53 protein-coding genes and 5 pseudogenes (1 of these 58 cut by a window edge) are annotated in these 56,011 nt (G+C 70.9%); 15 read left to right on the top strand and 43 right to left on the bottom strand.

Translation table 11 applies throughout. The features are described 5' to 3' along the window. The 27 genes and pseudogenes from ACWEOE_RS10195 to ACWEOE_RS10065 all read right to left on the bottom strand — a co-directional run. A protein-coding gene (locus ACWEOE_RS10195; protein WP_452006656.1) for an MFS transporter crosses the window boundary here: on the bottom strand, positions 1-699 show its 5' end (the start). Its footprint begins 1,269 nt before the window's first position; only the first 699 of its 1,968 coding nucleotides appear in the window; the start codon lies at positions 697-699; its stop codon lies off the left edge, out of view. Then, on the bottom strand, positions 696-1,130 hold the full coding sequence (locus ACWEOE_RS10190) for a MarR family winged helix-turn-helix transcriptional regulator (RefSeq protein ID WP_452006653.1): 435 nt from the start codon (positions 1,128-1,130) through the stop codon (positions 696-698). The genes ACWEOE_RS10195 and ACWEOE_RS10190 overlap by 4 nt, the downstream gene beginning before the upstream one ends. A gap of 37 nt (positions 1,131-1,167) precedes the next feature. Beyond that, positions 1,168-2,004, bottom strand: a complete 837-nt coding sequence (locus ACWEOE_RS10185) for an alpha/beta fold hydrolase (protein ID WP_452006651.1) — start codon at positions 2,002-2,004, stop codon at positions 1,168-1,170. 50 nt (positions 2,005-2,054) lie between these two features. Next, positions 2,055-3,113 carry an NAD(P)-binding domain-containing protein gene (locus tag ACWEOE_RS10180; RefSeq protein ID WP_452006649.1) on the bottom strand — a complete coding sequence of 353 codons (1,059 nt, stop codon included), beginning with the start codon at positions 3,111-3,113 and terminating at the stop codon, positions 2,055-2,057. A gap of 44 nt (positions 3,114-3,157) precedes the next feature. Beyond that, positions 3,158-4,372, bottom strand: a complete 1,215-nt coding sequence (locus ACWEOE_RS10175; RefSeq protein WP_452007232.1) for a diguanylate cyclase — start codon at positions 4,370-4,372, stop codon at positions 3,158-3,160. Between the two features lie 662 nt (positions 4,373-5,034). Then, positions 5,035-5,790, bottom strand: a complete 756-nt coding sequence (locus tag ACWEOE_RS10170) for an SRPBCC family protein (protein WP_452006647.1) — start codon at positions 5,788-5,790, stop codon at positions 5,035-5,037. Positions 5,791-5,876: 86 nt separating this feature from the next. Next, entirely contained in the window at positions 5,877-6,731 is an 855-nt protein-coding gene (locus ACWEOE_RS10165) for an FAD binding domain-containing protein (RefSeq protein WP_452006645.1), read from the bottom strand. Continuing rightward, positions 6,728-9,166, bottom strand: a complete 2,439-nt coding sequence (locus ACWEOE_RS10160) for a xanthine dehydrogenase family protein molybdopterin-binding subunit (protein ID WP_452006643.1) — start codon at positions 9,164-9,166, stop codon at positions 6,728-6,730. The genes ACWEOE_RS10165 and ACWEOE_RS10160 overlap by 4 nt, the downstream gene beginning before the upstream one ends. Then, positions 9,166-9,681, bottom strand: a complete 516-nt coding sequence (locus ACWEOE_RS10155) for a (2Fe-2S)-binding protein (protein ID WP_452006642.1) — start codon at positions 9,679-9,681, stop codon at positions 9,166-9,168. The genes ACWEOE_RS10160 and ACWEOE_RS10155 overlap by 1 nt, the downstream gene beginning before the upstream one ends. 490 nt (positions 9,682-10,171) lie before the next feature. Then, positions 10,172-11,284: an XdhC family protein gene (locus ACWEOE_RS10150; RefSeq protein WP_452006640.1), complete on the bottom strand. Its 1,113-nt coding sequence runs from the start codon at positions 11,282-11,284 to the stop codon at positions 10,172-10,174. Next, positions 11,277-12,392, bottom strand: coding sequence for a vWA domain-containing protein (locus tag ACWEOE_RS10145; RefSeq protein WP_452006638.1), 1,116 nt, complete (start codon positions 12,390-12,392; stop codon positions 11,277-11,279). Before ACWEOE_RS10145 ends, ACWEOE_RS10150 begins: the two co-directional genes overlap by 8 nt. 534 nt (positions 12,393-12,926) lie before the next feature. Continuing rightward, a pseudogene (locus ACWEOE_RS10140) lies at positions 12,927-13,073 on the bottom strand (AAA family ATPase); the annotation flags it as partial. Positions 13,074-13,093: 20 nt separating this feature from the next. After that, positions 13,094-13,972, bottom strand: coding sequence for an AAA family ATPase (locus ACWEOE_RS10135; RefSeq protein ID WP_452006636.1), 879 nt, complete (start codon positions 13,970-13,972; stop codon positions 13,094-13,096). A 38-nt stretch (positions 13,973-14,010) separates the two neighbouring features. Next, a pseudogene (locus ACWEOE_RS10130) lies at positions 14,011-14,394 on the bottom strand (nucleotidyltransferase family protein); the annotation flags it as partial. A gap of 240 nt (positions 14,395-14,634) precedes the next feature. Beyond that, positions 14,635-14,922, bottom strand: a pseudogene (locus ACWEOE_RS10125) (nucleotidyltransferase family protein); the annotation flags it as partial. Further along, complete coding sequence (locus ACWEOE_RS10120; protein WP_452006634.1) at positions 14,915-15,721, bottom strand: IclR family transcriptional regulator domain-containing protein; 807 nt, start codon at positions 15,719-15,721, stop codon at positions 14,915-14,917. The pseudogene ACWEOE_RS10125 and the gene ACWEOE_RS10120, both read right to left, overlap by 8 nt. 10 nt (positions 15,722-15,731) lie before the next feature. Further along, positions 15,732-16,145 carry a 4-carboxymuconolactone decarboxylase gene (gene pcaC / locus ACWEOE_RS10115; protein WP_452006631.1) on the bottom strand — a complete coding sequence of 138 codons (414 nt, stop codon included), beginning with the start codon at positions 16,143-16,145 and terminating at the stop codon, positions 15,732-15,734. Beyond that, positions 16,145-16,924: a 3-oxoadipate enol-lactonase gene (pcaD, locus tag ACWEOE_RS10110; protein ID WP_452006628.1), complete on the bottom strand. Its 780-nt coding sequence runs from the start codon at positions 16,922-16,924 to the stop codon at positions 16,145-16,147. Before pcaD ends, pcaC begins: the two co-directional genes overlap by 1 nt. Positions 16,925-16,983: 59 nt before the next feature. Then, positions 16,984-17,535, bottom strand: a complete 552-nt coding sequence (pcaG, locus tag ACWEOE_RS10105; RefSeq protein ID WP_452006626.1) for a protocatechuate 3,4-dioxygenase subunit alpha — start codon at positions 17,533-17,535, stop codon at positions 16,984-16,986. Next, positions 17,535-18,269, bottom strand: a complete 735-nt coding sequence (pcaH, locus tag ACWEOE_RS10100) for a protocatechuate 3,4-dioxygenase subunit beta (RefSeq protein ID WP_452006623.1) — start codon at positions 18,267-18,269, stop codon at positions 17,535-17,537. The genes pcaG and pcaH overlap by 1 nt, the downstream gene beginning before the upstream one ends. A 90-nt stretch (positions 18,270-18,359) precedes the next feature. Beyond that, a complete protein-coding gene (locus ACWEOE_RS10095; RefSeq protein WP_452006621.1) occupies positions 18,360-19,541 on the bottom strand; it encodes a thiolase family protein in 1,182 nt (393 codons plus the stop codon). Next, positions 19,538-20,293, bottom strand: a complete 756-nt coding sequence (locus ACWEOE_RS10090) for a CoA-transferase subunit beta (protein ID WP_452006619.1) — start codon at positions 20,291-20,293, stop codon at positions 19,538-19,540. Before ACWEOE_RS10090 ends, ACWEOE_RS10095 begins: the two co-directional genes overlap by 4 nt. After that, positions 20,290-21,099 carry a CoA transferase subunit A gene (locus ACWEOE_RS10085; protein WP_452006617.1) on the bottom strand — a complete coding sequence of 270 codons (810 nt, stop codon included), beginning with the start codon at positions 21,097-21,099 and terminating at the stop codon, positions 20,290-20,292. The genes ACWEOE_RS10090 and ACWEOE_RS10085 overlap by 4 nt, the downstream gene beginning before the upstream one ends. A gap of 269 nt (positions 21,100-21,368) precedes the next feature. Next, positions 21,369-22,241 (bottom strand): carbohydrate ABC transporter permease, encoded by an 873-nt coding sequence (locus ACWEOE_RS10080; protein WP_452006614.1) that lies wholly within the window; start codon positions 22,239-22,241, stop codon positions 21,369-21,371. 1 nt (position 22,242) lies between these two features. Next, a complete protein-coding gene (locus tag ACWEOE_RS10075; RefSeq protein WP_452006611.1) occupies positions 22,243-23,211 on the bottom strand; it encodes a carbohydrate ABC transporter permease in 969 nt (322 codons plus the stop codon). 1 nt (position 23,212) lies between these two features. Further along, a complete protein-coding gene (locus tag ACWEOE_RS10070) occupies positions 23,213-24,499 on the bottom strand; it encodes an ABC transporter substrate-binding protein (protein WP_452006608.1) in 1,287 nt (428 codons plus the stop codon). 11 nt (positions 24,500-24,510) lie between these two features. Then, positions 24,511-25,710 carry an ROK family protein gene (locus tag ACWEOE_RS10065; RefSeq protein ID WP_452006606.1) on the bottom strand — a complete coding sequence of 400 codons (1,200 nt, stop codon included), beginning with the start codon at positions 25,708-25,710 and terminating at the stop codon, positions 24,511-24,513. A gap of 76 nt (positions 25,711-25,786) precedes the next feature. On the opposite strand from ACWEOE_RS10065, the gene ACWEOE_RS10060 reads away from it, so the two are divergent. From ACWEOE_RS10060 to ACWEOE_RS10050, 3 genes are read left to right on the top strand one after another with little or no spacing between them, the layout of a single operon-like run. Further along, positions 25,787-27,859, top strand: a complete 2,073-nt coding sequence (locus tag ACWEOE_RS10060; protein ID WP_452006603.1) for an alpha-galactosidase — start codon at positions 25,787-25,789, stop codon at positions 27,857-27,859. A 30-nt stretch (positions 27,860-27,889) separates the two neighbouring features. Then, entirely contained in the window at positions 27,890-28,843 is a 954-nt protein-coding gene (locus ACWEOE_RS10055; protein ID WP_452006600.1) for a 2-hydroxyacid dehydrogenase, read from the top strand. Continuing rightward, a complete protein-coding gene (locus ACWEOE_RS10050; protein ID WP_452006597.1) occupies positions 28,840-29,964 on the top strand; it encodes a glycerate kinase in 1,125 nt (374 codons plus the stop codon). Before ACWEOE_RS10055 ends, ACWEOE_RS10050 begins: the two co-directional genes overlap by 4 nt. 126 nt (positions 29,965-30,090) lie before the next feature. Here ACWEOE_RS10050 and ACWEOE_RS10045 read toward each other — a convergent pair whose 3' ends face one another. Next, positions 30,091-30,387, bottom strand: a complete 297-nt coding sequence (locus ACWEOE_RS10045; RefSeq protein ID WP_452006594.1) for a HesB/IscA family protein — start codon at positions 30,385-30,387, stop codon at positions 30,091-30,093. A gap of 281 nt (positions 30,388-30,668) precedes the next feature. Here ACWEOE_RS10045 and ACWEOE_RS10040 point away from each other — a divergent pair, with 281 nt between their 5' ends. From ACWEOE_RS10040 to shbA, 4 genes and pseudogenes are all read left to right on the top strand, one after another. Beyond that, a complete protein-coding gene (locus ACWEOE_RS10040; RefSeq protein WP_452006591.1) occupies positions 30,669-31,166 on the top strand; it encodes a GtrA family protein in 498 nt (165 codons plus the stop codon). Positions 31,167-31,284: 118 nt separating this feature from the next. Then, a pseudogene (locus ACWEOE_RS10035) lies at positions 31,285-31,620 on the top strand (YidH family protein); the annotation flags it as partial. Continuing rightward, positions 31,617-31,922, top strand: a complete 306-nt coding sequence (locus ACWEOE_RS10030; RefSeq protein ID WP_452006588.1) for a DUF202 domain-containing protein — start codon at positions 31,617-31,619, stop codon at positions 31,920-31,922. The pseudogene ACWEOE_RS10035 and the gene ACWEOE_RS10030, both read left to right, overlap by 4 nt. 253 nt (positions 31,923-32,175) lie before the next feature. Continuing rightward, positions 32,176-32,847, top strand: a complete 672-nt coding sequence (gene shbA / locus ACWEOE_RS10025; protein WP_452006585.1) for an RNA polymerase sigma factor ShbA — start codon at positions 32,176-32,178, stop codon at positions 32,845-32,847. On the opposite strand, the gene ACWEOE_RS10020 is transcribed toward shbA, so the two are convergent. Genes ACWEOE_RS10020 through ACWEOE_RS10010 form a run of 3 tightly spaced genes read right to left on the bottom strand, consistent with a single transcriptional unit; the run spans position 32,844 to position 35,010 of the window. After that, positions 32,844-33,677, bottom strand: coding sequence for an amidohydrolase family protein (locus ACWEOE_RS10020; RefSeq protein ID WP_452006583.1), 834 nt, complete (start codon positions 33,675-33,677; stop codon positions 32,844-32,846). The genes shbA and ACWEOE_RS10020 overlap by 4 nt on opposite strands. Further along, a complete protein-coding gene (locus ACWEOE_RS10015) occupies positions 33,674-34,654 on the bottom strand; it encodes an aldo/keto reductase (RefSeq protein ID WP_452006580.1) in 981 nt (326 codons plus the stop codon). Before ACWEOE_RS10015 ends, ACWEOE_RS10020 begins: the two co-directional genes overlap by 4 nt. Then, on the bottom strand, positions 34,651-35,010 hold the full coding sequence (locus tag ACWEOE_RS10010) for an L-rhamnose mutarotase (RefSeq protein ID WP_452006577.1): 360 nt from the start codon (positions 35,008-35,010) through the stop codon (positions 34,651-34,653). Before ACWEOE_RS10010 ends, ACWEOE_RS10015 begins: the two co-directional genes overlap by 4 nt. An 80-nt stretch (positions 35,011-35,090) precedes the next feature. Here ACWEOE_RS10010 and ACWEOE_RS10005 point away from each other — a divergent pair, with 80 nt between their 5' ends. Then, a complete protein-coding gene (locus tag ACWEOE_RS10005; RefSeq protein ID WP_452006574.1) occupies positions 35,091-35,813 on the top strand; it encodes a FadR/GntR family transcriptional regulator in 723 nt (240 codons plus the stop codon). 191 nt (positions 35,814-36,004) lie between these two features. Here the strand turns inward: ACWEOE_RS10005 and ACWEOE_RS10000 are convergent, their stop codons facing one another. Genes ACWEOE_RS10000 through ACWEOE_RS09975 form a run of 6 tightly spaced genes read right to left on the bottom strand, consistent with a single transcriptional unit; the run spans position 36,005 to position 42,530 of the window. After that, a complete protein-coding gene (locus ACWEOE_RS10000; RefSeq protein WP_452006571.1) occupies positions 36,005-37,021 on the bottom strand; it encodes an ABC transporter permease in 1,017 nt (338 codons plus the stop codon). Then, positions 37,014-38,537 carry a sugar ABC transporter ATP-binding protein gene (locus ACWEOE_RS09995; protein WP_452006568.1) on the bottom strand — a complete coding sequence of 508 codons (1,524 nt, stop codon included), beginning with the start codon at positions 38,535-38,537 and terminating at the stop codon, positions 37,014-37,016. Before ACWEOE_RS09995 ends, ACWEOE_RS10000 begins: the two co-directional genes overlap by 8 nt. Beyond that, entirely contained in the window at positions 38,534-39,580 is a 1,047-nt protein-coding gene (locus tag ACWEOE_RS09990) for a sugar ABC transporter substrate-binding protein (RefSeq protein ID WP_452006565.1), read from the bottom strand. The genes ACWEOE_RS09995 and ACWEOE_RS09990 overlap by 4 nt, the downstream gene beginning before the upstream one ends. A gap of 31 nt (positions 39,581-39,611) precedes the next feature. Beyond that, a complete protein-coding gene (locus tag ACWEOE_RS09985; RefSeq protein ID WP_452006562.1) occupies positions 39,612-40,370 on the bottom strand; it encodes an SDR family NAD(P)-dependent oxidoreductase in 759 nt (252 codons plus the stop codon). After that, entirely contained in the window at positions 40,367-41,668 is a 1,302-nt protein-coding gene (locus ACWEOE_RS09980; RefSeq protein ID WP_452006559.1) for an enolase C-terminal domain-like protein, read from the bottom strand. The genes ACWEOE_RS09985 and ACWEOE_RS09980 overlap by 4 nt, the downstream gene beginning before the upstream one ends. 1 nt (position 41,669) lies before the next feature. Further along, on the bottom strand, positions 41,670-42,530 hold the full coding sequence (locus tag ACWEOE_RS09975) for a fumarylacetoacetate hydrolase family protein (RefSeq protein ID WP_452006557.1): 861 nt from the start codon (positions 42,528-42,530) through the stop codon (positions 41,670-41,672). A gap of 273 nt (positions 42,531-42,803) precedes the next feature. Here ACWEOE_RS09975 and ACWEOE_RS09970 point away from each other — a divergent pair, with 273 nt between their 5' ends. Continuing rightward, on the top strand, positions 42,804-43,856 hold the full coding sequence (locus tag ACWEOE_RS09970; RefSeq protein ID WP_452006554.1) for a DUF2235 domain-containing protein: 1,053 nt from the start codon (positions 42,804-42,806) through the stop codon (positions 43,854-43,856). A gap of 4 nt (positions 43,857-43,860) precedes the next feature. On the opposite strand, the gene ACWEOE_RS09965 is transcribed toward ACWEOE_RS09970, so the two are convergent. Further along, a complete protein-coding gene (locus ACWEOE_RS09965) occupies positions 43,861-45,105 on the bottom strand; it encodes an NAD(P)/FAD-dependent oxidoreductase (protein WP_452006551.1) in 1,245 nt (414 codons plus the stop codon). A gap of 179 nt (positions 45,106-45,284) precedes the next feature. Here ACWEOE_RS09965 and ACWEOE_RS09960 point away from each other — a divergent pair, with 179 nt between their 5' ends. Together ACWEOE_RS09960 and ACWEOE_RS09955 are read left to right on the top strand one after the other, a co-directional pair. Beyond that, the gene (locus ACWEOE_RS09960; protein ID WP_452006548.1) at positions 45,285-45,488 is read left to right on the top strand and encodes a hypothetical protein; all 204 of its coding nucleotides are present in this window, start codon (positions 45,285-45,287) and stop codon (positions 45,486-45,488) included. 243 nt (positions 45,489-45,731) lie between these two features. Further along, complete coding sequence (locus tag ACWEOE_RS09955) at positions 45,732-47,426, top strand: hypothetical protein (protein WP_452006545.1); 1,695 nt, start codon at positions 45,732-45,734, stop codon at positions 47,424-47,426. A gap of 106 nt (positions 47,427-47,532) precedes the next feature. Here ACWEOE_RS09955 and ACWEOE_RS09950 read toward each other — a convergent pair whose 3' ends face one another. Beyond that, entirely contained in the window at positions 47,533-48,870 is a 1,338-nt protein-coding gene (locus tag ACWEOE_RS09950) for an aminotransferase-like domain-containing protein (protein WP_452006543.1), read from the bottom strand. A 117-nt stretch (positions 48,871-48,987) separates the two neighbouring features. Between ACWEOE_RS09950 and ACWEOE_RS09945 the strand changes: the two genes are divergently transcribed. Both ACWEOE_RS09945 and ACWEOE_RS09940 read left to right on the top strand, forming a co-directional pair. Then, entirely contained in the window at positions 48,988-49,812 is an 825-nt protein-coding gene (locus ACWEOE_RS09945; protein ID WP_452006540.1) for an ABC transporter ATP-binding protein, read from the top strand. 9 nt (positions 49,813-49,821) lie between these two features. Then, on the top strand, positions 49,822-50,478 hold the full coding sequence (locus tag ACWEOE_RS09940; protein WP_452006538.1) for an O-methyltransferase: 657 nt from the start codon (positions 49,822-49,824) through the stop codon (positions 50,476-50,478). 49 nt (positions 50,479-50,527) lie between these two features. Here the strand turns inward: ACWEOE_RS09940 and ACWEOE_RS09935 are convergent, their stop codons facing one another. Together ACWEOE_RS09935 and ACWEOE_RS09930 are read right to left on the bottom strand one after the other, a co-directional pair. Next, a complete protein-coding gene (locus ACWEOE_RS09935) occupies positions 50,528-52,525 on the bottom strand; it encodes a transglycosylase domain-containing protein (protein WP_452006535.1) in 1,998 nt (665 codons plus the stop codon). Positions 52,526-52,586: 61 nt separating this feature from the next. Continuing rightward, positions 52,587-53,303 (bottom strand): FadR/GntR family transcriptional regulator, encoded by a 717-nt coding sequence (locus tag ACWEOE_RS09930; RefSeq protein WP_452007230.1) that lies wholly within the window; start codon positions 53,301-53,303, stop codon positions 52,587-52,589. Positions 53,304-53,373: 70 nt separating this feature from the next. Between ACWEOE_RS09930 and ACWEOE_RS09925 the strand changes: the two genes are divergently transcribed. Next, positions 53,374-53,982: an ArsR/SmtB family transcription factor gene (locus ACWEOE_RS09925; RefSeq protein WP_452006532.1), complete on the top strand. Its 609-nt coding sequence runs from the start codon at positions 53,374-53,376 to the stop codon at positions 53,980-53,982. Continuing rightward, complete coding sequence (locus ACWEOE_RS09920) at positions 53,979-54,194, top strand: hypothetical protein (protein ID WP_452006529.1); 216 nt, start codon at positions 53,979-53,981, stop codon at positions 54,192-54,194. The genes ACWEOE_RS09925 and ACWEOE_RS09920 overlap by 4 nt, the downstream gene beginning before the upstream one ends. 85 nt (positions 54,195-54,279) lie before the next feature. On the opposite strand, the gene ACWEOE_RS09915 is transcribed toward ACWEOE_RS09920, so the two are convergent. Together ACWEOE_RS09915 and ACWEOE_RS09910 are read right to left on the bottom strand one after the other, a co-directional pair. Next, on the bottom strand, positions 54,280-55,653 hold the full coding sequence (locus tag ACWEOE_RS09915) for an L-serine ammonia-lyase (protein WP_452006526.1): 1,374 nt from the start codon (positions 55,651-55,653) through the stop codon (positions 54,280-54,282). Positions 55,654-55,670: 17 nt separating this feature from the next. Continuing rightward, a pseudogene (locus ACWEOE_RS09910) lies at positions 55,671-56,011 on the bottom strand (lipoyl synthase); the annotation flags it as partial.

Below are 56,011 nucleotides of genomic sequence, written 5' to 3'. Positions count from 1 at the left end.
GTTCGAGGCGTGCGGGTTCATCAGGAACAGCAGCAGCGCGACCAGCGTCGTCGCGAACAGCGCGATGCCGGGGAGGTCGAGGTGAAGCGTGCCGGGTTTGCGTTCTTCGCGCGGGAACCGGCGCCAACCGAGCACGAACGCGAGGAGCGCGACCGGGATGTTGATCGCCAGCGTGGCCTGCCAGCCGCCGAGGCCGATCAGCAGGCCACCCAGCGGCGGGCCGATCACGGCGATGGTCTGCGTGGCGATGGCCAGGATCGTGAGCACGACGGCGGGGCTGTCCTTGCCCGTGCGGTGGCTTTCGTCGCGGATCAGCCGCATCGCCGCGGGGTAGCCGGCGCAGGTGCCGAAGCCGAGGATCACACGGGCGACGATCAGCACCGCCAGGTTCGGCGCGAGCGCGCCGACCACACCGGCGACACCCACCAGGGCCGCCGCGGGCAGGAAGAGCCGCCGCGGCCCGAAGATGTCGATCAGGCGCCCGACCACCGGCTGGCCCACGGCGGTCGCTAGGTACAGCGCCGAGATCAGCCACGCCGTCTGCGCGGGCGGCGCCCCGAACGCGACGCCGATGGGCACCAGCGCGACCGAGATGATCGTGGAGTTGATCGGGTTGAGGATCGCGCCGGCCACCAGCGGTGCGATGAGCTTGGGGTTGAAGCCGTCGAGCCGCTCGCGGGTTCTCACTGGAGTGGTCATTCCTCGACCACACGCTCCAGCAGCGTCAGCGCCTGGTCCAGGATCCGGCGCTCGGCGTCGGTGAAACGCTGCTCGAACGCCTGGGCCAGCCATTCCTCCCGGCTGGCCCGAGCGCCCTGGGCCACGGCACGGCCCTCGTCGGTGAGGTAGATCAGCTGACGGCGCGCGTCTTCCGCGTCGGCCTCGCGCCGGATCAAGCCCTGCTCGTACAGCGCGGCGACCGTTTTGGCCATCGACTGCGGCCGCACCCGCTCGGCACCGGCGAGCTGGCTGGCCGACGACGGCTCGGAAATCGTCAGCCGCGCCAGTGCCGAGGCCTGCGGCGCGCTCAGGTCACCGACCGCGGACGCGTCCTGGATCCGGCGCCGCAACCGGCCGACGAGGATCCGCAGCCGCTGGGCCACGGCGTCGGGAGAGCTCTGCTCGTTCACAATAGACAGCCTACACTGATCAGTCTTGGCTGACTATTTACCCCAGGCGCCCGTACCCGAAGTGCTCGTCGAGCCAGGGCCGCAGCACGGACAGCACGGCCTTGGCCTGCATGGCGGACATGTGGTCGAGACCTTCGAGGAGCTCGACGGTCCAGCCGTCCCGTTCGAGGGCCGCGCGGTTACGCCCGAGCGGACCGGCGATGTCGACGGTGACACCACCCCAGCGTTCGCCGTATTCGATGCGGTCCTCGGTGCCCGCGAAGCACAGGCGTGGGATTGCCAGACGGACAGCGTGGTCGTCAAAGCCTTGCAGGGCCTCGTAAAGCGTGACGAATTGCCGGGTCTGCGCGGTGGACATCGTGAAGTCGACGGAGTCCCAGTCACCCGGGGTCGCGTCGCCGCCTTCAGTGCGGGGCAGGGCGTGCGTCGCCCGGGTGACGGCGAGCATCGCGTCGTACGGGCCTTCGAGCGGTGGGTAGCCACCCATCACCAGCGCGGCGAGGCGGTCGGTGCGCAGGGCGAGCTGCAGACCGGCGAGGGCGAGCCAGGAATAGCCGTAGTAGGCGAATTGCTCGGCCCCGGCCGCCGCGGCGATCGCCAGGAAGTCGGCCGCGATCTCGTCCGGGGTCAGGATTTCCGGACGCGGGTGGGCGAGCGTGTGGCCCTCGTAGTCGAAGGCGATCACGCGGTAGCCGGCCAGACCTTTGATGAGCGAGCGGCCCAGCTCGGGATCGCCGCCCCACTGGCGCACGGACTCGGCCTGCTCGCCTGCCATCGGGCGCGGGTTCACAGGCAGGAGCAACGCCGGACCGTCGCCGTGCACCTCGACGTCGATCGTCGTTCCGCCAGGCAAAGCGACCATTTCGTCCCCCATCTCTTTACAATGTAAGGGGACAATACTTTACGGCGTATCGAGTTGTCGAATCACCGGCCGATCAGGCGCCGGATCTCCTGCACGGCGGCGCGTCCGGCGCGGTTGGCGCCGATGGTGCTGGCCGACGGGCCGTAGCCCACGAGGTGCAGGCGCGGCTCGGCGACCACGCGGGTGCCGTCGAGGCGGATGCCGCCGCCGGGCGCGCGCAGGTGCAGTGGTGCGAGGTGGTCGATCGAGGCGCGGAAGCCGGTGGCCCAGAGGATCATGTCGGCCGGCTCGAAGGTGCCGTCGGCCCAGACGACGCCGTCACGCACGAGGTGGTCGAACATCGGCTTGCGGTCGAGGTAGCCGGCGGCCTGTGCAGCCCGCACCTCGGGCGTCACGGCGAGGTCGGTCACGCTCACCACGCTCTGCGGCGGCAGCCCTTCGCGCACGCGCTGCTCGACCTTCGCGACGGCCTGGCGGCCCCAGTCCTCGCTGAACTGCTCGTCGCGCCACACCGGCGGGCGGCGGGTGACCCAGGTCGTCGACCTCGCGACGGGCCCGATCTCCATCAGCAGCTGCACCGCCGACGTGCCGCCGCCGACCACGACCACGCGGCGGCCGCGAAACGCTTCGGCGCCGGGGTAGTCGGCCGTGTGCAGCTGACGGCCGGAGAAGATCTCCTGCCCCGGGTAGTGCGGCCAGAAGGGACGGTCCCACGTGCCGGTCGCGCTGATCACGGCGCGTGCAGCCCACGTCTCGGCGGGGGTCTCGACCAGCAGGCGATCCTGGTCCGCGCGGACGGCCGTGACGTCGACCGGACGGTGCACGGGCAGGTCGAACGTCTTCTCGAAGCGGCCGAAGTACTCGGACACGACCTCACTGGCGGGCCTGGTCGTGTCGGGCGTGCCGAAGACCATGCCGGGCAGGTCGTGGATGCCGTGGACCTTGCCGACGACCAGCGACGGCCAGCGGTACTGCCACGCGCCGCCGGGGCGTTTGCCGTGGTCGAGGACCACGAAGCCGGTTTCGTTGGCGAGCCCGGTGCGCCGCAGGTGGTAGGCCGCCGACAGGCCCGCCTGCCCGGCCCCGATCACCACCACGTCGGTCTCGTGATCCGCAGTCATACAACGTTCAACAAAGCCGGTGATCGGGTATTTCGAGCGGTGACTCACACGGCGACGCGGTTGCGCCCGGCGTCCTTCGCTCGGTAGAGGGCGGCGTCGGCGGAGCGCAGCACCTGGTCGAGCGTGTCGCCCGCCTCGGGATACCCGGCGACGCCCACCGACACCGACAGCCCGCTGACCTGCACGGTGCCGGCAACCACCACGCTCAGCTCCCCCACCGCGACGCGCACCCGCTCGGCGATGGCGAGCACGGGCGTGCCGCCGGTGGCCGGCAGCAGCACCACGAACTCCTCGCCCCCGAACCGCCCGACGGTGTCGGTCTGGCGCACGGCGTCCTCGATCGCGACGGCGACGGCCGCGAGGACCTCGTCGCCGGTGAGGTGGCCGTAGGTGTCGTTGATGCGCTTGAAGTGGTCGAGGTCGATCATCAGCACCGCGAACTCACTGCCCGGGCCTCGCCGGCGGGCGCGGGTGAACTCCCGGGTGGCGAGATCGTGCCAGCCCGCGGTGTTGAGCAGGCCGGTCTTCTCGTCCGTGACGGCGGCGACCTGCAGTTGCTGCTTGAGCAGCAGGTACCGGTGCAGCAGGAGCAGCGGCGCCACGACGAACACGACGAGCACGGGCTGCGCGACCAGCGCGAGCGCCGCCAGGCCGCCGAGGCACAGCGTCGCGAGCTCGAAGGCGTTGTCCTCCCACGTGCCGATGAGGTCCGCGGCCAGCCGGCTGCCCGTGTAGAGGTAGATCCCGGTCGCGACGAGCGCCACGTTGACCACCTCGAACACGGCCGCGGCCGCGCCGAGGGCGAGGACGCCGTGCCAGGTGTTGAGGAACGCGTCGTTGAGGTGGTCGATCGTGAGGACGGCCGCCGCGGCGAAGCAGCTGAGCATGGCCCACGCGGTGCTGGCGAGGAACCGGTGCGCCGGGCGCGACCGCACGCTGCGCCACACCCGCAACCACAGGTGCAGGTACAGGACGAGCGCCAGCAGCGCCACCCACGCCGGCGGGAGCAGGAAGGCCCCCGCGAGGTACCAGACGGAGGTGACGTTGATGTGCGTCTGGCCGCTCATCCACCGCCGCAACCGCTCGATCCGCCGCGACATCTCCGCCTGCGCGATGCCCAGGACCACGAGCGCCGCGAACCACCCGAGCTGGACCGGTCCGCCGAACTCGGTCACGAACCCGACCACGACGGCCGCCACTGCGGCCAGCTCTGTTGTGATGGCATAGGCGATCCACCGCCGCCGCGCGACCGCCCACATCCCCCACCGCGTCGGCAGACCATCCCACTTCCGCCACTCCCGCCACGACGCCAGCGCACCCCGCACGCCCGGGGGACCCGCTCCCAGCATCGTGACGCCCCTTCGGCCGACGAGGTGGCCCAGAGTAGCCGGTCAACCCACCGCCGTCGCCGAACCGGGGGACATCCCACAGGGTCTTTGCCCGCAGGTGATGGTGAGAGTGGAGTGGGCGGGCAAGGTTGGGTGAGTTGGGAGGTTTGGCCGAGTAGCCCGGACTCGCCGCGCGCACTTCCCCACGGTGCAGACGGACACTCCCCACGCGATGGAGCCCACCTTCGCCAGAGTGGCGTTGGCACCCGCCGGAAAGAATGCGGCCGGACGGGATCGGAGGGTTGTCCACAGGCACGTCAAGTTGTGGACAACTTGGCTCTCAGGGCCGTGATCACCGGGTTTTGTCGGCGTGTGGCGGTAGCCTGGACATGGGCACGCCCCCTGGGAGGGCGGGGGTTTCGTCGGCGGGGGTTTCGTCGGCGGGGGTTTCGTCGGCGGGGGTTTCGTCGGCGGGGGTTTCGTCGGCGGGGGTTTCGTCGGCCCGGCCCAGGGATGCACAAGGCGTCGGCGACCCAGGCCCGGGGGCGGTGCCGCGGCACTGCGTGGCAGTGGCGGCACCCCGCCCGGCAGGGTCAGCGGCGGCGCAGAGCCCTGATGATCATGATCACCACGAACAGCACCGCGGCTCCGGCGGCGACCGGGATCAGGCGTTTGGCCACGGACTGGCCGGCGTAGTCCAGCAGGTCGATGGCCTCGGTCTCACCCGTGGAGCCGCCAGCCGGGACACTGCGGAGCTGGGGCTTGGGGGCGGCCGGGGCAGCCGGGGTGGCTTCGGCGTGGTCGGCGGCGGTCTGTTCGGCGATGTCGGCCGCCGCGGCGGCCGAACCCGAGCCGGGAGCCGAGCCGGAATCCGACGAAGCGGCGGGAGCGGCCGCAGCGGTGTCCGAGGTGCCCAGCGAGTCGGCCAGGTTCCCCGCGAACGTGTCCAGCAGCTTGCCACCCACCTCCGAGATCAGGCCGCGGCCGAACTGGGCCGGGCGGCCCGTGATGGCGATGTCGCTCTCCACGGCGCCGTGGGTGGCGCCATCCACCGAGCTCAGGGTAACCGTGACGGTGGCCGCCGCGGTGCCGCCGCCGCGGGAGTCCTTGCCGGAGGCCTTGATGACGACCTTCCGGGCCGCTTCGTCCTTTTCGAGAAACTCGCCGGATCCCTTGTACAGCAAGGAGATCGGGCCCAGCTTGACCTTCACCGTGCCGGTGAAGGAGTCGCCCTCCACCTTAGTGAGCGACGCCCCCGGCATGCACGGGGCGACACGCTCTGGGTCGATGACGGCCTGCCAGACCTCCTCGACGGGAGCCGGGACGGTGAATTCGTGGTCGAGCCGCACGGGCCGACCTCCTCTCCGGACAAAAGAAAAACCGATGAGGCCCACCTTACGACCGTCACGGCCGGAAGGTGGGCCTCAGAGCGCCATCAGGCTCCGACGGCGGCCGTCAAAGCCCGGCCGGTGAGCACCCGCGCGAGGTGCTGCCGGTACTCGACGTCGGAGTTGCCGTCGGCGGCCGGGTTGGTGCCGTCGGCGGCGTGGGCGGCCGCCGCGCGGATCACGTCGGCGTCGGCCGACGCGCCGACCAGCGCCTCTTCCACGGCGGTCGCGCGCACGGGCGTCGAGCCCATGTTCGTGAGCGCCACGCGGGCTTCCTCGATCACCCCGCCCTCGGTGCGGACGGTGGCCGCGACCGCGACCATCGACCACGCCTGCGCCACCCGGTTGAACTTCTCGTAGTGCGAGCGCCACCCCGTGTGGCGCGGCACGCGCACCTCCACGAGCAGCTCGTCGGGCGCCAGGGCCGTGGTGAAGAAGTCCTGGAAGAACTCCGCCGCCGCGACCGTGCGCCGGCCGCGTGGACCCGCGATGACCAGCGAGGAGTCCAACGCCAGCACCGGCGCGGCCAGGTCACCGGCCGGGTCGGCGTGGGAGATGGCGCCGCCGATGGTGCCGCGGTGGCGCACCTGCGGGTCGGCCACCGTGTCCGTCGCCGCCTTGATCAGACCGGCGTGCTCGGCGACCAGCGGGTCGCGCTGCACGTCGTAGTGCGTGGTCATGGCGCCGATCACGAGGTCGCCGCCGTCCTCGCGCACGCCGCGCAGCTCGGCGACGTTGCGCAGGTCGACGAGCGTGGTCGGCGCGGCCAGGCGCATCCGCAGCACCGGCAGCAGGCTCTGCCCGCCCGCCAGCACCTTGGCGTCCTCGCCCGCCGCCACGAGCGCCTGCACGGCTTCGTCCACACTGGACGGAGCCACGTACTCGAACGGGGCCGGGATCACTGGGCACCTCCGGAGGCGTCGATCGAACCGAGGCCGCCGCCGGCCTCCGAGCCGGGTCCCCCGGCGGCCGTGGTTCCGTGCTGGATGGCGTGCCACACGCGCATCGGGGTCAACGGCATGTCGATGTCGTTCACGCCGAAGTGGCGCACCGCGTCGACCACGGCGTTGACCACGGCCGGCGTCGAGGCGATCGTGCCCGCCTCGCCGACGCCCTTGGCGCCCAACGGGTTCGTGGTCGACGGCGTCTCGGTCCGCGCCGTCGTGAACGCGGGCAGGTCGGCCGCCGAGGGCAGCAGGTAGTCGGCGAACGTGCCTGTGGTGAGCGTGCCGCTCTCGTCGTGCACGGCCTCCTCGAACAGCGCCTGCGCGATGCCCTGCGCGAGCCCGCCGTGCACCTGGCCGTCGACGATCAGCGGGTTCACGACAACGCCGACGTCGTCCACGCACACGTACGAGCGCAGCTTGATCCGGCCCGTCTCCGTGTCCACCTCGGCGGCGCACAGGTGCGTGCCGTGCGGGAAGGAGAAGTTCTCGGGGTCGAACGTCGCGTCGGAGTCGAGCGAGGGCTCGATGCCGTCGGGCAGGTCGTGCGCCGCGAACACGGCAAGCGCGATGTCCTGGATCGTCGTCGACGAGTCCGTGCCCTTGACCGTGAACTTGCCACCTGCGAACTCCAGGTCGTCCTCGGCGCATTCGAGCATGTGCGCGGCGATCGGCTTCGCCTTCGCCACCACCTTCTCGGCTGCCTTCACCACGGCGATGCCACCGACAGTGAGAGAACGCGAGCCGTAGGTGTCCATGCCCTTGTGGGACGACTGCGTATCGCCGTGCAACACCTCGACGTCCTCGAAGGGCACGCCCAGCTGGTCGGCCACGATCTGGCTCCACGCCGTCTCGTGCCCCTGACCGTGGGCCGAGGCTCCGGTGGTCACCTCGATCTTGCCCGTGGGCAGCACCCGCAGCTGCGCGTACTCCCAGCCACCGGCCCCGTAGTCCAGCGAGCCGAGCACCCGCGACGGCGCCAGGCCGCACATCTCCGTGAACGTGGAGATGCCGATACCGAGCTGCACGGGGTCACCCGAATCGCGGCGCTGCTGCTGCTCGCGCCGCAGGCCGTCGTAGTCGAACAGCTCCTTGGCCTTCGCGGTGGCGGCCTCGTAGTTGCCCGAGTCGTAGGTCAGCCCGGCCACGGTGGTGAACGGGAACTCCTCGTGCTTGATCCAGTTCTTCTCGCGCAGCTCCATCGGGTCCATGCCGAGCTCGTCGGCGAGCTCGTCCATGATCCGCTCGATGGCGTAGGTCGCTTCCGGCCGGCCCGCGCCGCGGTAGGCGTCGGTGAGGGTGGTCGTGGTGAACACGTTGGTGCAAGCGAAGTGGTACGCGGGGAACTTGTAGATCGCGTTGAACATGAACGCGCCCAGGATCGGCACGCCCGGACCGACGAGCCCGTTGTAGGCACCCAGGTTCGCGAGCAGCTCGACCTTCAGCCCGGTGACGGTGCCGTCGGCGTTCGCGGAGATCGTGATGTCCTGGATCTGGTCGCGGCCGTGGTGGGCGGTGAGGATCGACTCGGAACGCGACTCGTTCCACTTCACCGGTTTTCCGAGCTTGTTGGCCACCAGGACCGTCATCATCTCTTCGGGCAGCACGGCGATCTTGCCGCCGAAACCGCCGCCGACGTCGGGTGCGATCACGCGCACCTTGTGTTCCGGCAGCCCCAGCGTCAGCGCCGTCATCACCCGCAGGATGTGCGGGATCTGCGTAGCCGACCACATCGTCATCTGCGCGCCCGTCGGGTCGACGACACACGCCCGCGGCTCCATGAACGCGGGAATGAGCCGCTGCTGGCGGAAGCGGCGCTTGACCACGATCTCCGACGACGTTATGGCGTCCTCGACGTTGCCGCCGGTGCCCGCCTCGCCCGAGTCGAAGATCCACACCGCGTTCTTGTTGGTGCCCAGGTCCTCGTGCACGAGCGGTGCACCCTCGGCGAGCGCCGCCTCCATGTCGAGCACCACGGGCAGCTCGTCGTACTCGACCTCGATCGCTTCGAGCGCGTCGTGGGCTTCACCAGCGCTGCGCGCCACGACCACGGCAATGCCCTCACCGGCGAAGTTCACCTGGCCATCGGCCAGCACAGGCCGGCGCGGTGCCTTCATGTCCGGCGTGACCGGCCACGCGCACGGCATGCCGATCGCACCGTCGGGGTCCAGGTCCTTCCCGGTGTAGACGGCGACGACGCCGGGCGAGTCCTTCGCCGCCGACGTGTCGAGGGAAACGATCTTCGCGTGCGCCATCGGGCTGCGCAGCACGGCGAGGTGCAGCATGCCCGGCAGCACGATGTTGTCGGTCCAGCGGGTGCGGCCGGTGATCAGCCGCTCGTCCTCCTTGCGGCGCCGGGCTTTGCCGACTTCCGGCTCGATGGTCGCGGTCATCACTCACCACCCACGCCGACGTGCTTGATCTGTTCGGCCTCGGGTCCGGCACCCGGGCTCATGTGCTTCGCGGCGTCGCGCACGGCTCGCACGATGTTCTGGTAGCCGGTGCAACGGCAGAGGTTTCCTTCGAGTCCCTCGCGCACGGCCTGGTCGTCGGGGTCCGGGTTGTCGGCCAGCAGGTCGATCGACGCCATGATCATGCCGGGCGTGCAGAAACCGCACTGCAGGGCGTGGTTGTCGTGGAAGGCCCGCTGCACGGGGTGCAGCTGCCCGTCGCGGGCCAGGCCCTCGACGGTGGTGACCTCACAGCCGTCGGCCTGCACGGCCAACACGGAGCAGGACTTCACGCTGTGTCCGTCGAGGTGCACGGTGCACGCGCCGCAGTTGCTCGTGTCGCAGCCGACGACGGTGCCCACCTTCCCGACGCGTTCCCGCAGGTAGTGGACGAGCAGGGTGCGGGGCTCCACCTCATCGGTGTATTTCGTGCCGTCGACAGTGACGGTGATGCGCATCAAAGGCCTCCAAGAGCAAATGCCCGCCTGACCCGGGTGGGGTCGGCGGGCCGGTTCGGGAACGGCCAAGGTCGATCGTGATCGGCCTCACAGGCGAGCCTGCTACTCCTGTCGCGCGCGGACAAGTCCTGATGTCGTACATCCGGGTCGCACTACCGCATCTGCGCGAGTATTCGCTGCTTGTTTCCGCAAATGCGGGCCTCCGTCCGGGTGATTTTTCCACCCGTCGGCAAAACCTCGACGGGTCCCGGATGGACGGTCGGGACATGGTCGACTTCCGGCTGGACAAGGGCATTTCCGGTCATTCGCCCACCGGCGCGACTGCGCTCGAGGCGCAAGAGCGGCATTCTCCGCAGGTTCGGTCCCATCATGGACAGGTGTTCCGCACGTGCAGAGCGATTTCCGTGATTTCGCCGAACGTGCGGAAAAGGCGAAAAAAGTCCCGCACGCAGTGGGCGTGCGGGACTTTTTTGGGTGTCCCCGGGTCGGCTCAGCTGTGGATGCGACCGGACAACGCGGCCAGCCGGCGCCCGCTGCCGCTCCAGCGCAGCGAAATGATCTCCGCCGCGATCGACACCGCCGTCTCCTCGGGCGTGCGCGCGCCCAGGTCCAGCCCGATCGGCGAGGACAGCCGTTCGAGCTCCGCCTCGGTGATGCCGGCGTCGCGCAGGCGCGCGAAGCGGTCGTCGTGGGTCTTGCGCGAGCCCATGGCGCCGACGTAGCCGACGTCGAGCCGCAGTGCGATCTCCAGCAGCGGCACGTCGAACTTCGGGTCATGGGTGAGCACGGCGATGGCCGTGCGGCTGTCGATGCGGCCGGCCTCGGCCTCCGCGGCGAGGTAGCGGTGCGGCCAGTCGACCACGACCTCGTGCGCGTCGGGGAACCGGCTGGTGGTGGCGAACACGGGCCGCGCGTCGCACACCGTGACCTGGTAGCCCAGGTAGGCGCCCATGCGCGCCATCGCGGCCGCGAAGTCGATGGCGCCGAACACGAGCAGCCGCGGCGGCGGCTCGAACGAGTTCACGAACACGGCCATGCCCTCGCCGCGGCGCTGACCGTCGGGCCCGTAGTGCAGGGTGCCGGTGCGGCCGCTGGCCAGCAGGCCGCGCGCGTCGTCGGCCACGGCGTCGTCCATGCGCGAGGAGCCGAGCGAACCCGCGATGCGGTCCGGCCACACGATCATGCGCTCGCCGACCAGCCCGGGCGTCTCGTGCTCGACGATCGTGACGACCGCGACGGGCTCGCCGCCCCGCACCGACTCCACGACCTGGTCCAGCTCCGGCATCGACTGGCGGTCGACGTGCTCGACGTAGATGTCGATGATCCCGCCGCAGGTCAGGCCCACCGCGAAGGCGTCGTCGTCGGTTACCCCGTAGCGCTGCAGCACGGGTTTGCGCTCGGCGACCACGTCTTGGGCGAGCTCGTACACCGCGCCCTCGACGCAACCGCCGGACACGCTGCCGGCGACCGTGCCGTCGGGTGCCACCACCATCGACGCGCCCGGTGCGCGCGGCGCCGACGAGAACGTGGCCACCACCGTGCCCAGGCCCACCGTCTCGCCCGCCTGCCAGCGGCGGTACACGTCGTCCAGTACGTCACGCATCGGCCATCTCCCCGAGGAGTCGTTCCAACGTCGCCAGGCTGTGCCCTGCCAGCAACCGATCGATGTGGGGCAGAGCGGCCACGATCCCGGACTGGACCGGCGCGTAGCCCTCTCTCCCCGCATGCGGATTAACCCAGAATACGGCGTGTGCGAGCCGGCGCAGTCGGCCGAGCTGTTCCGAGAGCAGTGTGACGTCGCCGCGCTCCCACCCGTCGGAGAACACCGCGACCACCGCGCGGCGCGCGAACCCGCGCTGGCCCCAGCGGTCGAGGAACACGCGCAACGTCTCGCCGAGCCGGGTGCCACCGGCGAAATCGGGCACCGCGTTGCCGGCCGCGAGCATCGCCAGCTCCGGATCGCGTTGCCGCAGCTGGCGCGAGACGCGGGTCATGCGGGTACCCAGCGTGAACGTTTCGACGCTCGCGGGATTCGACCTGGTGACCACGTGGGCGAAGCGCAGCAACGCATCGGCGTACGGGCTCATGGACCCCGAGACGTCGATGAGCAGCACGGTCCTGCGCGGCCGGGTGCCGCGACGGCTGCGGATCAGCCGCACGGGTTCGCCGCCGTCGGCGAGCATGGCGCGCAGCGTGCGGGCGGGGTCCAGGCGCCCGCGGTGGGCTTGCCTCCGCCGGGCGGCCCGCCTTTGCGGCGGTTTCGGCCGGAGGGTGGCCAGGAGTTCGCGCAGGTGCTCGCGTTCCGGTTTGGTCAGCTCGGCGAGATCGCGGTGGCGCAGCACTTCGTGGTCGCTGGCGGCGATCTTGAGGCTGTCGGGTTCTTCCTCGCCTTGGCCGCTGCCGTCGCCTTCGGAGGTGAGCGGCGCGATGCGGGCCCGCTTCTGCGCGGGGGCGGCCTGGGTGCCTTTGCGCCGCTGTTCGATGTCGAACCAGCGGGCGAAGGCTTCTTCGTAGCGCGGCAGATCGTCGGGATCGGAACACAGCGTGAGCCGGCCGGCCCAGTACAGCTGCGTGGGCTCGGCGATGTCCACCTCCGCCACCGCTGCCAGGTACGCCTGCACGCGCCGCGCGTCACACGCGACGCCCGCTTCCCGCAGGGCCGCCGCGAACCCGGCGAACCCGGCCAGCGGATCCGCGAACTCGGTGTCCATCGTCCCATTGTGCAACGGTTTCGTCCGACGTGTCGCCAGAGCGCGCACGCCGCCCCTCCCCCGGGACGACGCGCGCGCTCGACGGCTCCGCACAGCGACCACCCAAGGTAGCGGGAGGGTGGGCGCGCGGAGGCTTTCGGAAAGGTCCGTGGTGGAGGACCTCGCGCGGATTTCGCGCGGGTCAGGTGATCGGGCGCAGGTCAGCTCACGGGGAAGACCGCGGTTCGGTGAGCGATGTCGGTCATCCGCACGGTCTTCCTCCTCTCGGCTGTCTCTGTCGCGTTGATGGAGAAAGCATGACTGCCTGGCGGTGGTCCGGTCAACGCAGTTAATGGCGAGTCCACTGTGGACTCCGAGCGGTTCGCCGGTTCAGGACGAGAGCTGGTCCAGCTTGGCCCGCACACGATCGAGGTCCTCGCTGTACTTCAAGACCGCGCCGAGCGTCCGAGCAGCGGTGGCGGCGTCAAGCTCATCACGCCCGAGGGCAAGCAGCGCGCGAGCCCAGCCGAAGGACTCGGGCGACACCCGCCGGCGTCAGGAGGAGAGCTGGTCCAGCTTGGCCCGCACACGATCGAGGTCCTCGCTGTACTTCAAGACCGCGCCGAGCGTCCGAGCAGCAGTGGCGGCGTCAAGCTCATCACGCCCGAGGGCAAGCAGCGCGCGCGCCCAGCCGAGGGACTCGGGCGCGCTGCTTGCCGGCGTCAGGAGAACAGCTGATCCAGCTTGGCCCGCACACGATCGAGGTCCTCGCTGTACTTCAAGACCGCGCCGAGCGTCCGAGCAGCAGTGGCGGCGTCAAGCTCATCACGCCCGAGGGCAAGCAGCGCGCGCGCCCAGTCGAGGGACTCGGCAACCCCCGGCGGCTTCAGGAGGTCCATGGCGCGCAGGCGGTGCACGGCGTCGGCGACCTGGCGCGCGAGCGTCTCGCCGATGCCGGGGATGCGGCGGCGCAGGATGGTGATCTCGCGGCCGAGGTCGGGGTGCTCGAGCCAGTGGTAGAGGCAGCGGCGCTTGAGGGCGTCGTGGACCTCGCGCGTGCGGTTGGACGTGAGCACGACCAACGGCGGCTGTTCGGCGCGGACCTCGCCGTATTCGGGGATCGTGACGGTGTACTCGTCGAGCAGCTGCAGCAGGAACGCCTCGAACTCGTCGTCGGCGCGGTCGATCTCGTCGACGAGCAGCACGCACGGCGCGGTGGTCAGCGCCCGTAGCAACGGACGCGCCAGCAGGAACCGCTCGGTGTAGAGCGAACGCTCGGCCGTCTCCGCGTCGAGGCGCCCCCCGTCGGCGGCTTCGAGGGCCCGCAGGTGCAGGAGCTGGCGCGGGAAGTCCCATTCGTAGAGGGCCTGCGCGGCGTCGATGCCCTCGTGGCACTGCAGGCGCACGAGCGGCAGGTCGAGTGCCGCGGAGAGCGCCAGCGCCAACGAGGTCTTGCCCGTCCCCGGTTCACCCTCGCAGAACAACGGGCGGCGCATGCGCAGGGCGAGGAACCCGGCCGTCGCCAGTCCCTCGTCGGCGAGGTACCCGGTGGCGTCGAGCGCGGCGGTGAGCTCTTCGGGCGAGGCGAGGGACTCGGTCACGCCCCTGATCGTAGGACGCCCGGCGCCGGTTGTGCCGGTCACGCACCCGGCTCCGGAGTTCGCCGCAGGTCAGCCGGCCGATCGACGTCCTGGCCGCTGCCCAGATCCCCGCACTCGACGAGCACGACGTCACTTCGGCCCCGCAGCCAGTCCCGCGCGCCGCGATCCCCCCGCGCCGACGCGGCGACCTCGCCCCACCACCGCCGGCCGAACAACACGGGATGCCCCGGGACGCCGCCGTAGGCCGCCCGCACGACCGCCGTCGGGGACGCTTTCGCCACGACACGCGCGAGGGCTTCCGCCGGCACCCACGGCAGGTCGACGAGGTGGACCAGGGCCGCTACGGGGGCATCGTCGGCCGCTGCGGCGTTGTCGCTCGTGGCGGCGACGGGGTTGCCGCCGCGTGCGATCGCACCGACACCACCGGCAGGCTCGCTCGCGGCGGTGTCGGAGCGGTCGGTGCGATCGCGGTCGACGGTCGCGCTCTCGCAGGTCGTGCCGCCGTCGACGCGGCCGCCAGTGCCACTCCCCGCGGTGTCCGTGCGATCGGCGGTGCCGGCATGATCGACGATGCCAACGTCGGCAGTGTCGCCAGGGGCGGCAGAGTCGCCAGTGTCGGTGGTATCGGTGGTATCGGTGCTGTCGGTGTGGTCGCCGAAGGCTGCGGCGAGGGCGGTGAGCCCGGCCTTCAGGGAGGCGCCCATGCCGCTTTCCCAGCCGTCGGCGTGGATGGCCTGGGCGGGGTCGGGGAGGAGGGCACGCACGGTGTCGGCGGAGGCGCCGATGACCACGCGCACCGGGGAGCAGCCCGCCGCGCTCAGGGCGCGCAGGGCGCGCTGGACCAGCGCCTCGCCGTCGAGTTCGACGAGGGCTTTGGGGCCGCCGAAGCGTCGGCCGGCGCCGGCGGCGAGGAGGAGGCCCGCGACGCGCGGGGTGGACGAGTCAGCCACGGGCGGCCTGTGCCGGGCTGGAGACGGCGAGGTCCGCGGCGATGGCGGAGGCCGTGGCGAGCAGGGGTGGCACCAGATCCGCGCGGACGGAATCCGCGGGGGTGCGGCTGGCGTGGGTGGAGATGTTGACCGCGGCGACCGCGCGGCCCTGGCGGTTGCGGATGGGCGCGGCGACCGAGCGCAGGCCCTCCTCGAGCTCCTGGTCGACCATGGCCCAGCCCTGTTCGGCCACGTGCGCGAGCTCGGCCTCGAGGGCGGCGCGGTCGGTGAGGGTGTGGGCCGTGAGCGGGTCGAGCTCGGCGACCAGGAGGTAGGCCTCGAACTCCGCGGCCGACATGTCGGCCAGCAGCACGTGGCCCATGGACGTGGCGTAGGCGGGGAAGCGGGTGCCCACGTTGATGCTCACGGTCATGATGCGCGACACCGCGACGCGAGCGACGTAGACGATGTCCGGCGGCTCCAGCACGGACACGGAGCTGGATTCCCGCACCTGCGCGGAAAGCCGTTCGAGGTGCGGTTGCGCCACTTCCGACAGCGACATGCTCGACAGGTACGAGTACCCCAGGTCGAGCACGCGCGCGGTGAGCGAGAAGTACTTGCCGTCCGTGCGGACGTAGCCGAGATCGACGAGCGTGAGCAGGAACCGGCGCGCCGCGGCGCGCGTGAGGCCCGTGAGGCGGGCGACCTCGCTGAGCGTCGGGTGCGGAGCTTGGGCGCTGAAGGCCTTGATCACCGCCAGCCCGCGCTCCAGCGACTGCACGTGGTGCGCGCCGCGTTCGGCCGGTTCGTCGGAGTCCATGCCGGAAACCCTATCCGGCGTCGGGGACCTGCGCGGTCGGCTCGCCGAGTTCGGCCAGCGTGCGCTGGGCGATGGCCATCGCCGTGTTGGCGGCGGGCACACCCGCGTACACGCCCGTGTGCATCAGCACCTCGCGGATCTCCGCGGCGGTGAGGCCGTTGCGGATGGCCGCGCGCACGTGCATGGCCAGCTCGTCGTGGCAGTGCAACGCGGTGAGCGCGGCCAGCGTGATGCAGCTGCGCGTCTTGCGGTCCAGGCCGTCGCGCGTCCAGATCGAGCCCCACGCCGCCTCGGTGATGTACTCCTGGAACGGGCGGCTGAACTCGGTGGTCCGCGCCACCGAACCGTCGACGTGCTCGTCGCCGAGCACCTCGCGGCGCACCTTCATGCCTGCTTCGTACCGTTCGCTGGGCGAGTCGGCCATCACACTGCCTCCGTGATCCGCTCGAGGATCAGCCGGGTGAACTCCGCCGGCTGCTCGTAGTTGCCCAGGTGCGCGGCCGAGGCGACGACCTCGTGCCGGGCACCCGGAATGCCTTCCGCGATGAGCCTGCCGTGCGGCTCAGGCGGCGTCGCGGGGTCGTCGGCGCCGGAGATCACGAGCGTGGGCACGCCGATCTTCGGCAGGTCGGCGAGCTGGTCCATCCGCTCGATGACGCCACAGCACGCGGCATAACCCTCGTCGGGGGTGTCCGCGATCATCGCCCGCAGGAACGCGAGCTGGTCCGGGTTCGCCTGCGCGTACGCCGGCGTGACCCACCGCCCGACGCCCGCCTCGGCGATGGCCGCCGTGCCCTCGGCGCGCACCAGCTTCGCGCGGTCCGCCCAGCCCTGCGGCGGGCCGAGTTTCGCCGACGTGCAGCACAACGTGAGGCTTCGCACCCGCTCGGGAGCGTGCACGCCCAGCCACATGCCGGTCATCCCGCCGAGCGACAGCCCGACGAAGTGCGCCCGCTCGACGCCCAGGTCGTCGAGCAGCGCCACCACGTCGCCGCCGAGATCGGCCAGCTCGTACGGACCCGCCGGCACGGGCGAGGCACCGTGGCCGCGCGTGTCGTACCGCACAACCCGGTAGCCGCGCTCGACCAGCGGCGCCACCTGCGGCGTCCACATGCGGTGGTCGCTGCCGATCGAGTTGGAGAACACCACCACCGGGCCGTCGTCGGGACCCTCGACGACCCGGTGCACCGCCACTCCGCTCACGCCTGGTAACTCCTTTGTGGACAGTGAACTGTGGACATGGACAAGAAAAGGAGGACCGATCAGACCGCGAAGAACACCGTCTCGCCCTCGCCCTGCAGGCGCACGTCGAACCGGTAGCCGTCGTCGGTCTTCTTCGCCACCAACGTATCGCGGCGCTCGGCAGGCACGCTCGCCAGCACGGCGTCGCCCGAGTTGTCCTGGTCCTCGAAGTAGATCCGCGTGACGACCCGGTTGAGCAGTCCGCGCGCGAACACCGAGACGTCGATGTGACGCGCCTGCTCACCCTGCTCACCGGGCAGCACACCCGGCAGCAGCGTGAGGATGCGGAACTCGCCGTTCTCGTCGGTGGGGCAGCGGCCGAACGCGCGGAAACCCGTCTCGCTGCGGCCGCGCGGGTCGTCCGGGTGGTCGAACCCGCCCTGCGGATCGGCCTGCCAGGTCTCGATCATGGCGTCGGGCACGAGTGCGCCGGCCCCGTCGGTCACCGTGCCGCGGATCCAGAACGCGCCCTCCGTGCCCTCCGGCACGACGAACGGTCCGTCTTCCCACGGCAACCCGATCGAAAGGTACGGCCCGACGGTCTGCGACGGCGTCGTGAGCAGCTCGCCCATCAGTCCTCGTCCTCCTCGTCCTCGAACACCGACTGCTCGCGGCCCCGCACGACGATGTCGAAGTCGAACGCCATCGCCCACTCCGGCACGGTGCGCTCCAGGTTGAAGCGCGAGATCATGCGGTTGCGGGCCTTCTCGTCGGGGATCGAGTTGAAGATCGGATCCTGGTAGAACAGCGGGTCGTCCGGGAAGTACATCTGGGTGACCAGCCGCTGCGTGAACGCCGAGCCGAACACGGAGAAGTGGATGTGCGCGGGGCGCCAGGCGTTGTCGTGGTTTTTCCACGGGTACGCGCCGGGCTTGATCGTGGTGAACTCGTAGCGCCCGTCGTCGTCGGTCAGCGCGCGGCCGAGCCCGGTGAAGTTCGGGTCGAGCGGCGACGGCCAGCGGTCGCCGGTGTGGCGGTAGCGCCCGCCGGCGTTGGCCTGCCAGATCTCGACGAGCGAGTTGCGGATCGGCCGCCCGTCGCCGTCGAGCAGCCGGCCGCCGACGATGATCCGCTGTCCCTGCGGTTCGCCGTCGTGCTGGCGGGTGAGGTCGTTGTCGAGCTCGCCGAGGCGGCCCGGGCCGAGCAGCGGCCCGGTGACCTCGGTGAGCATCTGGGGCAGCAGCACCAGCGGCTGCGACGGGTGCCGCAGCTTCGTGGAGTTGTAGCCCGCGAAATCGAGCGGAGCGTTGGTCCCCTCCGGCTCCCGCGGGTAGCGGGGCAGGCGGAGATCGGTGGGAGCGGCCACGGTTCCTCCGTATCCGGTCGGTGAAATCCAGTCGTTTCGGATCAGCGGTGTTCGGCGGCGGACGAGCGGCAGGTGATCAGGCGGGCCCGGTCACTGACGTTCGAGGACGACGGCGAGCCCCTGGCCCACGCCGATGCAGATCGCGGCCACGCCGTAGCGCGCACCCGTCTGCTGCAGCCGGTAGGCGAGTGTGCCGAGGATCCGGCCGCCGGAGGCGCCGAGCGGGTGCCCGATCGCGATGGCCCCGCCGTGGGTGTTCATGAGCTCGGGGTCGAGCTCCTTCCACTCCTTGAGGCACGCCAGCGACTGCGCCGCGAACGCCTCGTTGAGCTCCACGGCCGCCACATCGCCCCAGCCGATACCGGCGCGCTCGAGCGCGATCTCGGCCGCGCGCACCGGGCCGATGCCGAAGACGTTCGGCTCGACGCCCGCCGCGCCCCGGCCGGCGATCCGCGCCAGCGGCGCCTTGCCCAGCCGCTTGCCGGCGGCCTCGTCGCCCAGCAGCAGCGCCGACGCGCCGTCGTTGATCGGCGACGAGTTGCCCGCGGTGACCGTGCCGCCGTCGCGCTTGAACGCCGGCTTCAGCTTGGCCAGCTTCTCCATCGTGGAGTCGGGCCGGATGCCCTCGTCGCGGGTGAGCTCAACCCCCTCGACCGGCACCACGTGGTTGTCGTAAAAGCCTTCGTCCCACGCGCGGGCGGCGCTGACGTGGCTGCGCACCGCGAACTCGTCCTGCTCCTCGCGTGTGATGCCGTAACGCTCGGCGAGGTACTCGGTCGAGTCGCCGTTGGAGATCACGTACTCCTGCGGCATCGCCGGGTTGACCATGCGCCAGCCCAGCGCCGAGTTGTACAGCGTTTGGTTGGTGAACGGGAACGCCTTGTCGGGCTTGGCCATCACCAGCGGCGAGCGGCTCATCGACTCGACGCCGCCGGCGGCGATCAGCGACGCGTCGCCCACCTGGATCGTGCGGCTGGCCTGCATCACGGCGTCGAGGCCCGAGCCGCACAGCCGGTTGATCGTGCCGCCCGGCACGGTCACCGGCCAGCCCGCGAGCAGCGTCGCCATGCGCGCCACATTGCGGTTGTCCTCGCCGGCGCCGTTGGCGTCGCCGAGCAGCACCTCGTCGACAGTGGCCGGATCGAGGTCGTTGCGTTCGGCCAGCGACTTCAGCACGGTGGCCGCCAGGTCGTCGGGACGCACCTTCGCCAGCGCGCCGCCGTGGCGACCGAACGGGGTGCGGATCGCGTCGAACAGGAATACGTCGCTCATTCGCCGGCCTTCTTCAGGGATCGCAGCAGGGTCAGTTCCTCGTCGGTGGGCGCCGGGGTGGTCCCGAGGTCCGCCGCCACCTTCAGTTTCCACCCGGTGGCCGCGACGACCTGCTCGGCGTCGATGCCGGGGTGCAGCTCGGTGAGCGTGAGCTCGGCCGTGTCCGGGTCGGGCCGCATCACGCCGAGGTCGGTGATGACCAGCGTGGGGCCCGCGCCCCGCAGGCCGAGCTTCTCGCGGTCGCCCTTGCCCGTGCCGTGGCCGAACGAGGTGATGAAGTCGACCTTGTCCACGAACGCGCGCGGGCTCTGCCGCAGCACGATGAACACCTCGTTGCAGGAGGCGGCGATCTCGGGGGCGCCACCCGCACCGGGAAGGCGCACCTTCGGGTCGTGGTAGTCGGACCCGATCACGGTGGTGTTGATGTTGCCGAATTTGTCGAGTTGGGCCGCGCCGAGGAACCCGACGTCGATGCGCCCGGGCTGCAGCCAGTAGTTGAACACCTCGGGCACGCTCACCACGGCGTCGGCCGTGTCGGCCAGCTCTCCGTCGCCGATCGACAGCGGCAGCCGGGTCGGCTTCGCGCCCAGGCAGCCCGATTCGTAGATCAGCGTGAGGTCCGGCGCGTGCGTGCGCCGGGCCAGGTTGGCCGCGGTGCTCGGCAGGCCGATGCCGACGAAGCAGGACGTGCCCGCGCCGAGCGCGCGCGCCGCGGCGACCGTCATCATCTCGTCGGCGGTGTACTCGCTCATGCCTTCACCCCGGTCAGCTCGTTCAGCCACTTGGTGAACTCGTCGCGGTCGCGCCCGATCAGGTCCCAGGCCTGGTACGCCGCGTTGTCCCGCTCGTAGTAACCCGCCGCGTACGACGGCTTCGCGCCACCCGGCACCTCGGCGACGGCCGTGACCGCCCACGTGGGCAGTACCAGCGCACCCGGCCGCGGCTCCAGCTCGTCGACGACCTCCTCCACGGTGACCAGCGACCGCTTCGCCGCCAGCACCGCCTCCTTCTGCACGCCGGCGATGCCCCAGATCTGCACGTTGCCCGCGCGGTCGGCGCGCTGCGCGTGCACGATCGTGACATCGGGGTTCAGCGCCGGCACCGCCGTGAGCTGCTCGCCCGTGAACGGGCAGGTGATGGGCTTGATCGTGTCGGTCTGCGCCGGCAGGTCGGTGCCCGTGTAACCGCGCAGCACCGCGAACGGCAGGCCCGAGGCCCCGGCGACGTAGCGGTTGGCCATGCCCGCGTGGCTGTGCTCCTCGATCTCCAGCGGCACCGGCCAGCTGTGCTGCACGGCGTCGCGGAACCGGTGCAGCGAGCCGACACCGGGGTTGCCGCCCCACGAGAAGATCAGCTTGCTCGCGCAGCCCGCGCCGATCAGCTGGTCGTAGACCACGTCGGGGGTCATCCGGACCAGCGTGAGGTTCTTGCGCCCCTGCCGGATGATCTCGTGCCCGGCCTCGACCGGGATGAGGTGCGTGAACCCCTCGAGCGCGACGGTGTCCCCGTCGTGCACCAGCTCGGCGACCGCCTCGCCGAGCGACAGCACCCTAGCCATCGCGAGCCCTTCCGTCCTGGTTGTGCGTCCACGACGATTGTTCGCCGCGTTGTTCGCTGAAGTGTTCGCTGCAGTGTTCGCTGCGGTGTGCGCTCCATTGTTCGTATTGCGCACACAAGTTCTTCATATGAACATAGCACGAGAGCCCCTCCCGAGGCGAGAGCCGGAAACGGGCCGGGACCGGGCCGGGACCGGGCCGGGACAGCGAAAGGCCCTGCCCCCAACACATCCGGGGCAGGGCCTCGCGCGAGATTCAGCCGAAGGAGGGATTACTCCTTCATCCCGCTCGCCGCGATGCCGCGGACGATGAACCGTTGCGCCACCAGGAACATCGCCACCAGCGGAGCGATGGTCACCAGCGCGCCGGCGAACAGGGCGGGCAGGTTGATCGTCTGCGCGGTGAGGAAGGTCGACAGAGCGATCTGGGCCGTCCACGACGACGGGTCCTGCCCGATGACCAGGGGCCACAGGAAGGAGTTCCAGCTCTCGATGAACATCAGCGCCCCCAGCGAGGCGATCATCGAACCCGAGTTGGGCAGCACCAGCCGGCGGTACACACCGAGGTACCCGAGCCCGTCGAGCCGGCCCGCCTCCTCGATCTCGGCCGGGAAACGCAGGTAGAAGTTGCGGAACAGGATCACGGTGAACGCGCTGAACAGGTTCGGCGCGATGATGCCCCACTCCGTGTTCACCCCGCCCATGGCGCCGACGACCACGAACGTCGGCACGAACGTGACCGACTGCGGGATCATCAGCGTCACCAGCACATACGTGAACACCGCACGCCGTCCGGGCACGTCGATGCGGGCCAGGGCGTAGCCCGCCATCGAGCCGAACACCGTGCCCACCGGCGCCGTGATGATCGCGATGACGAACGAGTTGAGCAGCGCGTGGGCCATCGGCACCGACGGGTCGCCGAACAGGTCGCCGAAGTTCACCCACGACAGCGGATCCGGCAGCCACGACCAGTCGGGCGAGGTGACCTGCGCCCGGGTCATCAGCGCGTTGCGCACCATGATGTAGAAGGGCAGCAGGAAGATCAGCACGAGCACGGTGGCCAGCAAGTACTTGGGCCAGCGGCCCCAGCCACCCGAACGGTCGCGCACGCGGGCAGGAGCCGCCTCGGCGGTCAGCAGGGCCATGTCAGTCCTTCTTCCCGAAGCCCACGAACTTCCCCTGCAGCAACGTGATCGCCACGATGATCACCGTGAGCAGGAACGCACCCGCGGAACCGACGCCGTAGTTCTGGTCGCCCAGCGCGGAGTCGTAGAGGTACACGAGCGGTGGCTTCACGGGCGCGGTCGCCGTGCCGGACAACCCCGTGCCGAAGAGGTTGTAGAACTCGTCGAACGCCTGGAACGCGGCGATGAGAATCAGCAGCAGCACCGCCACCGACGTGTTCCGCAGCTGCGGCAACGTGATGTAGCGGAAGGCCTGCCACTTCGACGTGCCGTCGAGCTCCCCCGCTTCGTACAGCGAAGGCGAGATCGCCTGCAAGCCCGCGAGGAACAGGATCATGTACAGCCCGACCTGCAACCACAGCCGCAGCGTGACCACCGCGACCCAGTACACCGGCGGGCTCGTCTGCGACAGCCACGGCACCGGGTCGGCGCCGAAGAGGCCGCCGATCACGTTCGCCACGCCTGAAGGCAGGCCGTTGAACAGCGCCATCTTCCACACGAGCGCCGCGACCACATAGGAAACCGCGCCCGGGATCAGGAACACCGTGCGGAAGAACGCCTTGCCACGGCGGATGCTGTTGACCAGCACGGCCAGCCCGAGCGACGCGGCGAACGTGACCGGCACGATGACCACCGTGAACAGCGCGATGATCAGCAGCGAGTCGCGGAACGCGGAGTCGCTCAGCAGGAACGTGTAGTTGTCGAGCCCGATCCACTTGCCCAGCGAGATCGTGCCGCGCGCGTCGTTGAAGGAGAGCAGGAAGCTCCACCCGATCGCGACGTACTTGAACACGCCCAGCCCGATCACCACCGGCGCGGTGAGCAGCGTGAACGCGCCGATCGCGCGCCAGTCCGTCTTGCGCCGGCGCCGTTTCGCGGGCGCCGCCGGACGGGTCGACGGCGCCACGGCCGCCGGGGACGACACGGCCATGTCAGGCGAGCTGCTTGTCGACTTCGGCCTGGGCCTTCGTCGCCGCGTCGCCGAGTTCGGCGGCGGGGTCGGCCTGGCCATTGGCGATCTTCGTGGCGGCCTGCAGGAACAGCGTCGCCGAGGCCTTGTTCCACAGCCCCGAGTACGACAGGCCGTTGTGCTGCGAGATCGTGACGGCGTCCTTGGCCGCGCCGGTGGAGAACTCGGTGGTCTGCGCCGCGACCTCCTTGCGCGCCGGGATGTGGAAGCCGTACTTGACGCTCCAGTCCTTCTGCAGGTCGGCCTGCTGGATCCACAGCCAGTTGATGAACTTCTTCGCGGCGTCGAGGTTCTTGCTCTTCGCGTTGGCCAGCTGGTACCAGCCGCCGACGCGCGCGACCTGGCGGCCCGCGTCGCCGAACTTCGGCCACGGCACCACGCCGAAGTCGTCGCCGAGGGCCTTCTTGATGTCCGGCAGTGACCACAGGCCACCCCACTGCAGCGCGGCGGCGCTGTCGGAGAACGCGCCGGGGTCGGACCAGTCGGTGGGGTAGCCCTGCAACAGGCCGCCGGTGTCGTGCAGTTGCTTGAGGCCCGCGATCGCGGCCACGGCCTCGGGCGTGGCGAACGCGACCTTCTTGCCGCTCGCGTCGAAGAAATCGGCGCCCGAGGACCACAGCAGCAGGGTGGCGGCCTCGCCGACGCCGTCGGTGCCGACGTAGAGGCCCTTCTGCTTGCCCGTGGTCAGCTTGCGGGTCGCGTCGAGCAGCTCGGCGAACGTGGTCGGCGGCTTCACGCCCGCCGCGGCCAGCACGCTCTTGCGGTAGTACAGCATCATCACGTCGTCGATCGTCTTGACGCCGTAGATCTTGCCCTCGACGGTCGCGGTGTCCAGCGCGGCCTGGGAGAAGTCGCCCTTGACCGGGTCGACGATGTCGTCGAGCGGGGCCAGCAGGCCGTTCTTCACGTTCTGGTACCGGAAATCGCCGATCTCGAAGAGGTCCGGCGCGTCGGCGGTGAGCAGCGCGGAGTTGAGCTTGGTCTCGTAGTCGCCGGCGATCCAGCTGACCTTGATCGCGATGTCCGGGTTGGCCTTGGTGAACTCCTGCGCGTAGCGCTGCACCGCCTGCTGCGTGCCCGATTCGCCGTACGCGTGGTACCACTGGTTGAGCGTGACCTTGGCCCCGCCCGCGGCACCGGAGTTCTTGTTCAGCGGATCGGAGGTGCAGCCCGCCAGGGCGGCTCCCCCGGCGAACAGCACGGAGCCGACGAGGAAGCTCCTGCGGGACAACGATGGGGACAGGGCCATGTGACTTCTCCTCACAAGCGGTCGGACACGAAAAGACTCTGAACGGCGACAGCGGCGGCGCCCCGTGCCCATTCCTCGAACGGCAGCGGCCGGATCACCAGGCCGCACCGGGCGGCGCTGCCGAAGGCCTGCTCCGCGAACGTGCGGCGGATCTGCTCCTCGAACAGGTCGTAGGTCGCCACGCCCTCACCCGAGACGACGACCCGTTCCGGGCCGAAGAGGTTGACCAGCGCACCGAGCCCGAGGCCGATCGCGTGGCCCGCGGTCGCGAAGACGGCCCGCAGCGGCTCGTCCCCCGCTCGCGCCCGCGCCACGGCTTCGTCGAGCGACAGCTGCGGCTCCCCCGTGACGCGGCGCGCGCTCGCGACGATCGCCTCGGTCGACGCGATCGCCTCCACGCAGCCCGTGCCACCGCAGTGGCAGGCCGGACCGTCGGTGCCCATCCCGGCGACCGGGACGTGCCCGATCTCGCCGGCCACGCCGTGCGCTCCGCCCACGAGCCGGCCGTCGAGCACGAGCGCGCTCCCTATGCCCGTGCCCACGGTGACCAGTGCGAACGAGGTGGCGCCGACACCTTCGCCGAACCACTGCTCGGCCACGGTGAGCGCCTTGACGTCGTTCTCGAGCGTGGTCGCGAGCCCCGTGCTCTCCTCCAGCAGTTCGGCCAGCGGCACGTCGTGCCAGCCGAGGAACGGCGAGTAGCGCACGAGCCCCGAGTCCCGGTCGACGTCACCGGAGATCGCGACGCCCAGGCAGTAGGCGCGGTCGCGGAAATTGGTGGCGCCGTCGGGCGCCGAGCCGGCCAGCAGCTCGGCGACGAGGTCGACGAGCGCGCGCACCACGTGGTCCACGTCGTGGCTGGTCAGCGGGTGGTGCTTGGCCACGCGGATCTGGGCCTGCAGGTCGGTGACCACGCCGATGAGGTCGTCGCCGGTGATCTTGACGCCGATGAAGTACTCGCGATCGGGCCGGATGGCGAGCGGGTTCGCGGGGCGGCCGGCACCGGGCGCGGTGCGCTCGCCCGAGGCCAGCTCTTCGAGGTAACCGGCTTCGATGAACGGGCGCGCGGCCTTCGTGACGGCCGCGGACGACAACCCCGTGCGGCGAGCGACGTCCACACGGCTGACCGGCCCCTGGGTCAGCACCGTGGTGAACACGGTGGCCGCGGCGGGACTCGTGATCGGCGCCCTTGCCGGTGCACTGCGAGGCATGCGCGGAACCGTACGACGGATAAATTAACTTCGTCAAGAATTTATTTTTCCGCTAGTCATCCCTACGCTCTGGGGCATGTCCGTGGAATTCGACGTCGATCACCGGCTGTGGCTGCTGCGCACGGAGAGCTCGGCCTACGCCTTTCGGCTCGACGAAGCCGACCTGGCGCGGCACGTGCACTGGGGTCCGCCGCTCACGTTGGAGCAGGCGACGCAGATCGCGAGCCGGCGCAACCCCGTGGACTCGAGCTTCGACGAACCGGGTGACGACCGGGCCGAGCTCGCCACCGAGGGCGGCGCGTTCTTCGGTGTGGCCGGGCTTTCGGTGCGGTTCGCGGACGGCACCCAAGCCGTGGAGTGGACCCACGCCGGACACGAAATCGGCGACGATCTGGTGGTGCGGCTGAAGGATCGGCACTACGGCCTCGTAGCGGAACTGCACTACGACCTCCGTGGTGAGGTCGTCGAACGGCGCGTGGTCCTGCGCAACACCGGGACCGAACCGATCTCCTTGCTGCGCACGGACTCCGCGGCCTGGACCCTCCCCCGTCGCGACGGTTACCGCGTCTCCCACACCACCGGTGCGTGGAGCGCGGAAGCCGGCCTGCTGCGGGAAGACGTGCCCGTCGGCGAGACGACGTTCACGAGCCGGCGAGGGGTGTCGAGCCACCAGGCCCAGCCGTGGGTGATGCTCGACGACGGCACCGCGACCGAAACCCGCGGCGAGGTCTGGAGCACGGCGCTGGCCTGGAGCGGCAGCTGGCGGATCACCGTCGAACGGTCGCACACCGGGCGCGTGACGTGGACCGGCGGCTTCGGCCACGAAGGCGTGCAGTGGGTGCTGGACCCCGGTGAGACCTGGGAGACGCCGGTGTTCGCCGGGCTCTACACGGCCGCCGGGTTCGGCGGGGCGAGCCGGAAGTGGCACACCTACGTACGCGAGTTCGTGCAGCCGCACCCCGAGGAGCTGCGCCCGGTGGTCTACAACTCGTGGGAGGCCACTGGCTGGGCCGTCGACGAAGCCGGCCAGCGGGAGCTCGCCGCGATCGCCGCGAAGGCGGGCGCGGAGCTGTTCGTGGTCGACGACGGCTGGTTCGGCGCGCGCACCGGCGACACCGCCGGTCTCGGCGACTGGACCGTGAACCGCGAACGGTTCCCCGGCGGCCTGGGCCCGCTCGTGGCCGAGGTGCACCGGCTCGGCATGCGGTTCGGGCTGTGGGTCGAGCCGGAGATGGTGAACCCGGACAGCGACCTGCACCGCGCGCACCCCGAGTGGGTGGTGCACATGCCGAACCGCCGGCGGACGACGCTGCGCAACCAGCTCGTGCTCGACTTCGGCCGGCCCGAAGTCGCCGACTGGGCACACAAGTGGCTGCACGGGCTCGTGACCGAGCACGGCATCGACTACCTCAAGTGGGACATGAACCGCGCGTTCACCGAAGCCGGGCCCGGGCGGGTGTGGGTGGACCACGTTCGCGCGGTCTACGGCGTGCTCGACCGGCTGCGCGCCGATCATCCGGCGCTGCGGATCCAGGCGTGCGCGGGCGGCGGCGGACGCACGGACCTGGGGGTCCTCGCGCGCACCGACGAGATCTGGGCCTCGGACAACACCGACGCCGCGGATCGCGTGAAGATCCAGCACGGCTTCTCGCAGCTGCTGCCCGCGGGCGCGATGGCCGCGTGGGTCACCGACAGTCCCAACCCGCTGACCGGGCGCACGGCGCCGCTCGAGTTCCGCTTCCACGTCGCGATGGCCGGTGTGCTCGGCCTCGGCGGTGATCTCACGAAGTGGACTCCCGATGAGCTCACGCGCACGGCCGAGCTCGTGGCTCTGTACAAGGAGATCCGGCCCGTGGTCCAGCACGGCACGGCGTACCGCCTGGCGGACCCCGCCGTCTCCCCGCTCACCGCGGTGCAGTTCGTGCTCGGCGACGACGTCGTGGTGCTGTTCGTGCAGCGCCCGCACGACCACGGCCAGCCGGTCGTCACGCCGCTGCTGCGGGACCTCGACCCGGCGGCGCGATACCGCGATGCGGAAACCGGCTGCGTGCACCACGGGGCGGTGCTGATGACCCACGGCCTGCCGCTGGAGTTCGCCGGCACCGGGCCCGCGAGCCGCCTCGTGCGGCTGCGGCGCGAACCTCGCTAGCGGGGCCTTCCGCCCACTAGGCTGCCGGTCATGCCCGCTCGCCCGATCATCGCCGTGACCCGCTGGATTCCCGACGACGCGGTGCAAGTGCTCGCCGAAGCGGGCGAGGTGAAGGTGTCGGACCTCGACCGGCCGCTGACACCCGAGGAGCTGCGGTCGTTCGTGGCCGGGGCGTCGGCCGTGGTGTCGATGCTGCACGACCGGATGGACGGGTCGGTGGCCGAGGCCGCGGGGCCGCAGCTGGCGGTGGTGGCGAACGTGGCCGTGGGCTACGACAACGTCGACGTGCCGGCCCTGGCGGCGCGCGGGATCACGGTGACCAACACCCCCGGCGTGCTCACCGACGCGACGGCGGACCTGGCGTTCGGGCTGCTGCTGGCCGTCACGCGCCGGCTCGGTGAGGGCGAACGGCTGCTGCGGGCGCGCGAGCCGTGGTCGTTCCACCTGGGGTTCCTGCTCGGCGCGGGGCTGCAGGGCAAGACGCTCGGCATCGTCGGGCTCGGGCAGATCGGCCGGGCGATGGCCACGCGCGCGGCGGCGTTCGGGCTGCGGATCGTCTACTCGGGACGGTCGGCGAAACCGGGCTTCGACGGTTTCGTCTCCTTCGACGAGCTGCTGCGGCAGTCGGACTTCGTGTCGCTGCACTGCCCGCTCACGCCGGACACGCGCCACCTGATCGACGCGGCCGCGCTGCGCGCCATGAAACCCACCGCGTACCTGATCAACACCACGCGCGGGCCGGTCGTCGACGAGCCCGCGCTGGCCGACGCCCTGGAAGCCGGGGAGATCGCGGGGGCCGCGCTGGACGTGTTCGAGCGCGAACCCGAGGTCGAGCCGCGGCTGCTCAAGCGCGACGACGTGGTGGTCACGCCGCACCTGGGGTCGGCGACGCTGGAGACCCGCACCGCGATGGCCGTGCTGGCCGCCCGAAACGTGACCTCGGTGCTCACCGGGGACGCCCCTTTGACGGAGGTAGCGCCGTGACCCGTGTCGTCATCGCCCCGGACAAGTTCAAGGGCAGCCTCACCGCGGTCGCCGCGGCGGAGGCCATCGCCCTCGGAGTGCGCGACGCGCTGCCCGACGCCGACATCGCCGCCTGCCCCGTGGCCGACGGTGGTGAAGGCACGCTCGAGGTGCTGGAGAACGCGGGCGGCTCGCTCGTGCGGCTCTCGGTCCGCGGCCCACTGGAGGACCACGTCGACGCGCGGTACGTGGTGCTCGACGGCACGGCCTACATCGAGTCGGCGCGAGCGTGCGGCATCGAGTTCGTGGATCCGACGCCGGAAACCGCGCTGGCTGCGCACACGTGGGGGGTCGGCGAACTGCTCGCCGACGCGCTGTCCCGCGGCGCCTCCCGGCTCGTGCTCACGGTCGGCGGCACCGCCAGCACCGACGGCGGCGCCGGCATGCTCGCCGCCCTCGGCGCCGGGGTGTTCGACGCCTTCGACGCCCCCATCGGCCTCGGCGGCGGAACCCTCTCGCGCGTCGCGAAGGTGGAACTGGGCCCGGCCCGCGAACGTCTCGGCTCGGTCGAGGTCACGGTCGCGACGGACGTGACGAACCCGCTCGTCGGCCCGTCCGGCGCGGCGGCGGTCTTCGGCCCGCAGAAGGGCGCGCGCCGGGAAGAAGTCACGCACCTCGACGCGGCGCTCGGGCGCTGGGCCCAGGTTCTGGTCAACGCCGGCGCCCCCGACGTCTCCTCGCTCCCCGGCGCGGGCGCCGGCGGCGGGGTGGCGGGCGGCGCCATCGCGGGCCTCGGCGCGAAGGTCGCCTCGGGCTTCGACCTCATCGCCGGCCTCACCGGCGTCGACACCGCGCTGGCCGGCGCCGACCTCGTGATCACGGGCGAGGGCTCCCTCGACTCCCAGAGCCTGTCCGGCAAGGCGCCCGCCGGCATCGCCGCCAGGGCGGGCCGCGCGGGCGTACCGCTGATGGTCCTGGCCGGCCGCATCCAACTCGACGCCGCCGACCTCGCCGGCCTGGGCGTGGTGGGCAGCAGCGCGCTCATCGACCACGCCCCGTCCCTCGACCACGCGCGCACCCACGCGGCCGAGCTCCTTCGCGCCCGGGCAGGTGACCTGGTCCGCACCTGGGCAGCGCGCTGACCACCGACCGACCACACACCTACGAGGCCAGCCCCTCGACGCAACCACAGGGCGAGATCGACTCGAAGGCGATCTCGCACGCGGCGGCGAAGCCGACGCCAAAAACACAGCCTTTGCCGTGCGGACTCAGCTTTGCTGGGGAAGCACGGCAAAGGCCACGTCGCCCGTTTCGTCCTGCTGGACGTCGAGGACCTTGTCGTCCAGGAGCGCAGCGGCCTGGGGTTCGAGGAAAACCTTCGCGCCGGCGTCGGTGCCCACGACGCGGTCGCCGTCCTCGGGTGAGGGGGCGACGGAGAGTGCGAGCTGAGCTCCTTCACCCTCCTGCACGCTCTGGAGAGCGAAGCGCAGCCCGCTCTCCTCGGCGCCCTGTTCAGCCGTCAGCGCGGAGATCGCCTCGGCAGCGGCTTCGGTCACGGTCAGCATCGTTCGGCCTTCCCTTCGTCGCGGTCGGATGCGATGGGTTCTCACGCTAGGGGCGGCCGTGGGGCAGCGCAGCGTGAGCGACGCGGAGCTTCCGAAGCCGTGGGACCGCTCACAACCACGTTTGAAAACCGGCCGATCTGCCCAGGCGCGTGCGCGTGATCACTGAAAAACTCGGAATAGCCGGGACGCCCCCGAGGCTGAAACCCCTGTCAGCGGGATCACAAGTCTTCATCGGGTTCATCAGGTTCACAAGTTTGTGAAGCAGAGGTAGCGTCAGGATCATGACCACCACCAGGTGGACGCCCCGGCCGCCGCTTTTCCACCGGGACCCGCAGCGTCACCACGAGGACCACGAGCTCGGCGGACACGCCGCCTGGTACCTCGTCGCCGGTGCCGTCACCACGGGCCTGCAGGCGTTGCTGTTCCTGGCGTTGCGCCCCGAGCTCGGCTCACAGTGGGGGAACCTGGTGGCCATCGCGCTCACGACGGTCGGCAACACCGAGTTCCACCGCCGCGTCACGTTCTCCGGGCGCGCGAGCAAGGCCGGTCAGCGCCACCTGCAGGACCTGCTCACCTTCGTCTTCTACGCCGGGTACGGCTCGATCGTCCTGGCCACCCTCGACGCCGTGGTCAGTCACCCGACGGCGTGGGACGAGACCGCGAGCTTGCTGGCCGCGAGCTTCGTCGGCGGGGTCGTGCGCTTCGCCGTGCTGCGGTGGTGGGTCTTCGCCCACGCCAAGCCCGCGGCACCGGCGACACCGACGCCCGAGCACGACTAACGTCCGGCTCGTGCCCGAAGAGAACACCGAGCCGAGCGGCGGTGGACCACACGGCGTTGGACCACACAGCGTTGGACCACACGGCGTTGGACCACACGGCGTTGGACCACACGGCGTTGGACCACACAGTGGCGGTACCGAACCGGACTACCGCTTCACCCTCGCCAACGAGCGGACTTTCCTCGCCTGGCTGCGCACCTCTCTGGGCTTGATCGCCGGCGGGGTCGCGGTCCACCAGCTCGTGCCGAACCCCGTCGCGTTGAGCACGCTGCTCGCCGGGCTGTGTGTGGTGCTCGCGGCGATCCTCGCGGGCGGTGCCTACCCGCGCTGGCGGCGCGTGCAGATCGCCATGCGCGCCGGGCAGCCGCTGCCGCGCAGCTCGATGATCCTCATCCTGACCGGGGGCGTGTTCGTGCTGATGGCGGCCGCCGGCGTGCTCGTGATCATGTCGTGAGCCGGCCCTTCGCGAACGGTGCCCAACCCGAACGCACCGGCCTCGCGTGGCGCCGCACCGCGCTGTCCGCCGCCGCGTGCACGGTGGTGCTGCTGGTTGCTTCGCTGCGCCACGAAGGCGCCTGGGACATCATCCCGGCGGTGCTCGCGGCACTCACCGCGCTGGCCCTCGGAACGGTCGGCCGACACCGGGAGCGATCACTGCGAACCGACCCGGAACCGGCGGCACTGAAACCCGTTCTACCCGCGGTGGTGGCCACCCTCTGTTGCGCTACGGCGGTGTCACTCCTGGTGACGTACTGAGTGGACAGTCCGCACATCCTGCGAGCAGCGAATCGTACTGTGCGTTGACTGGTCTCGATTTTATCAAGACCACTGCTGCTAACGGGGTATTCGTAGTTGAAATCTGGACTGTCAGCCCGCGACCCGCATAGGGTTACGGAGCGTCGCAACGGAAGCAGCAAGCACTCGATCGTCCGGAGTAGCTGCGACCGCAACATCACAGAGTGTTGACCCCAAGACCAGCGACGGTCGCAGGGTCGCCGGGGAGACGACCATGACAGCACCGTCGAAGACATCCCGTATGGAAGCAGCCGCCGACGAAGGCGACGTCCCAGGCTATGTCACGCCCGAGACGTTGCCCAGGGCCTCGGGCCGGCTGACCAAGGAAGACCTCGACCCGCTCGTGGTCGCCGCGGGCCGGGGGGACCAGCGCGCGATCACCGAACTGCTGCACGTGCTGCGGCCCGTCGTCGCCCGCTACTGCCGGGCGCGCATGGGCGGGCGCGACCTGTCCTACCTCTCCGCCGACGACGTCGCGCAGGACGTGAGCATGGCCGTGCTCAAAGCCTTGCCCGACTACCAGGACCGCGGCGGATCGTTCCTCTACCTCGTGCACGCCATCGCGGCCAACAAGGTCGCCGACGCCTACCGCGCCGTCGCGCGGGACCGGTCCGAGCCGGTGCCCGAGCTGCCGGAGCGGCCGCTGGCGGGCAACGGCAACGAGCCCGAGTCGTATGCGCTGCGGCTCGACCTCGGTTCCCGCCTGCAGGAGATGCTCACCCGCCTCGCGCCGCTGCAGCAGGAGATCCTCACGCTGCGCATCATCGTCGGCCTGAGCGCCAACGAGACCGCCGAGACGCTCGGCATCTCCGCCGGCAACGTCCGCGTGACCCAGCACCGCGCCCTGACCAAGCTGCGCGACATGGTGCAGGGCGAGGAATTCTAGAGTTCCAGTCCGTACACGCGCTTCGCCGTGTACTCGAAGACGTCGAGCCGTTCCGGGTCCGTGAGCGGACCGGTCAGCGACATCGCCGCGTCGAGCACGACCTCGTAGGCCGCGGCCAGCTCGCACACCGGCCAGTCGGTGCCGAAGAGCACGCGGTCGGCCCCGAACGACGTGAAGACGTGGTCGGCGTAGCGCCGCAGGTGCCCGATCTGCCACTGCTGCCAGTCGGCCTCCGTGACGAGCCCGGAGAGCTTGCACACCACGTTGTCGCGCGCGCCGAGCGAAGCGATCCCATCGGCCCACGGCTGCCACTCCCCCGCCGCGATGGACGGCTTCGCCGCGTGGTCCAGCACCAGCCGCAACTCCGGCAGCTGCTCGGCCACCTTCCGCGCCGCCGCCACCTGAGCGGGCGCCACCAGCAGGTCGTACACCAGCCCCGCCGCCCCGACGGCTGCCAGGCCGCGCAACACGTCCGGGCGCAGCAGCCACTCCGGATCCGCCTCGTCCTCGACCTGGTGGCGGATGCCCACGAGCGGGCCCAGCTCCTTCAGCCGCGCGAGCCGGTCGGCGACGTCGGGCGCGGTCAGGTCCACCCAGCCCACCACGCCGGCGATCACCGGCTCGGCCGCCGCCGTGGTCAGGAACTCCTCGGTCTCGCCCTGATCGGGCAGCGTTTGCACCAGCACGGTGGCGTGCACGCCGGCCGCGTGCGTCACCGCGCGCAGATCGTCCACTGTGTACGGCCGCCGGATCGGGTCCATCGCCGCGCCGGCGAGCCACGGGTAGTCGCGGCGCGCCGGGTCCCACAGGTGGTGGTGGGCGTCGATCACAACGATCCTCCAGAGTTCGCGGGCCGGCCGACGGCGTCCGGGCGCAGCAGCCCGGCGTCGACGAGGTCGGTCCACAGTACGGCGGGCACGACCTTCGCCGCGCGCCGCGCGTTCACGGCCACCTGCCCGGCGTCGTGCGCACCGACGACCACCGACACCACGGCCGGGTGCCTGGCCGGCAGGGCGAGCGCCGCCTCGGGCAGCTCGACGCCGTGGCGCGCGCAGATTTCCGCGATCCGCCGCGCTTTCTCCACGAGCTCGGCCGGCGCCGCCGCGTAGTCGTAGACCGTGCCCGGCGCGGCGGTGGCGAGGATGCCCGCGTTGAACACCCCGCCCGCGACCACGCCGACGCCACGTTCGAGGCACAGCGGCAGCAGGTCGTCGAGCGCCGGCTGGTTGAGCAGCGTGTAGCGCCCGGCCATGAGCACGTGGTCGAGGTCGAAATGGCGCACGAAGTCCGTGAGCATCGGCGTCTGGTTCATCCCCGCCCCGATCGCGCCGACCACGCCCTGGTCCCGCAGTTCGAGCAACGCGGGGAACGCGCCGGCGACCGCCTCTTCGAAGTGGTCGTCCGGATCGTGCACGTAAACGATGTCCACGCGGTCGAGACCGAGCCGGGTCAGGCTCTCTTCGAGCGAGCGCAGCACACCGTCCCGGCTGAAGTCCCAGCGGCGCCGGTGGGTGGCGGGCACGTCGAAGCCCTGGTCGTCGCGCTCGCCCGGCGCGGCGGCGTGCGGTTCGAGCACGCGGCCGACCTTGGTGGAGAGCACGTACTCCTCGCGCGGGTGCGCGGCCAGCGCCGCGCCCAGCCGGCGTTCGGAGAGCCCGAGGCCGTAGTGCGGAGCGGTGTCGAAGTAGCGGATGCCTTCTTCCCACGCACGCTGCACGGTGGCGTTGGCGGTGTCGTCGTCGATCGCGTGGTAGAGGTTGCCCAGCTGCGCGCCACCGAGCCCCAGCGGGGAGAGCTTCACGTTCACTCCTTCACCGGACGTTCCGGAAGTTCCCAGACGAGGCCGAGGGCCGCGTTGGTGTCGGATCGGCTGTCGGAGGTGTCGAGCAGCCGGTTGATGCGGATCTGCCACTCGATGTCGGCGGGATCGCCGGCGAGCGCGGCCTTCATGGCGTCGAAGTCGTCGACCTCCACGAAGTGGAACAGGTCGAGCCCGCTGCGCCAGATCCGCCACGTGCGCACGCCGGCGCGGCGCAGGGCCGCGTCGAGCTCGGGCGGGATCACGGCGTGCACGGACTCGTACGTCGCCTCCTGCCCGGGCTTGAGCCGGGTGCGAAGAGCAACTCTTTCAGGGGCAGAGCCAGGGGTCGAGCCGTGGGTCATGGTCCCTCCTGACGCATTACGTGGCACTCTGTCTTCAGAACACCGAAACATCCGAGGTCTCTTGAGGGAGGGCGGTCTCGATGCCCGTCACCGATGTCGCGATCGACAAGATCAAGGACATGATCATCTCGGGGGAGCTCGCGCCGGGTGACCGGCTGCCCAAAGAGGCCGAGCTCGCCCAGCGGCTGGGGCTTTCGCGCAGTTCGCTGCGTGAGGCCGTGAAGGCGTTGTGCCTGATCCGGGTGCTCGACGTGCGCCAGGGCGACGGCACGTACGTGACCAGCCTCGAACCCAACCTGCTGCTCGACGCCATGACGTTCGTGGTCGACTTCCACCGCGACGACACCGTGCTCGACTTCCTGGCCGTGCGCCGGATCCTCGAGCCCGCCGCCACCGCGCTGGCCGCGCTGCACATGAGCGAGGACGACATCACCGAGCTCGGCGCCCTGCTCGACGAGCTGGCCGACGCGCCCACGGTCGAGGCGCTGGTGGCCAACGACCTGCAGTTCCACCGCAAGATCGCCGACGGCTCGGGCAACCCCGTGCTGTGCTCGCTGCTCGACAGCCTTTCGGGGCCGACAGCGCGGGCGCGGATCTGGCGCGGCCTCACGCAGGAGGGCGCGGTCGCCCGCACGCGTGAGCAGCACACGGCCATCTACGAGGCCATCGCCGCCCGGGAGCCGGAGCTGGCCCGGTCGTGGGCGACGGTGCACGTCGCCGGGGTCGAGCAGTGGCTGCGCAGCACGCTCACGCAGACCGAGGACGAGAGCCCCGACGCCGAACCGACGGCCGCCGCGTCCTGAGCGACAACCGGTGAAGTACTCCTCGGAAGTGCCCGAGGAGTACTTGCCGTGCCGATGGTTGCCCATCCGACCACAGTCACGGCCGAATGACTTGGTAGCAACGGTTACGTGCCGCGTGGGGGTCGGCCTGCTTTTGGCCGGATGGGCAACGGAACGGTCGGAAGGTCGGATGATCACGGCCCGCGCGCCGATCAGGTCTGCGGCTTTCCGCCGGCGTAGCGGCTGATGATCAGGGCGATGAGGATGATGCCGCCGTAGATCGCCTTCAGCCATTCCGCCGGCACCTGCGCGATGCGCAGCAGGCTGTCCACCGACTGCAGGAGCAGCACACCGGTGAGCGCGCCGACCAGCGTGCCCTTGCCGCCGTCGAGCGAGACGCCGCCGATCACCGCCGCCGCGAAGACCTGCAGGATCAGGCCGTCGCCCTGGTCGGCGCCGAGCGCGCCGACGTACCCGGTGTAGGCCAGGCCGCCGATCGCGGCCAGCACGCCGGCCACGATGAACACGGCCCACGAGATCCGGTCGACGCGGATACCGGCCGCGCGCGCCGCTTCCCGGTTGCCGCCGATCGCGTAGAGCGAGCGGCCGACGCGGTGGTAGCGCAGGCTGAGGCCGAAGACCAGGAACAGCAGCGCCGCGAGCCACACCGACATCGGCAGGCCGGCGAACGTCGTGGTCGCCAGCGCCGTGAACGCGTCGAGCTGGTCGAACAGCGTCTTGCCGTTGGTGGAGCCGATCTGCGTGCCGCGCAGCACGGTGAGCATCGCCAGCGTGACGATGAACGCGTTGAGCTTGAGCTTCACGATCAGGAAGCCGTTCACGAACCCGATCAGCGCGCCCACCACGGGGATGGCGAGCAGGCCCAGCGCGGCCGGCCAGCCCGTGCCGAAGCCCGACGAGGTCGCCGGGATCACCAACATGGCGCCGATCGCGGGCGCGATGCCCATGGTCGATTCCAGCGACAGGTCGAACTTGCCGGTCAGCAGCACCAGCGATTCGCCCAGCACCACCAGCGACAGCGCGGCGGCGGCCGAGAGGATGCTGATCACGTTGTCGAACGTGAAGAACGAGTCGCTGATCAACCCGCCGATCACGAACACGACCACGAGCGCCGGCAGCAGCGCCAGCTCGCGCAGCCACAGCGACTTGCGCCGTTTCGGGGGCACCGCGGGCAGCGCCGTCTGCGGATCGCTCATCAGCTCAGTCATGGAGCCCGACTCCTTCGATGTCGGCCACGAGGTCTCCGTCGGACCAGCCGGCCTGGTGTTCGGCGACGACGGCGCCGGCGCGCAGCACCAGCACCCGGTCGGCCAGGCGCAGGTCGTCGAGCTCGTCGCTGACGATCAGCACCGCTTTGCCAACGGCTCGCACCCGGTCGACGACCGCAAGCAAGGCCTCCTTCGACTTCACGTCCACACCCGCGGTGGGGTTGATCAGCACGACCACCCGCGGGTCGCTCTCCAGCGCGCGGGCCAGGACGACCTTCTGCTGGTTGCCACCGGACAGGTCGGACACGGGCTGTTCCGGCCCGGCCGCCACGATGTCGTACGACTTCAGCGCGCGGGCCCCGCGGTCGTGGCGCGCCTTCGGCGGGGCGAACCCGCCCGGGCCCATGCGGTCGAGCACGGACAGCGTGGCGTTGTCCATGATCGAGTGCTCGAGCACCAGCCCCTCGTGGTGCCGATCCCGGGGTACACAGCCGATTCCGGCGTGCACCGCGGCCGGGATGTCCCCGGGCGGCAGCGGTTTCCCGTCCACCGCAACGGTTCCCGCCGAGGGCGAGCGCAGCCCGTACACGGTCTCGGCCACCTGGTGCTTGCCGCTCGCGTTGCTGCCGGCCAGCCCCACCACCTCGCCGCGGTGCACCCGCAGCGACACGTCGTGGAACCCTTCGCCCGAGAGCGCCTCGACCGTGAGGACCTCTTCGGCGTCGACGGCCAGCGGGTCGCGGGTGGCCGCGTCGCGCACGGACAGCCCGCCCTGCTCGCCGGTCATGGCGTCGACCAGCTGCGGCCGGCTGACCTCGGCCACCGGTGCCGTGAGCACGTGCTTGGCGTCGCGCAGCACCGTCACGGCCTGGCACACCTCGTACACCTCGTGCAGGTGGTGGGAGATGAACAGGAACGTGACGCCGCTGCGCTGCATCTGGCGCATGCGCTCGAAGAGCCGCTCGATGGCCTGGCTGTCGAGCTGGGCCGTCGGCTCGTCGAGCACGATGAACCGCGCGCCGTAGCTCAGCGCGCGGGCGATCTCCACGAACTGGCGGTCCTCCACCGACAGCTCACCCGCGGGTGTGTCCACGTCCACGCGGACGTCCCACGAGTCGAGCAGCTCGCGAGCCTGGCGGCGCAGCTTGCGCCAGCCGATGGCGAAGCCGTCGCCGGCCTGCCGGTTGAGGAACAGGTTCTCGGCCACCGTCAGCTGGGGCACCACCATGGCGTGCTGGTACACGCACGCCACGTGGGCCTTCCAGTCGTCCTGTTTGGACAGCGGCGGCGCGGGCACGCCACCGAACTCCACGCTGCCGGTGTCCGGAAGGGACAGTCCGGTGAGGATCGACACGAGCGTGGACTTGCCCGCCCCGTTGCGGCCGACCAGTGCGTGCGACTCGCCGGCGTGCACGGTGAGGCTCACGTCGTGCAGGGCCACGGTGGGCCCGTAGCGTTTGCCGACGCCGTCGGCACTCACCACCGGCGCGGCCGTCTCGGGGGCGGGCGCGCTCACAGGTTGTTACCCCACAACGCCTTGTCGTCCACGTTGTCCTTCGTCACGACCGGCGCCGGCAGCTGGTCCTCGAGGATGCCGGGGCTGATCTCGACGATGGTCGAGTCGTGGTCGGTCGGGCCGGGCTTGAACGTCTCCCCCGCCATCGCCTTCTTGAGCCAGTACATGCCGTACTTGGCGTAGGCGTCGGCCGGCTGCGACACGGTGGCGTCGAGCTCGCCCGCGCGGATCGCGGCAAGCTCCTGCGGGATCCCGTCGTTGCTCACCAGCACCACGTGGCGCGGGTCGCCGACCGGGAAGAACAGGTTCTTGCGCTTGAGCGCCTGCTCGGTCGGCGCGAGGTACACGCCACCGGCCTGCATGTAGACGCCCTTGATGTCGGGGTTCGCGGTGAGCAGGCTGTCGAGGCCCGAGGAAGCCTTGTCGGCCTTCCACTCCGCCGCGATCTCCAGCACCTTGATGTCCGGGTACTTCGACTTCATGCAGTCGCGGAACGCCGCCGAGCGGTCGCGGCCGTTGACCGAGGCGAGGTCACCCATCACCTGCACGACCTTGCCGCTCTTCACGCGCTTGCCGATCTCGTCGCACGCCTTGGTGCCGTACGCCTTGTTGTCCGCGCGCACGACCATGGCGACCTTGCCGCTCTCGGGCGCGACGTCGACCGCCACCACCGGCACGTTCTTGTTCTCGGCCTGCTTGAGCCCGGCCACGATCGCGGCGGAGTCGATCGGCGTCACGACCAGGCCCTTGACGCCCTGGTTGAGCAGCGTGCCGATGTCGGTGATGAGCTTTGCCGCGTCGTTGTCGGCGTTCACCGTCGGCAACGCGTCGAGGCCGGTCTCCTTGGCCATCTGCGGCACGTAGTTGTTGTAGGCCTGCCAGAACGGCGAGGTCAGCAGCGGTAGCGTGGCCCCGACCTTGCCGCCGGTGTCGCCACCGGCGCCACCCGCGGCGGCCGGTTTGTCCTTCGTGGACCCGCACGCGGTCAGGACCAAACCGCAGGCGGCCGCCGCGGCGGCCAGCCGGATCACCTTCGTACGCACCGCATCCTCCTTGATGACATGCAAACGGGCACTAGTTCTGCACAGGTCCCCGCGGACGCAGGCCGTGCATGCCGCCGTCGACCGCGAGGGCCGTGCCGGTGGTCGACGCGGACAGCGGGCTGGCGAGGTAGGTGATGGCGCTCGCGACCTCGCCGGCGGTCACGAGCCGGCCCATCGGCTGGCGGGCGGCCAGGGCCGCGCGTTCGGCGGCCGGGTCGGCCGCCGCGTCGAGCAGGCGCCCGACCCACGGTGTGTCGGCGGTGCCGGGGCACACGCAGTTCACGCGGATCCGGTCGGGCAGGTGGTCGGTGGCCATCGCGAGCGTGAGCGACAGCACCGCGCCCTTCGTCGCCGAGTAGAGCGCCCGCTGCGGCAGGCCGGCCCACGCGGCGATCGAGCAGGTGTTGACCACGGCCGCCGAGGGCGAGGCCTTCAGGTGCGGCAGCGCGGCGCGCGTGACGCGGACCATGCCGACCACGTTCACGTCGTACACGCGGTGCCACTCGTCGTCGCTGTTGCCGGTGACGTCGCCGGCCGCGCCGATGCCGGCGTTGTTCACCAGCACGTCGATCCGCCCGAAGCGCTCGACGACGGCGTTGATCGCGGTCCGGACCTCCGCGTCGGCCGTGACGTCGCACCGGAACCCGGCCAGCGGTTCGGGCACGTCGTCGGTCTTGAGGTCGAGCACCGCCACCCGCGCGCCGCGTTCGGCGAGCAGCGTGGCCGTGGCCAAGCCGATCCCCGAAGCGCCGCCGGTGACCACGGCGACCAAACCGTCGAACTCGCTCACTGGGCGTCCTCCGTCCACTCTGGACCGTCCGGGAAGCGGAAGCGGCGCAGGGTCGCGTCGTGCATCCGCGCCGAGAACCCGGGGGCGGCCGGGGCCAGGTACCGGCCGTCGCGCACGACGGCCGGGTCGGTGAAGTGCTCGTGCAGGTGGTCGACCCACTCGATGGTGCGGTCGGTGTCGTCACCGGCCACGGCCACGAAGTCGAACATCGACAGGTGCCGCACCAGCTCGCACAGGCCGACACCGCCGGCGTGCGGGCACACCGGCACGCCGAACTTCGCGGCCAGCAACAGGATCGCGAGGTTCTCGTTCACCCCGCCCACGCGCGCGGCGTCGAGCTGCAGCACGTCGATCGCGCCGGCCTGCAGCAGCTGCTTGAACACCACGCGGTTCTGCACGTGCTCGCCGGTGGCGACCTTGATCGGCGCCAGGGCCTTCGCGATGGCCGCGTGGCCGAGCACGTCGTCGGGAGAGGTCGGTTCCTCGATCCAGTACGGGTCGAAGGGCGCGAGCTCGGTCATCCACGACACGGCCGTGGCCACGTCCCAGCGCTGGTTGGCGTCCACGGCCACGCGGATGTCCGCGCCCACCGTCTCGCGCGCCAGCTTCATGCGGCGCACGTCGTCTTCCAGGTTGCCGCCGACCTTCAGCTTGATCATCTCGAAGCCGTCGGCCACGGCCTGTTCGGCCAGGCGCACCAGCTTCGCGTCGGAGTAGCCGAGCCAGCCCGGCGACGTGCTGTACGCGCGGAAGCCCTCGGCCTCGACCTTCGCGATGCGCTCCTCGCGGCCGGGCTCGGCGGCGCGCAGGATGGCGAGCGCCTCCTGCTCGGTCAACGCGTCGGACAGGTAGCGGAAGTCCACGAGCGACACCAGCTCTTCCGGTGTCATGCGCGAGACGAACTTCCACAGCGGCAGGTCGGCGCGGCGCGCGGCGAGGTCCCACGCGGCGTTCACGACCGCGCCGATCGCCATGTGCGCCACGCCCTTTTCGGGGCCCAGCCAGCGGAACTGCGAGTCGCCGATCAGGTCGCGCGACAGCTGCCCGAGCGCCTGGGCGTCCTCCGGCACGTCGCGGCCGAGGACGTGCGGCGCGAGCGCGCGGATCGCCGCGGCCTGCACGTCGTTGCCGCGGCCGATGGTGAAGGCCAGGCCGTAGCCGTCGGGCCCGCCGTCGGTGTGCAGCTCCACGTAGGCGGCCGAGTAGTCGGGGTCGGGGTTCATGGCGTCCGAGCCGTCGAGCTCCCGCGAGGTGGGGAACCGGACGTCGAGCACCTCCATGCCGATGATCTTCGCCATGTCAGGCCTGCCTCAGCGTCTGGCGCTGCCGGCCGAGCCCGTCGATCTCGAGCTCGACGACGTCGCCTTCGCGCAGGTACGGCTTCGGCTCCGGCTGCCCGAGCGCGACACCCTCCGGGGTGCCGGTGTTGATCAGGTCACCGGGGCGCAGCACCATGAACTGGCTCAGGTAGTGGATGATCTCGGCCACGGTGAAGACCATGTCCTTCGTGGACGAGTCCTGCACCTTTTTGCCGTTCACCCACGTGCGCAGGCCGAGGTCCTGCGGGTCGGGCACCTCGTCGGCGCTCACGAGCGCGGGGCCGAGCGGGTTGAACGTCTCGCAGTTCTTGCCCTTGTCCCACTGGCCGCCGCGGTGCAGCTGGAACTCGCGCTCGGAGACGTCGTTGGACACCACGTACCCGGCGACGTGGCCGAGCGCATCCTCGACGCTGTCGAGGTAGCGGGCCTGCTTGCCGATCACCACACCCAGCTCGACCTCCCAGTCGGTGCTGCTGCTCCGGCGCGGGATGAGCACGTCGTCGTCGGGGCCCACGATCACGTCGGGGGCCTTCATGAACAGCACGGGCTCTTCGGGCACGGTGGCGCCGGTCTCCTCGGCGTGGCGCCGGTAGTTCATGCCGATGCACAGGACCTTGCCGGGCGAGGCCAGCGGCGGACCCACCCGCAGGTTCGCGGTTTCCGGGCCTGCGATGGGCAGCTCACCGGCTTCGAGCGCGGCGGCGGCGCGAGCGATCCCGTCGGCCGCGAGGAACGCGCCGTCGACGTCGGCCGTGAGGCCGGAGAGGTCGTACAGGGTGCCGTCACCCGCACGCACGAACGGTCGCTCTTCTCCCGCGGCTCCGAGACGCACAAGCTGCACGGACGTTCCCCTCTCACCACAGCCTCATCAAGACATCCGATGTATAGCGCATGCGCTTCCCTGGATCCAGAGCTTGGCGGGATTTGTTTCCAAAATTGATCGGATCACCGTGGTAGAGACGTCGGCCGATGGTCCCTCCGTCCGAGCCGAAGCGCACGCCCGTTTTTCCTTGGCACACCGTGTCTTCGGTACCGATTCGACCGAACCCGTTGAAAACCGCGCCGGGTCGTGACTTGATGGCCCCGACCCTTCGACGCGGTGAACGAGGTGAGGATGCCCAAGCGGATCGTCGTCTGCTGCGACGGCACGTGGGATTTCGCGGACCTGGCCGACGTGGGCGACGGCCACACCCCCGCGCCGACCAACGTCACACAGCTCGCGCTCGCCGTGGCCCCGACCGACGAAGCGGGGACCGAGCAGCGGGTCTTTTACCAGTCCGGAGTCGGCACGAAGCGCCAGAAGCTGCTCGGCGGCGCGTTCGGCGTGGGGCTCTCGCGCAACGTCCGCGACGCCTACAGCTTCCTGGTCCGGACCTACGAACCCGGCGACGAGATCTTCCTCCTGGGCTTCAGCCGCGGCGCGTACACCGCCCGCAGCACGGCCGGGTTCATCCGCAACTGCGGCCTGCTGCGCCCCGAGCACCAGCACCGGGTGAAGCAGGCGTACGGGATCTACCGCGACCGTTCGGACAAGACGCACCCGCGGGCCACGGAGATGGCCCTGTTCCGCAAGACGTACTCGCACGAGCCGCGGATCCGGTTCATCGGCGTGTGGGACACCGTCGGCGCGCTGGGCGTCCCGCTCACCGGGTTCTGGCCGTTCGACGTGTTCAACCGCCGCTTCCAGTTCCACGACACGGCACTGAGCTCCACCGTCGACGCGGCCTACCAGGCGCTGGCGATCGACGAGCACCGCAAGCCCTTCGCCCCGTCGGTCTGGGCACCGCCCGCCGAGGGCGTGACGCACCACGTGGAGCAGGTCTGGTTCGCCGGCTGCCACGGCGACATCGGCGGCGGCGGGCAGGCGAAGCACGGCCTGTCCGACCTCACGCTGCGCTGGATCGCTTCCCAGGCGCAGACCTGCGGCCTGGCCCTGACGCCCGGCTTCGGCCCCGAGCCCGACGCACTGGGCCCGATCCACCCGTCCCGCACGGGCTTCTACCGCCTGCTGCCCTCGATGACGCGCGGAATCGGCACCACGGACCCGAAACACGAGTACGTCGCCTCCAGCGCCCTCACCCGCCACAAGCTCGCGGCCGACTACGCGCCGCCGAACCTGGTGGGGTACCTGGCGTTGGACGGACCGGTCATCCCGGTGGAAGGCTGACGCCTCACCCGAGTGCCGCGAGCTCACCCGACTTCAAGTCCTCGTCACGGACCTTCGCGCGCCCGTCCACCAAGCGCTGCAACGCGTCCCCGTCGTCCCACTGGTTCACGTTCACGGCCGCGTGCACCTCGCCCTCCGGGCCGACCCAGAAGGCGGTGAAATCGCGCGCCGCGAGGTCGCCGCGCACCACCAGGCGGTCGCGGTCGAGGTCGGCGAGGCCGCGGTACTCCATGCCCAGGTCGTACTGGTCGGAGAAGAAGTACGGCGAATCCAGGTACGGATTGTTGTCCCCCAGCAGGTTGCCGGCGACGTGGGTGCCCTGGGTGCGCGCGGTGGCCCAGTGCTCCACGCGCACGCGGCGGCCGTAGCGGGGGTGGAAGTGCGACGCGATGTCGCCGACGGCGTACACGTCCGGGGCGGCCGTGCGCAGGCCCGCATCGACCGCGACGCCGCCGTCGGTGGCGAGTTCGAGGCCCGCGGTGTGGGCGAGCTCCACCCGCGGGGCGGCGCCCACGGCCACGAGCACCGCATCGGCGAGCAGCTCCTCACCACTGGTCAACCGCACCCCGCGGACGCCGCTCGCGTCACCGGTGATCTCGGCGACGCGCTCGCCCAGGCGCCAGTGCACGCCGTGTTCTTCGTGCAGGGTCTGGAAAACCCCGGCCAGCTCGGGGCCGAGCACCTTTTCGAGCGGCCGGCGCGCCGGCGCCACCACGGTCACCTCGGCTTCGTGCGCACGCGCGGCCGCAGCGGCCTCCGTGCCGATCCAGCCGGCGCCGACGATCACCACGCGCTGCGCGTCGACGAAGGCCGAGCGCAGGCTCAGGGCGTCGTCGAGGGTGCGCAGCAGGTACAGACCGGGAAAGTTGCCGCCGGGCGCGGGCAGCGGGAGCGGGCGCGACCCCGTGGCCAGCACGAGCCGGTCGAAGCGGTGCTCGCCACCGGCGTTGTCGAGCACGAGCCGGGCGCCGAGTTCGAGCCGCGTGGCGGTGAGGCCGGAAGCGAGGCGGATGGCGTGGGCGGCGTAGAAACTCTCCTTGTGCACCCAATCGGGTTCATCGGCCGTGCCGAGCAGCACCCCCTTCGACAGGGGCGGCAGCTCGTAGGGCCGGTGCCGGTCGGCGCCCATGAGCAGCAGGTCACCGTCGAAGCCCTGCTCCCGCACCGCGGCGGCGGCCGACGCCCCCGCCAGACCCGCCCCGACGATCACGATCTTGTGCGGCTGGGCTCTTCCGGTTTCCTGGGCCATCCCGCCACCCCCGACTCCGCGTTGCCCGGACGCTACTCCCGTTCTACTGGCACCACATCCCCAGGTGAACGGGCCCACTGGTAGGCAATTCGGGTGAACCCGCGTAAGAGCCGCGTGAGGCGCCGGTCCCACCCCCGCACGAAGCACGACCGCAAGGCGGAATCGGGAGGGCGAGAGCCGTGACAGACCGGGACGAGTGGTCGATCGGCTGCCGGGACCTGGCCGGCAGGCGCAGGGACGTGACGGTGTTCGTGAGCAGCGACGACAAGATCGTGCTCGTGGCACCGCCGGGCGAGGCGGCCGTGCTCGGGCCCCTCGACGTCGGCCGGCTGCGCGCCGCCCTGCGCGACGCCGTGGTGGCCGTGGCCCACCACCCGGAGTGAGAACCCACTGCTTGTTTGCCGGGCTTCCCTGCGAAGTACCTGGTCGCGCAACTCCCGCGGCTCCCCGGCACGACCACCCACCCGGTCCCCACCGCGCTCCACCCCGCCGCGGCCATCGTGCATCCTTGAGCCGTGGAACCGCCCGGCGATCAGCTGTCCCCCTCGGCCGATCGCCCCACCACGCCCGGATCGCAACCACCGCCACCGCAACCACAGCGCGATCTCGCACGCCCCGGCGGAGCCGTGGCAATCACTACAGCTTGGGTGCTCGTGCTTGCCGTGGCGACGGCGTGGCGTGTCGGCCGGTTCGGTTTCCACCCCACCGACCAGGGGTTCATCCTCGCGCAGGCGTGGCGCGTGCTGCAGGGCGAAGTGCCGCACGCCGACATCATCTCCGCGCGTCCGCTCGGCTCCGCGATCCTGCACGTGGTCGACTTCGCCTTGCCCGGGCCGCTGTTCTTCGCCTCCAGCTGCCTCGCGATGGTGCAGATCGTGCTCACGACCATCGCGTTCGCCGTGCTGGTGATGCGGCGCCCGGTGCGGTCGTGGGGCCCCGGCCGCACCGCGCTGGTCGCGGCGGCTGCGCTGCTGAACCTCAACGCGTTCCCGCTCATGGCGTGGCACACGATCGACGGGATCATGCTCACCGCGTGCGGCGCCTGGGCCCTGGATTCGGGCCTGCGCAAGGGAAATCCGTGCGCCCGGCTCGGCGGCCTCGCCTTGCTGGGCACGGCGGTGTTCGTGAAGCAGAGCTTCGTGCTCGCCGCGGTGATCGGACTGGTCTGGACCTTGTGCCACCCGAACCGCCTGCGCCGCCTCGCCGCTGACCTGGTGGCGCTGGGCGCGTTCGGGATCGCCTACGTAACCTGGGTCACGGCGGGCGGCGGCTTCGGAGACCTGGTGGGCCAGCTGACCGGCGGGGCGCCCGCGTACGGCGAACGGCTGCTGGGCCTCTGGCTGGCGGATCCGCAGGTGCTGCTGCAGCCGCCGGTGCGCCAGTTCACGTTCTTCGCCGCGATCGCCGTGGTGCTGGTGGTGCTGCGGCTCGCGGGCGAGCACCTCGGCGCGGCCGGGTGCGTGTTGTCCTGGCTGCTCGCGCTCGGCGGCGCGGCGGCCGTCGTCTGGACCGTGGTCGACGGGCGGTTCACGGCGTCGACGCGCTGGGCCGACGTGCTGTGGTGGATCCTCGCCGTGGCCGTGGTGGTGCACACGCTGGTGCGGCACAAGGTGTCCTGGGCCGGGCTCCTCGTGCTCGCGACGGCGTTCATGACGAGCCTCTCGTGGGGCAACGACACCCCCACGCTGCTCACCGGCTCACTCGCGCTCTCCGCGCTGCTGCTGCTGCTGGGATCCGTCGTGCCGGACCTCGCGCCGACGCTGCGCCGCACGTGGGTCACGGCGACGGCGGGGCTCGCGACCGTCGCGTTGTGCGGCTGGGCGGTGGTGGCGCACCACGACGAAGCCGCGTACCAGGACCTCTCTCACGACCGGCTCACGGCCGACCTCGGCACCCTCAGCCCGGCGATGCGCGGTATCCGCACCAACCCCTCGACCTACGCCTACGTCGCCCAGATCCGCGACTGCCTGCAGCGCTACCCGGCCGCGCGCGTGGCCGTGCTGCCCGACAACCCGTTCGTGTACCCGGCTTTCGGTCTGCACAACCCGTTCCCGCTCGAGTGGCCGCTGCCGTTGGAGATCGTCGGCGACGCGCCGCACCGCATGCTCGCCACCACCGACGACCTCGACCGCGAGGGCGGCTACCTGGTGCTGTTCGAAACGGTGTCGAACGAGACGCTCGCGCACGGCGGGCCGGTGCCGGCCCAGGTCGCGCCGGACGCGCCCACCATCGACCACCTGGGGCTGGAGAACGCGCTGCGTGCCCGGCTGAGCGGGCGGCCGGTGGTCTGCGGGAGCTTCGTCGGCAAATGGGCGCGCTGAGCGTCAGTCAGCCGGTTCAGTCAGCCACGGTTCAGTCGGCCACCGCTCAATCGAACACCGTTCAATCGGACAGCGTTCAATCGGACAGCGTTCAAACGGACAGCGTTCAATCGGACACCGTGTCGTCGGGGGAACCCGCGGCCAGCGTCGCCAGCACGCCGAGCGCGGCGGCCAGGGTTTCCTTCGGGGGCGCGGAAACCGCGAGCCGCACGGCGTTGGGCGAGTGGCCGGGCAGCACGGCGAACGACGCGGCGGGCGAGAGCGCGATGCCGTGGCGCGCGGCCGCGGCCACGAACGTCTCCGCCCGCCACTGCTCCGGCAGCTCCCACCAGCGGTGATAAGCGGCGCGGTCACCGACCACGGTGAACCCGGCGAGTCGCTCGTCGAGGATCGCGGCGCGTTCGGCGGCGTCGGCGCGCTTCGCGGTCTCGACCTCCGCCAGCGCGCCGCCGGTGATCCAGCGCGTGGCGGCTTCCATCGCGAACCGCGTGGAACCCCAGCCACCCGAACGCACCGCCCCCGCGAGCCGCGCGGTCCAGGCGGCGGGCGCGGCGACGAAGCCCACGGTGAGCCCGGGCGCGACCCGCTTCGACAGGCTGTCCACGAACACCGTGCGCTCGGGCGCCAGCGCGGCGAGCGGCTCGACGTCGGGGCGCAGGAACGTGTAGATGCCGTCCTCGATCACCGGCAGGTCGAGGCGGCGCACGGTGTCGGCCAGCTCGGCACGCCGCGCGGGCGACATGGTCGGGCCGAGCGGGTTCTGCAGTGTCGGCTGCACGTACAACGCGCGGACGGGCGCAGCCGCGTGGGCGGCTTCGAGCGCGGCCGGCACGAGACCGTCGGCATCGGTCTCGATCGGCACGAGCTCCGCGCCGAGCCGCACGGCCAGCGCTTTCACCACCGGGTAAGTCAGCGCTTCGACCGCCAGCCGCTCGCCCATCGGCACGAACGCGGAAATCGCCGCCGCGATGCCCTGGCGGCCGTTGCCCGTCACGAGCAGCGTCGCGGGATCCGGTGCCCAGCCGCCCCTCGTGAGCAGTCCGGCCGCGGCTTCGCGCACGGCTTTCGTCCCTGCGGCGCCCACGGGGTGCAGCGCGTCGGTGAACACGTCGGCGCGCAGCAGCGGCTCCAGCGCGTACGCGAGCTTCGCGGATTGGCTCGGTAGCACGGCGAAGTTGAGTTCGAGGTCCACGCGCGCTTCGCCGGGCTCGGCCAGCGCGGGCTCGGGCGCCGGGCGCGCGGCCCGCACGAACGTGCCGCGCCCGACCTCGCCGACGGCCAGGCCGCGGCGGATCAGCTCGCCGTAGACGCGGGCCGCGGTGGAACCGGCGATCCCGCGGTCACGCGCGAAGCGGCGTTGCGGTGGAAGGCGGTCGCCGGGCCGCAGCCGGCCCGTTTCGATGTCGGCGGCGAGCTCGTCCGCGACGACGCGGTAGTCGTCCATCGCCACCTTCGCTCACGCTGGGACTTCTCGTCCGCATGATGACACCGGCTGGTCACGTTCGGCGAATGCGACCTACGGAACTCCCCGAACGAGGGTCACTAGGTTAGCCTAACCTGTGTGGAACAGACGATCGCGGAAGCACCGAGCCTGGCCGAACCCCGTCTGCACGCCGAGTCGCTGACCCTGGCGTACGACGGGCGCACCGTCGCCGAAGACCTCGGTGTGGTCATCCCGGACAAGTCGTTCACGGTCATCGTCGGCCCCAACGCGTGCGGCAAGACCACGCTGCTGCGCGCGCTCGCGCGGATGCTCAAGCCCCGCAAGGGCTCCGTCTACCTCGACGGCTCGGTGATCTCCAGCTACGGCGCGAAGGAGGTCGCGCGCCGCCTCGGCCTGCTGCCGCAGAGCTCCGTGGCGCCCGACGGCATCACCGTGGCCGACCTCGTCGCACGCGGCCGCTACCCGCACCAGCGGCTGCTGCGCCAGTGGTCCCGCGACGACGCCGCTGTGGTCGCCGAGTCGATGGCCGCCACGGGTGTGTCGGACCTGGCCGAGCGGCTCGTGGACGAGCTGTCCGGCGGCCAGCGCCAGCGCGTGTGGATGGCCATGGCGCTGGCCCAGCAGACGGACTTGCTGCTGCTCGACGAGCCCACGACCTACCTCGACATCGCGCACCAGATGGACATCCTCGACCTGTGCGCGCAGCTGCACGCCGAGCAGGGCCGCACGCTCGTCGCCGTGCTGCACGACCTCAACCACGCCGCCCGCTACGCCACGCACATGATCGCGATGCGCGACGGCCAGGTACTCGCCACCGGCACGCCCGAGGAGGTCGTGACGGAGGAGAACGTGGAGAGGATCTTCGAGCTGCCGTGCCGCGTGATGCCGTGCCCCGAGACCGGCACGCCGCTGGTCATCCCGAAGGTGCACCGCGGCCGCTAGGTTGGCCTGGTGACCCGCGAACTCTGGAATGCAGTCGACAGCTACCTGGCCGAAGCCCTGATCCCCGCCGACCCGGTGCTCGACGCCGTCCTCGCCGAGTCGGCCGAGGCCGGGCTGCCGGCCATCGCCGTGTCGCCCACCCAGGGCAAATTGCTTCACCTGCTGGCCCTGACCGCCGGCGCGCGCTCGATCCTCGAGATCGGCACGCTCGGCGGCTACAGCACGATCTGGCTCGCCCGCGCCCTGCCGCCCGGTGGCACGCTCGTGACCTGTGAGTACGACCCGCACCACGCCGCCGTGGCCCGGACCAACCTCGACCGCGCCGGCTTCGGCCCCGACGTGGCCGACATCCGCGTCGGGGCCGCGCTCGACACCCTGCCGACGCTCACCGGGCCGTTCGACTTCGTGTTCATCGACGCGGACAAGGCCAACCTCGCCCCGTACGTCGAGGAAGCCGTGCGGCTGTCCCGGCCGGGCACCACGATCGTGGTCGACAACGTGGTGCGCGACGGCGCCGTGCTCGAAACCACGAGCACCGACCCGTCCGTGCGCGGCGTGCGGGAGATGTTCGCCGCCCTCACCGGCGACGACCGCCTCGACGCCACCGCCATCCAGACGGTGGGCGACAAGGGTTACGACGGTTTCGTACTCGCTCGCGTGCGCTGAAGCCCGGTTGGTGAAGGCCTTCCCGAAGGGGCCCTTCACCACCCTGGTTTCAGCGGCCGGGCGGCGCCGGCTTTCGCTCGTCCACCGGCGGCAGGGCCGTTTTCTTCGCATACGGCGGGTCGAGCCCCAGCGTTCCCGTGCGCGGCTGCCCCTGATCGGCCCGCACCATGAACGCCTGCCAGATGTCCGCCGGCACGGTCGAGCCCACCAGCTTCTGACCCTTGGCGTCGAACAACCGGCGTTCGTCGTCGGACCCGACCCAGACCGCGGTGGCCAGCTGAGGCGTGAAGCCGATCGCCCAGGCGTCCTGGTTGTCGGCGGAGTTGCCGTGCTGGAACTCGCCCGTGCGCAGGGCGGCGGGGCGGCCGTCGGGCAGGAACGTCTGCAGCACGTTCGTCACCTGCGCGGCCAGTTTCGCGCTCACGCCCCGGTCGTCGGAGAACGCGGGGTGCGGCGAATCGTCGTGCTGCCACACCACGTCACCGTTCTGGTCGAGCACCTTGTCGACCAGGTGCGGCGTCGCGCGCATGCCGTTGGCGGCGAAGGTGCCGTACGCCCCGGCCAAGTCCAAGGGCCGCAACGGATACCGGCCGACGGCGATGCCCGAGCCGATGAGGTAGCCGTCCTGCTCGCGCATCGTCGGGGTGCCGTCGACGGCGTCCGGGATGCCCGCGGCCCTTGCCGCCGCACTCACCGCGTCGGCGCCGACACGTTTCGCCAGCCCGATGTAGGGCGTGTCGGCGCCGGAGGTCATCGCCGTGCGCAAGGTGCAGCGCGCCGGGCATTTGGGCGGGTACTCGAAGTTCTCACCCAGGAAGTTGAGGGTGCCCGGTGCATCGACGGGTTCGTCGGGACTGGCGCCGGCGAGTACGCCCGCGGTGAGCGTGAACGGGTAGAACGCCGAACCCACGGCGTGTTCCGTGCCGGCGTAGTCGCGGACGCCGTTGTCGCCGCCGTCGTAGGCGCGCACCGCACCCGTCGCCGGGTCCACGGACACGAGCGCGCCCCGGAACTCCTTCGGCTCCCCCTTCAGCCGGCCGGCCAGCGTCTCGCGGGCCGACGCCTGCGCCTTGCGGTCGAGTGTGGTCTGCACCACGAGATTCCCTTGCTGCAGGCGGGAAAGCGAGAAGCCGTCCTGTTCGAGCTCGCTGAGCACCTGCTGCTTGACGTGGTACTCGTCGTAGCTCAGGCTCGCGCGGGTTTCCGACGGCGGCAGGATTTCCTGGCCCGGGTACTTCATCGCGGCGGCGTCGGCGCCGCTGACGTAGCCGCGCTGCACCAGCTTGTCGCGCACGTAAGTCCAGCGTTTGGCCGCGTGCGCGTCGCCCGACACCGCGGGGTCGTGTACCGAGGGCGACTGGATCATGCCGGCCAGGAACGCGGCTTCGCTCCACGTCATCGAGTTGTCGAGCGGGCGGCCGAAGAACGCGTTCATCGCCGCCTGGGGGCCGAACGTGCTGCGGCCGAACGAGATGATGTTGACGTAGCTGGTGAAGATCTGTTCCTTGCTCTGTTCCTGCGTGATCTTCGTGGCGAGCACGAGTTCCTGGAGCTTGCGATCGAGCGTCGCGTCGTCGTCGCCGGTGGATTTCTTGATGTACTGCTGGGTGATGCCCGAGCCGCCGCCGACGCCGGTGAGGAACGCGCGGCCGATGCCGGTGGGGTCGAAGCCCGCGTTGTCCCAGAACGTCGGGTCTTCGGTGGCGATGATCGCGTCACGCAGCTTCGCCGGCACCTTGTCGTAGGGCACGAAGGAGCGGTCGCCGTCGGCGGGCAGCACCTTGAGCAGTTCGCTGCCGTCGGAGTACTTCAGCTCCACGGTTTTGTCCAGCGAGGCAAGCACTTCCTGCGGACTGCGGACGTCCATGAGCAGGTAGGCGACCCAGAACGCGATCAGCGGCAGACCGACGAAAACACCGAAGCAGCAATACGCGATCCGGCGGATCTTGCGCCACCGACGGCGACGGCGGGCACGGGGTTCGTCCGGGGGCTCGTTCGTGGCACTGCTGGTGACTCCGTCCGTCTCGCCATCCGTGTCGGGTTGCACGACTGGTCGACGGCCGGACGGGCGAAAAGGTTGTGCGGTCCGGTGAGAAATTCACCCCGCGTCAGGACAGGAACGCCCTCAGCAGCGACGCCGTGCCCTCGATGTGCTCGGCCATCGCGTGCCGCGCGGCCACGGCGTCGCCGGCGAGGATGGCGTCGACGATGGCGGCGTGCTGGGCGTTGGAGTGCTCCAGGTTGGGCTCGAGCAGGGGGATGCGGTCGAGCAGCCGGTTCACGCGCGTGCGGGCGTCGGCCACCGCCGTGGTGAGCGAGCTCGACGCCGTGACCTCGGCGATCGCCAGGTGCAGGCGGGAGTCCTTGCGCCGGTAGTCGGGCAGGTCGGCGGCCGCGGCTTCGGCGAGGGTGCTCTTGAGGTGCTGCCGGTCGGCCGGGCTGAGCGTGCGCGCCGCCGCGGCCTCGGCGGCGCCCGTCTCGAGCACGTGCCGCAGGCAAAGGGCGTCTTCGAACGCGGCGGCGTCGATTTCCCCGGTCTGCTGGGGTTCCGGCAGGCTGGCTTGCACGAAGGTGCCGCCGTACCGCCCCCGCCGCGACTCGACGTAGCCGGCGTCGGCCAACGCCCGGATCGCCTCCCGCAACGTCACCCGGCTCACGCCGAGCCGCTCGGCCAGCTCCCGCTCCGACGGCAACCGCTCGCCGGCGCCGACCACCCCGAGGCGAATGGCCTGCAGCAGGCGTTCGACGGTCTCCTCGAACGCATTGCCCGCGCGCACCGGTCGGAACAGCGCCTCGTTCGCGCTCACCACCGACGTCTCCACGATTCGAAGTCTAAGCCCGGCCGATTGCAGAGACTCATTTGCAAAGGATTCTCTGCGGTGTAGTGTTCCTCCCATGAGCTTCTCCGACCGCACCGAACGGATCCTCGACGCACGCACCCTGCGCGCGCTCGCCCACCCGTTGCGAATGCGCCTGCTGAACCTGTTGGAACAGGACGGCCCGGCCACGGCCACCGGCCTGGGCAAGCGCGTCGGGGAAAGCTCCGGCACCACGTCGTGGCACCTGCGCCAGCTCGCCGAGGCCGGCCTGGTCCTGGAGGACCCGGAGCGGGGTTCGAAACGCGAGCGCTGGTGGAAGGCCGCCCAGGACATCACGACCATCCGCATCGCCGACTTCGCGGGCGACGCCGAGCTCGCCGGACCGGTTTCGTCGTTGCTGCACCAGCTCGTCGTGCAGCGCTACGAGGAAGAGGCGCAGTTCGTCGCCGAACTCCCGCGCTGGCACGAACGGTGGGAGCACAACGCCACCATGGCCAGCAACCAGCTCTCGCTGACACCCGAAGAAACCCACCGCATGAACACCGAGATCAACGCGGTGATCGACCGCTACCGCCGCCCCACCCGTCCCGGCGACGACTCGGTCGTCACGCACTGGGCCGCTTTCCCCCGCACCGCGCACCCCGAACCCGCCGAACCTGCCGAATCCGCCGAGGAGTTTCAATGAACCCGCACGACTTCACCGAGCAGTTCGTCCTCGCCCGCCAGTCCGAGCTCCGCGCATCGGCTGCGCATCGCCGGCTCGCGCGCTCGGCCGCTCCCCCACCTTCGCAGACCACCCCGTCGGCCCGCGAACGCCTCGGCTGGCTCCTCGTCCACGCGGGCCTGCGCCTGGCCACCTCCCGCGGCGAACACCCGCGGATCACCTTGCCGGCTTGACCGCCGATCAGGAAGCAGCCGGCACCTCACGAAAGGTGGGACCCTTCATCCCGAACGGTCCCACCCGGCACATCTCAACCCCGCCTCAACACTCGATGACGTTGACCGCCAACCCACCTCGCGCCGTTTCCTTGTACTTCACCGACATGTCCGCCCCGGTCTCGCGCATCGTCTTGATGGCCTTGTCCAGGGTGACCACGTGGCTGCCGTCGCCGCGCATGGCCATGCGGGCGGCGTGGATGGCTTTCGAGGCACCGACCGCGTTGCGTTCGATGCACGGGATCTGCACCAGACCGCCCACCGGGTCACACGTGAGGCCCAGGTGGTGTTCGACGCCGATTTCCGCGGCGTTCTCCACCTGGGCGGGCGAACCGCCGAGGACCTCGGTCAGCCCGGCGGCCGCCATGGCCGAGGCGGAGCCGACTTCACCCTGGCAACCCACTTCGGCACCCGAGATGGAGCCCGTCTGCTTCAGGATCGAGCCCAGGGCGCCGGCCGTCAGCAGAAACGTCACGATGCCGTCGTCCGAGGAGCCGCGGAGGAAGCGCTGGTAGTAGTGCAACACGGCCGGGATGATGCCCGCGGCACCGTTGGTCGGGGCGGTGACCACGCGCCCGCCGGCGGCGTTCTCCTCGTTCACCGCCAACGCGTAGAGGCTCACCCAATCCATGGCGTACAACGGATCCCCGACACCGTCTTCGGCGATCAGCTTGTCGTGCAACGCCTTCGCCCGCCGGGGGACCTTCAACCCGCCCGGCAGCACGCCCTCGTGCGCGATGCCGGCCGAGACGCACGAAGCCATCACCGACCAGATCTCCAGCAAGCCCTCGCGCACCTCGGCGGCCGAACGCCACGAGAGCTCGTTCGCCAGCATGATCTCGCTGATCGGCAGCCCGGTGGCCGCGCAATGGCCGAGCAGGTCGGCGCCGGTGCGGAACGGGTACGGCACCGGCGTCGCGTCCTCGACGAACACCGCGTCCGTCTCGTACGACTCGTCGCGCACGAAACCGCCGCCCACCGAGTAGTACGTCCGCGAGCGCAGCTCCTCCGACGACGCCCCGAACGCCTTGAACACCATCCCGTTCGGGTGCGCCGGCAACGACTTGCGCCGGTGCATCGTCAGGTCGGTGTCCTCGTCGAACGCGATCTCCCGCACGCCGCCGAGCAACAGCTTCCCCGAAGACCGGATCTCGGCGACGCGTGAGGGCACGGTCTCGGTGTCCACCGACTCCGGCCGCTCTCCCGCGAGCCCCAGCAGCACCGCCTTGTCACTGCCGTGCCCGAACCCGGTCGCGCCGAGCGAGCCGAACAGTTCGGCCTGCACCCGCGTGACCTGGTCCAGCACGCCGGAATCGACGAGACCGTCCACAAAGGTCCGCGCGGCCCGCATCGGGCCGACCGTGTGGGAGCTCGACGGCCCGATGCCGATGGAGAACAGATCGAAGACGCTGATCGCCATTGACCCGCCCCATCCCTCTAGTGTCTGGCCAGCAGGGAGCTGGCCTCCTGCGCGGCAGGCCCCTGGTCGGCGAGGTGGGCCAGGTTCTCCGGCAGCTCCTCACCCCGGTGAGCCTTGGTCTGCGCGTACAACCGGCCCGCACGGTAGGACGAACGCACGAGCGGACCCGCCATCACCCCGGCGAACCCGAGCGCCTCAGCCGCCTGCTGATGCGCCACGAACTCCTCCGGCTTCACCCACCGATCCACCGGGTGGTGCCGCGGCGACGGACGCAGATACTGCGTAATCGTCAAAATCTCACAACCGGCCTCGAACAGATCCCGCATCGCCGGCACGACCTCATCAGGCGTCTCACCCA

Source organism: Amycolatopsis sp. NPDC004368 (assembly GCF_053602515.1).
Note: the sequence above shows the minus strand (reverse complement) of the source record. Positions and strands in the feature narration are given on the sequence as shown.

Excerpts from the sequence above, each read along its gene's own strand:
- ACWEOE_RS10185 (WP_452006651.1), bottom strand. The coding sequence starts at position 2,004 with ATGGGGGACGAAATGGTCGCTTTGCCTGGCGGAACGACGATCGACGTC.
- ACWEOE_RS10180 (WP_452006649.1), bottom strand. The coding sequence starts at position 3,113 with ATGACTGCGGATCACGAGACCGACGTGGTGGTGATCGGGGCCGGGCAG.
- ACWEOE_RS10175 (WP_452007232.1), bottom strand. The coding sequence starts at position 4,372 with ATGTGGGCGGTCGCGCGGCGGCGGTGGATCGCCTATGCCATCACAACA.
- ACWEOE_RS10160 (WP_452006643.1), bottom strand. The coding sequence starts at position 9,166 with ATGACCGCGACCATCGAGCCGGAAGTCGGCAAAGCCCGGCGCCGCAAG.
- ACWEOE_RS10155 (WP_452006642.1), bottom strand. The coding sequence starts at position 9,681 with ATGCGCATCACCGTCACTGTCGACGGCACGAAATACACCGATGAGGTG.
- ACWEOE_RS10150 (WP_452006640.1), bottom strand. The coding sequence starts at position 11,284 with ATGCGTGACGTACTGGACGACGTGTACCGCCGCTGGCAGGCGGGCGAG.
- ACWEOE_RS10145 (WP_452006638.1), bottom strand. The coding sequence starts at position 12,392 with ATGGACACCGAGTTCGCGGATCCGCTGGCCGGGTTCGCCGGGTTCGCG.
- ACWEOE_RS10120 (WP_452006634.1), bottom strand. The coding sequence starts at position 15,721 with ATGGACTCCGACGAACCGGCCGAACGCGGCGCGCACCACGTGCAGTCG.
- pcaC (WP_452006631.1), bottom strand. The coding sequence starts at position 16,145 with ATGGCCGACTCGCCCAGCGAACGGTACGAAGCAGGCATGAAGGTGCGC.
- pcaG (WP_452006626.1), bottom strand. The coding sequence starts at position 17,535 with ATGGGCGAGCTGCTCACGACGCCGTCGCAGACCGTCGGGCCGTACCTT.
- ACWEOE_RS10095 (WP_452006621.1), bottom strand. The coding sequence starts at position 19,541 with ATGAGCGACGTATTCCTGTTCGACGCGATCCGCACCCCGTTCGGTCGC.
- ACWEOE_RS10090 (WP_452006619.1), bottom strand. The coding sequence starts at position 20,293 with ATGAGCGAGTACACCGCCGACGAGATGATGACGGTCGCCGCGGCGCGC.
- ACWEOE_RS10085 (WP_452006617.1), bottom strand. The coding sequence starts at position 21,099 with ATGGCTAGGGTGCTGTCGCTCGGCGAGGCGGTCGCCGAGCTGGTGCAC.
- ACWEOE_RS10080 (WP_452006614.1), bottom strand. The coding sequence starts at position 22,241 with ATGGCCCTGCTGACCGCCGAGGCGGCTCCTGCCCGCGTGCGCGACCGT.
- ACWEOE_RS10075 (WP_452006611.1), bottom strand. The coding sequence starts at position 23,211 with ATGGCCGTGTCGTCCCCGGCGGCCGTGGCGCCGTCGACCCGTCCGGCG.
- ACWEOE_RS10070 (WP_452006608.1), bottom strand. The coding sequence starts at position 24,499 with ATGGCCCTGTCCCCATCGTTGTCCCGCAGGAGCTTCCTCGTCGGCTCC.
- ACWEOE_RS10065 (WP_452006606.1), bottom strand. The coding sequence starts at position 25,710 with ATGCCTCGCAGTGCACCGGCAAGGGCGCCGATCACGAGTCCCGCCGCG.
- ACWEOE_RS10060 (WP_452006603.1), top strand. The coding sequence starts at position 25,787 with ATGTCCGTGGAATTCGACGTCGATCACCGGCTGTGGCTGCTGCGCACG.
- ACWEOE_RS10055 (WP_452006600.1), top strand. The coding sequence starts at position 27,890 with ATGCCCGCTCGCCCGATCATCGCCGTGACCCGCTGGATTCCCGACGAC.
- ACWEOE_RS10045 (WP_452006594.1), bottom strand. The coding sequence starts at position 30,387 with ATGCTGACCGTGACCGAAGCCGCTGCCGAGGCGATCTCCGCGCTGACG.
- ACWEOE_RS10040 (WP_452006591.1), top strand. The coding sequence starts at position 30,669 with ATGACCACCACCAGGTGGACGCCCCGGCCGCCGCTTTTCCACCGGGAC.
- shbA (WP_452006585.1), top strand. The coding sequence starts at position 32,176 with ATGACAGCACCGTCGAAGACATCCCGTATGGAAGCAGCCGCCGACGAA.
- ACWEOE_RS10010 (WP_452006577.1), bottom strand. The coding sequence starts at position 35,010 with ATGACCCACGGCTCGACCCCTGGCTCTGCCCCTGAAAGAGTTGCTCTT.
- ACWEOE_RS10005 (WP_452006574.1), top strand. The coding sequence starts at position 35,091 with ATGCCCGTCACCGATGTCGCGATCGACAAGATCAAGGACATGATCATC.
- ACWEOE_RS10000 (WP_452006571.1), bottom strand. The coding sequence starts at position 37,021 with ATGACTGAGCTGATGAGCGATCCGCAGACGGCGCTGCCCGCGGTGCCC.
- ACWEOE_RS09980 (WP_452006559.1), bottom strand. The coding sequence starts at position 41,668 with ATGGCGAAGATCATCGGCATGGAGGTGCTCGACGTCCGGTTCCCCACC.
- ACWEOE_RS09970 (WP_452006554.1), top strand. The coding sequence starts at position 42,804 with ATGCCCAAGCGGATCGTCGTCTGCTGCGACGGCACGTGGGATTTCGCG.
- ACWEOE_RS09965 (WP_452006551.1), bottom strand. The coding sequence starts at position 45,105 with ATGGCCCAGGAAACCGGAAGAGCCCAGCCGCACAAGATCGTGATCGTC.
- ACWEOE_RS09950 (WP_452006543.1), bottom strand. The coding sequence starts at position 48,870 with ATGGACGACTACCGCGTCGTCGCGGACGAGCTCGCCGCCGACATCGAA.
- ACWEOE_RS09925 (WP_452006532.1), top strand. The coding sequence starts at position 53,374 with ATGAGCTTCTCCGACCGCACCGAACGGATCCTCGACGCACGCACCCTG.
- ACWEOE_RS09920 (WP_452006529.1), top strand. The coding sequence starts at position 53,979 with ATGAACCCGCACGACTTCACCGAGCAGTTCGTCCTCGCCCGCCAGTCC.
- ACWEOE_RS09915 (WP_452006526.1), bottom strand. The coding sequence starts at position 55,653 with ATGGCGATCAGCGTCTTCGATCTGTTCTCCATCGGCATCGGGCCGTCG.